Genomic DNA, 57,671 nt, shown 5'->3' on the forward strand with positions numbered 1-57,671 from the left:
CGGGCGGCGGCGCGGACGGCGGTGAGCAGCTCTCCCGCGTCCCGGACGCCGGTGAGGTCCAGGCCGGACAGGTGCAGCCCGGCGACGGTGGCGTGGACGTGGGCGTCGACGAACGCGGGGGTGACGAACGCCCCGTCGAGCTCGACGACCTCGGCGTCGGGGTGCAGGGCACGGCCGGGGCCGTCCTGGCCGACCCACACGACGGTGTCGCCGGTGACGGCCATGGCGGTGGCGTCCGGGGAGGCCGGGGTGTGGACGCGACCCCCGACGAGCAGCGTGGTCTGCGGTGTGTGCACGCCCGCAGTCTCCCCCGCGGCGGGGCGGCCGACCGCGAGGGGGAGGTGACCTCGGGTTATAACAGCCTCGCAACGACAAGATTTGCTCCCGTAGGGCAATGTGACAGGATATTTTCACGCGCACCCGACGACAAGGAGCAGATGTGACTGCGATCCAGGAACCTGCATCACCTGCCGCCGAGACCCTCGACCAGCCCTACGCCTATGTTCGACGGGAGTTGGTGGAGCCCGACTGGCGCCGGTTCCCCGGGTGGCGCGACGTCACCGAGGCGGAGTGGCGCGACGCCCAGTGGCAGCGGGTGCACTGCGTCCGCAACATCAAGCAGCTGCGCACCCTGATGGGCGGCCTGCTGGAGGAACGGTTCTACGAGGACCTCGCCGCCGACCAGCGGGACATGGCGACCATGTCGATGCTGCTGCCACCGCAGATGCTCAACACCATGGCGCCGGACGCCGGGGCCGACCCGCAGAAGGTCACCGAGGCGTTCTACGCCGACCCGATCCGCCGCTACATGCTGCCGGTGCGCAGCGACCGGGAGACCGAGTGGGCCTCGCACCCGCACTCCCAGCGCGACTCGCTGCACGAGGCCGAGATGTGGGTGACCGAGGGGCTGACCCACCGCTACCCCACCAAGGTCCTGGCCGAGCTGCTGTCCACCTGCCCGCAGTACTGCGGCCACTGCACCCGGATGGACCTGGTCGGCAACTCTACCGAACAGATCGACAAGCACAAGCTGTCCCTCAAGCCGGTCGACCGGCAGGACGCGATGATCGACTACCTGAAGCGCAACCCCGGGGTGCGCGACGTGGTCGTGTCCGGCGGTGACGTGGCGAACGTGCCCTGGCACCAGCTGGAGTCGTTCCTGATGCGGCTGCTGGACATCGAGACCGTGCGGGACATCCGGTTGGCCACCAAGGCGCTGGCCGGGCTGCCCCAGCACTGGCTGCAGCCGAAGGTCGTCGAGGGGCTGGCGCGGGTCGCCGGCACCGCCGGCCGGCGCGGGGTGAACCTGGCCATCCACACGCACGTCAACCACGTGCAGTCGGTGACGCCGCTGGTGGCCGAGGCGGCGCGGACCGCGCTCGCCGTCGGCGTGCGGGACGTGCGCAACCAGGGCGTGCTGATGCGGGGCGTGAACGCCACCGCCGAGCAGCTGCTCGACCTGTGCTTCGCGCTGCAGGGCGAGGCGGGGATCCTGCCCTACTACTTCTACATGTGCGACATGATCCCGAACGCCGAGCACTGGCGGGTCGCGGTGTGGGAGGCGCAGGAGCTGCAGCACGGCATCATGGGCTACCTGCCCGGCTACGCCACCCCGCGGATCGTCTGTGACGTGCCCTATGTCGGCAAGCGCTGGGTGCACCAGGTAACCGAGTACGACCGGGAGCGCGGCATCTCCTACTGGACCAAGAACTACCGCACGGCCATCGAGCGGGACGACCCGGAGGCGTTGCGCCGGCGCTACCCGTACTACGACCCGATCTCCACCCTGCCGGAGGCCGGTCGCCGCTGGTGGAGCGAGCACCGCTGACCCCTCGCTGACCCGCCACCGAGGCCCCATCGTCGCACTCAACGCTCCCCTCCTGCGCGGGCTTCGCATCGTCGCGTGGCGGGGTGCCACGAGGGCCTTGTGGCGGTGGCGGGTGGGCGGAGGTGATCGAACCGGGCCCGACGGCGGTGATCACCCGTTAGGGTCACGGCATGCGACAGCTGCCGTGGTGGGCCGCGCCGAGAGCGGCGCTGCGCAGCCCGCTCACCCTGCTGGTGGCCGCCGGGACGGCGCTGCTCGCGTGCTTCCTCGCGGCGGCCGCGCCGCTGCACGCCTCGGCCGCGGGCGGCGCGGCGGTGCGGCACCAGGCCGAGACGGTGTGCCCCGACCACTACGGCCCGACGTTCCAGGCGCCGGCCGTCCCACCGGAGCGGGTACCGGAACTGGTCGACGCGGTCACCACGGCCGGGGCCCGGCACGGTTTCGACCGGCCAGTGGTCGCGATGTACACCCCGTTGCTGACCGACGTCGAGTTCAACGGCGAGGGCTACCGGATCCGGATCGGCTACCGGGACGGCGCGCTGGACCACCTCCAGCGCCTCGCCGGGGACCGCGCTCCCGGCCTGTGGGTGGGACGGGACCTCGCCGGCTTCGCCGGCATCGAGCTCGGCACCCGCGGCGCGCAGGGCCGGCTCCCCCCGGTGACCGGCGTCTACACCGACCTGCGCATGCCCCCGCCCCGATGGTGGTGCTCGCAGAGCGACCTCGCGGTGCAGAACATCCTCGTCGACCACATCCCGAGCGGCCCGGTGCTCTTCGCCACCGACCGGGACACCTTCACCCGGCTCACCGCCGAGTCCGCCGCGCTGGAACGGCTGCACGTCGCCTTCGCCGTCGACCCGCCGCGCACGCTCGCCGAGGCCGAGCGGAACCGTGACCGCGCCGAGGCGGTGCGAGCGGCCGTGGCCACCGAACTGGACCGGCGGGGCCTCGGTGACGCGTTCTCCGCCGGAGTGCCGTTCACGCGCTCGGTCGAGATCGCCCGGCAGGCCAGGGACAACGTCCTGCTGTCCATCCTGCCGCTGGCGGCGATCAGCGTGCTGGTCGGCTGCGCGGGGATCGGTGCCGTGGCCGCGCAGTGGTACCAGCGGCGGCATGCCCCGTTGCGGCTGCTCGCCGCGCGCGGCGCGGGGCCGACCGCGCTGGGTGGGTTCGCGGTGGCCGAGCTGGGCCTGCCGCTGCTCGCCGGTGGCGGCGCCGGAACGCTGCTCGCGTGGCTGCTGCTGCCGGTGTACGGGCCACCGGGCGATCCCGACCCCGCGACGGCGCGTCTCGCCGCGGGCGCCGCGCTCGCCGTCGCGGCCGGTGCGCTCGGCCTGCTGTTCGGTGTAGTCGCCCTGCGCGCCCGCCGGGACTTCGAGCTCGGCCGGTCGGGACCGGACCGGCCGAGGCTCCGCCGGGTGCTGGCGCTGCTGCCGTGGGAGCTGGTCACCGCGGGCGGCGCACTGCTCGGCTGGGTGCGGCTGCGGGAGCACGGCGCCACCGGGCCGACGGCGGCCCCGCTGCCCCCGGTGGACCCGCTGGCCCTCACCTACCCGGTGTTCGTGGTGCTCACCGTGGGCCTACTCGCCGCCCGGCTCGGCTGGCTGCTGCTGCGCGTCGCGCACCACGCGCGCTGGTGGTCCCGGCCCGCCCTGCAACTCGCCGTCCGCCGGCTGGCCGCCGCCCGCGCCCCGGTCACCGCGGTGCTGATGGTCGGCGTGCTCGCCGTGGGCACGTCGGCCGCCGGCAGCGGGATCGCCGCCGGGCAACGGCAGGCGCTGGCGCAGAAGTCCGGCGCCGTGGTCGGCGCGGAGTCCCGGGTGGACGTCGGCGGCGCGGTCGGCACCTACGCCACACCGCTGCCCGCCCCGCTGCGCGACACCAGCACCGTCGTCGGCCAGCTCACCGGGACGGGCAGCGTGGTGCTCGTCGTCGACCCGGCCACCCTCGCGCGCGGCGCGTGGCTGGACACCCCGGCGGCCGGCCTGGCCGAGTTGGTGCGCGCACTGGACCACGCCCCGCCCGGGAACGGCGTGCCGGCGATCCGGGTGGGCCACACCGCCGAGCAGACCACCGCGCTGCCCGGCCTGCCCGACGCGCGACCGGTCGCCGACGTCCCGATGTTCCCGACGATCGGCGGCGCGCCCGGCTACGTCATCTCCCGCAACGCGCTGCCCGCCGAGCAGCTCGCGGCCGTCCCGGTGTGGCGGGTGCTGTCGGCGGCGCCGCTGGCCGAGCTGACCGGGGAGCTCGGCGCCGCGGGGCTGGTCGCGCTCAACCCGATGAGCCGGGCGGCCGCACTGGACGCCCTGCCCTTCTACCTGGTCGAGTGGAGCTTCTCATTCGTCCGGATGCTCGGCGCCCTGCTGGGCGTGGTGGCGGTGCTCGCGCTGCTGGTGGCGGTGGAGGTCCGGCGGCGGCAGAACGCGCTGGCCGGTGTGCTGGTGCTGCGCATGGGCATGCGGCCGCGCACCCTGCTCGCCAGCCACGCCGCCGAACTCGGCGCGCTGACCGGGCTCGCCGTGCTCACCGGGTTGGCCTGCGGGCTGACGGTCGCCGCCATCGCCACCCCGCGGTTCGATCCCGCCCGCTGGCTGGCGCCGCGGTCGGCGCTGCCCGACCTCACCCTGTTCGTCGTCGGCGTGGCGGTGATCGCCGCGCTCGTGGTGGCGGGCGCCGCCACGCTCGCGGTGCGCTCGGTGCGCGCCGCCCGGACCGCGGAGCTGCTGCGTGACTGAACCCACGACTGGACCCGAGAGTGATCCGCCGGCGCCGGTGTTCGAGCTGCGTGGCGTCGGCGTCGACTACCGCACGCCCGCCGGCCCGGTGACCGCGGTGCACGACGTCACGCTGGACGTGCCCGCCCGGGGCGTCACGGTGCTGGCCGGCCCGTCCGGGTCGGGCAAGTCTACCCTGCTGCGGGTGCTCGGCCTGTTCGACCGGCCCAGCCGCGGCGGGCTCCGGCACGCCGGCACCGACGTGGGGACGTTGCGACCCGCCGCGCGGCGGGCGCTGCGGCGCCGGCGGCTCAGCCAGGTCTTCCAGAACCCGACGGACAACCTGCTCGACTTCCTCAGTGTCGGGGACAACCTGCGTGCCGCGGCCCGCTCGGCCGACCGGGACTGCCCGGCTGCCGAGGTCAGCGGGATCCTGGAGCGGCTCGACCTCGCCGGCACCGAGGAGTGGAAGGTCGGCGCGCTGTCCGGCGGCCAACAGCAGCGGCTCGGCTTCGGCTGCGCGCTCGCCCGCGGCTCGGCCGTCGTCCTGGCCGACGAGCCCACCTCGCAGCTCGACGAGGCGTCGGCCGACCGGGTGCTGGCCGCGGTGCGGCTGCTGGTCGAGCGGGAGGTGGCCGTCGTGTTGGCCACACACGATCCCCGACTGGTGGCGCTGGGCAGCCGGGTGGCCCGGCTGCGAGCCGGGAGCCTGCTGGAGGTGACCGGGCATGGCTGAGCCCGATGGGACGGCACGGCCGGCCCTGCACGTGGCCGGCCTGCGGCGGTGGTTCCGCGGCGCCGGTGGTGACGTGCACGTGCTGCGCGGGCTCGAGCTGGGGGTCGCCGCCGGCGAGTTGGTGACCGTGGCCGGCCGCTCGGGGTCGGGGAAGAGCTCCCTGCTGGCGCTGCTGGGAGGGCTCGACGCTCCCGACGCCGGCACCGTGCTGTGCGACGGCGAACCGGTCGGCCCGGTGATCCCGTGGCATCGGTGTGCCGTCCTGCCGCAGTCGCTCGGCCTTGCCGACGAGCTGACCCTCGCGGAGAACGTGGCGCTGCCGCTGCGGCTGCGCCCGGATCCCCGCCGCCGCGACGCCGCCGCGGTGGCCGACCGGGTGCGTGGCCTGCTCGCCGAGTTGGGCATCGCCGAGCTGGCCGACCGCTACCCCGCCGAGACGTCCTTCGGGCAGCGGCAGCGGGCCGCGCTCGCCCGCGCGGTGGCGGCCCGGCCTCGCGTGCTGCTGGCCGACGAGCCAACCGCGCACCTGGACGTCGGCAGCGTGCCGGCGGTGCTGGGGCTGCTGCGCCGGTGTGCCGACGAGGGCGGCGCGGTGGTGGTGGCCACGCACGACGAGGAGGTGCACCGGATCGCCGACCGGAGGGTGCGGCTGCGGGAGGGCCGGTTGGTCGAGTCGTGATCGACGCGCGACCGGCGCTCCGTACACTCGGCGTCGATGATGCGGCGGTTCCGGTGGTGGTTCGGCGGTCTCGTGCTCGTCGCCGTCTCGGTCCTGGTGGCGACGTTCGCGCTGCTCGGTGAGGAGCCTGGCCCGGTCGATCGGCCCGGCCCGCCCGGCACCGGCCCGCTGACCGTCGTGACGATGGGCGACAGCACGCTGTCCGGGGAGGGTGCCGGCGAGTACTCGCCGGACACCAACGGCGCCAACGGCAACTGGTGCCACCGCTCCCCCAACGCCACGGTGCACCACATCCAGCTGCCTGGCGTCGAGGCGCGGGTGAACCTGGCGTGCTCGGGCGCCCCGTCGGCGCAGGTGGGGTTGGGCGAGGTCGAGCAGTGGACCGAGCCCTCCCAGGCCGCGCGGCTGGCCACGCTGGTGAAGACGCATCGCGTGGTCGCCGTGGTCGTGGCGGTTGGCGCCAACGACGACCCGCACTTCTCCCGGCTGATGTCGGACTGCTTCCAGGCGTGGTTCGACGACGGCGGCCAGCCGTGCAGCGGGCGGATCAGGGCCGACTGGCAGCAGCGGCTGGAGGCGATGGTGCCGAAGGTGGTCGGCGCGCTGGCCGACATCCACAAGGTGCTCCGCGACGCCGGCTACCGGCGCGAGGACTACCAGCTGGTGCTGCAGTCCTACGCCGCGCCGATCGGCCCCGGCATCCCGGAGGAGTTGCGCAACCTCAACGGCTGTCCGTTCCGTACCGAGGACCTGCGGTGGGTCAGCGAGCGGGCGGTGGTGGACCTGGCCACGTACCTGCACCGGGCCGCCGCCGAGGCCGGTGCGCGGTTCCTCGACCTGTCCCGCGCCGGCCGTGGGCACGAGGCCTGCACCGGGGGCCCCGATGCCAGCTCCGAGTGGTTCAGCCGGCTCACCGTGCAGTGGAACGACCTGACCGACGCCGAGCGGGCCAGGCACGCCATCCAGGAGTCGTTCCACCCCAACGCCGCCGGGCACACCCAGTTCGCCCGGTGCCTCAGCGAGTTCCTGCTCACTTCCGACCCGGTGGCCACCTGCCGGAAGGGACCGGACGGCAACCTGCACGCCGCCACCGTGGTCGGCCCGCTGCACTAGCTCCCGGCCCGGGAGGCCTCCCGTACCCAGCTTTCCCCCTACATACCTTTCTGGTTATATAGCTGACGTGGCATCAATGTTCGAGATCCTCGCCGAGCCGCGCCGCCGGCAGATCCTCGACCTGCTGCGCACCGGGGAGCGCCCGGTCGGCGAGCTGGTCGAGCGGCTGTCGCTCACCCAGCCGGCGGTGTCCAAGCACCTGAAGATGCTGCGGGAGGCGGGGCTGGTCGAGGTGCGGCAGGACGCGCAGCGGCGGTGGTACCGGTTGCGCCCGGAGCCGCTGGCGGAGATCGACGCGTGGCTCGCGCCGTACCGGGAGCTGTGGAACACCAGCCTGGACGCGCTCGAACGGCACCTGGACACGATGCCCGACCACGACGGCCGGCACTGAGCGGAGGAGATCGATGGACGGCACGGGGGCGACCGTGGACATCGCGGAGGGACGGCCACGGCTGCGGTTCGAGCGGCGGCTGGCGCACTCGCGGAGAAGGTGCGGCGGGCGCTGACCGACCCTGCGGCCGGTCGCGCGGGTGTGGGCCGAGTTGGTCAGGACCGAGCAGGGCGAGCAGGACTCGGCCACCGACCCGGAGGTCGGGAAGGCGCCGCCGTTGCGGTCCACCAACGGCTACGTCCCCGCGGGCGCCGTCACCGAGGTCTCCGCGCCACGCGTGCTCGAGTACGCCTGGCTGCACGAGGACGAGCCGGTCGGCCGGGTGCGGTGGGAGCTGAGCTACGACGACGAGGTGGGCAGCCGGCTGGTCCTGACCCAGACCGTGCCCGCCCACCTGGCGCGGCTGCTGCCGGTGGCACTGGCCGCGTGGCAGGTTCACCTGGAGCTGTTCTTCGCCGCTCTGCACGGCGAGATCCGCTGCCCCTGGCCGACCGAGCGGACCGACGAGCTCACCCGGAGGTATGCCGAACGATCGTGACGACTCACCGCGCCGGTTCCACCTCGCGGAGAGGCTGAGGTCAGCCCTCGGCCGCCGCGGGACACGGACGTGCTCCACGGCGGCCAGGGACGCGATCAGCGGGTGATCCGCCAACTGTGCGTGTCACGCAACTGGGATCGAAGAGCCTCGTCACGGACCTGGGGGCTGGCATCGGCGACCGTGACCGCCACGATGTGCTCACCGGGCGGCAACCCCAACCGATCGACATCGAGTTCGGTGACGCCCGACGCGACCGGGTGACCGTCCACCGTCCACGTGATCCTCGGCGCGCTGGGCATCGTGGCGACGGCGACCCGGAAGTGTCCGCCGGAGAGGGCGGTGGCGTCGTCGATCGTGGCGGCGTGGGCGTAGAAACCGGCGATCATCGCCTCCCGCCCGGGCGGATTGAACGGGCGGCCCAGCTGACGCATCATCGAGTTCTGACTGGGTCGGTACATTCCGGACCGGCAGTACCGGGCTCCCTGATAGGTGCCAACCGTGCCGCCGTCCGGTGAGGGCTGGTCGAGCCACCGGTGCCACTTGTAGCGATAGGCGCGCAACTGGGCGGCGGTGTAGGTGGTGGCGTTGGGCTCTCTCGGTTCGCGGCGGTCACACGTTCCATAGTCGTACTCGTCGGCGAGGCCGCCGACCGAGTGGCCCAGCTCGTGCACGACGATCTGGCTGGCCTGTTGGTTACCGCCGGAGGATGTGGCCACGCCGCCGCCGGCCCCGCCGTACTTGGTCGTGTTGGCGAGAGCGACGATCTGGTCCACACCCGGGGCGGCATTCGCGTACTGCCGCGCCTTCGTTTCGTTGACGCACAGCAACCTTTCCATGTTGCCGCACCAGAAATACATGTCCAGCGCGGTGTCCCGGCGCACCCCCGGACGAGGGTCGTTGTCCACACCGGATTGCGCGGACACGACGTTGACCTGCCAGATGTTGAACTGGCCCCGGTAACTCTTGAACGGCTCCACCTCGAACATCGCACTCACGCTGGTCCGCACGTGCTGTCCGTACCGGCCCAGCTGACCCGACGTGTAGCCGTCGCCGACATACACCAGGTCGAACCGGCTCTCGCTGGGGCCGTTGACCTCGATCGGCACGACCTCCACGGCGGCCACGGCGTCGAACGGCGCCGGTGTTCGGTCCGCCGCGGGTCGGGTGACGGACGCCCGCTCGATACTGCCGTCCGGTGAGAACACCTCCATCGACGTGGTCTGCTCCGGCGCCGGCGTCGCCGCCGCGGACACCGGCAGCACACCGGCGGCCGCCGTGACAATCGCCGCTATCCCAAGACATCTCGCTCGCATTGTCGCTCCTCTGGGTGGGGACAGGAGTAGGCCCACGATGACGACTTTCGGCGGCTTATGGGACACCACAGATGGCCATAAAGTCGGTGTGATGGAGGTCGAACTGCGTCATTTGCGGGTGATCTGCCGCATTGCCGAAGCGGGCAGCATCACCCGTGCGGCCGCGAGCCTGGGAACATCGCAGCCGGCACTGACCACCACACTGCAGCGCATCGAAAGGGCACTCGGCGGTCGACTGTTCTGCCGTACCCGCAACGGAATCATGCCAACGGCGTTCGGCGACTGCGTCCTGCTGCGGGCGCGCACGGTCCTGGCCGCCACCGACGAACTGCACCATGCGGTGGGCGGCTGGCTGGCGGACTGCTCGGCCCGCTCGGTCGGACTCGGCGGCATCCCCGGGTCGGTGGTGATCGAACTGGCCGCCCGGCTGGGCCCGCTGGTCCCGGAGGCCACACTGTCGGTGACCACCGACTACTTCCCCCGCCGACTGTTGGACTCGCTGGAAACGGGTCGGCTGGACGCCGCCGTCATCGTCGACTACCCGAACCACCACGCCGAGCCACCACCGGGAGTGCTGGTGCGGCCGCTGGCCACCGAGCCGGTGTTCGTGGCGCTCGCGGCCGACCACCACCTTGCCGCCCGGCAGGAGCTGGACCTGGCCGAGCTGGCGGACGAGCCGTGGGTTCTCGGCCCATCGGACGGCGCGGGATGGCCGGAATGCTTCCATTCGGCGTGCCTGCTGGCCGGGTTCTCGCCGAGGATCGCGCACCGGATCGCGGACCTTCGTCCGTTGCAGGACATCATCGCCACCGGCCGGGCGATCTCCCCGTGCCAAGCCACGTTCACCCCAGCGCCAGGGGTCATCGTCCGACCACTCGTGGGCGACCCGGTATGGATGCGATACCTCATCGCGTGGCACACCCGCGGTTCGTTCGGGGCGCACGCCACCACCCTCGTCACCGAGGCGGCCGCCGCCTACCGCGCCGACATCGCCCGCAGCCCGCACTATCGAACCTGGCTGGCCAGCCGGACGGCGGCCACCGACGGCCGGGCCGGAGACCATGATCGGTGGAGGGTGGGCCGTTCTCCCCAACCCGTCGTGCACCGAACCAGCCAACACGTGGCCGGCCACAACGCGTCCTGCTGACCCGCTGGCGCGGTGCGCCCCCGGTCAGAGGGGTGGGGTGCGGCCCTCGAACGGGGTCGAGAGAACGACCGTGGTGCGGGTGGAGACCCTCGCCGCCTCGCGGATGCGGCGCAGCAGGTCCTCCAGCGCCAGCGGGGACGCGACCCGCACCAGCAGGATGTAGGACTCGTCCCCGGCCACCGAGTAGCAGGACTCGATCTCGGTGATGTGTTCGAGCCGCTGCGGGTAGTCGTCCGGCGCGGCGGGGTCGTTCGGGGTCAACGAGATCAACGCGGTCAGCGGCAGGCCGATCTGCTCACCGTCCAACCGGGTGGTGTAGCCGCGGATCACGCCCCGCTGCTCCAGCCGCCGCACCCGCTGGTGCACGGCCGACACCGACAGCCCGACCCGCTCGGCGAGATCGGTGAAGCTGCGCCGACCGTCGGCGGACAGCTCCCGCACGATGGCCTGGTCCAGCGGTTCCAGCGCACCCGGTCCGCTCATGCGTCCAGCACGACCAGCCCGTGCGGCCGGGTGTTGAGCGACTCCACGCCGTCCTCGGTGACCACCACGATGTCCTCGATCCGCGCGCCCCACCGGCCCGGCTGGTAGATCCCCGGCTCGACGCTGAACGCCATGCCCGGCTCCAGACGCAGGTCGTTGCCGCCCATGATGTAGGGCTCCTCGTGCACGTCGAGCCCGATGCCGTGTCCGGTGCGGTGGATGAAGTACTCGCCGAACCCGGCACCGGCGATGGCGTCCCGCGCGGCGGCGTCGACCTCCGCCGCGCGCACGCCCGGCCCCACGGCCGCCACCGCGGCCCGCTGCGCCCGTTCGAGCACCGCGTAGGTCTCGGCGACGTCGGCGTCCCGTGGCGCGCCGACGGCGTAGGTGCGGGTGCAGTCGGAGTTGTACCCCTCCGGGATCGGCCCGCCGATGTCCACCACGACCACGTCGCCCCGCTCGATCACCCGGTCGGACACGTCGTGGTGCGGGCTGGCGCCGTTGGGCCCGGAGCCGACGATCACGAAGTCGGCGTGCGTGTGCCCCTCGGCCTCGATCGCGGCGGTGATGTCCGCGCCCACCTCGGCCTCGGTGCGGCCGGGCCGCAGCCACTCGCCGACCCGCGCGTGCACCCGGTCGATGGCCCGCGCGGCCTTGCGCAGCGCCGCGATCTCCGCGGCGTCCTTGCGCATCCGCAGCTCCCGCAGGATCGGACCGGCGAGGGTCTGCTCCGCCGCGCCCAGCACGTCCCGCAGCGCCAGCACGTGCAACGCCACCATCGTGTCGCTCACCGCGACCCGTCCTGGCCCGCCGAGCCGGTCGGCGACCACTCGGTACGGGTCGTCGCCGTCCACCCAGGTGACCAGCTCCACGCCCAGCTCGTCCGTCGGCACGTCGGCGTAGCCGGGTGCCTCCAGCTTCGGCAGGACCAGCGCGGGGGTACCGTCGCCGGCCGGGACGACGAGGGTGGTGAGCCGCTCGAACGAGCCGCCGGCCTGGCCGATCAGGTACCGCAGGTCGGAGCCCGGCGCGATCAGCAGGGCGTCGGTGTCGGCCTTCGCCGCGGCGCCACGCGCGCGGTCGAGGCGGGCCCGCAGGCTCGCGACGTCGGGAGCGGGAGTGTGCACGGAGCGACGCATGATCCCGACTGTAGCCCGCGGCGTCGCCGCCGTCGCCGCCCCTCCCGGGGATGCCGGAGGAGCCGCCCGGAGTAATGGGTCAGCCCGCGCCGAGGCAGACGAACGGCCGGCGCAGCGGGTCGACGGCGTTGGCCTCGGCCAGCGCGACCGCCGGGCTCACCCCGCCGGCGAGTCGGCGGTGCAGCTCCGCCATCGTGTCGGCGGCGGCCTGGTCGCCAACCCTGGCTACCGCGCCGACGACGCTGCGGGACCCGCTGGCCAGCAGCGTCCCGGCGAAGCCCAGCGCCTCCTCCCCCGGCCGGATGTGGCTCATCGCCAACTCGCACGCCGCCAGGACCACCCGTTCGGGCAACCGCCGCAGCCGGGTCGTCTCGTGCGCGAACAGCGGCCCGTCGACCAACTCCAGCCGGGAGAACAGGGCGTTGCCCGGTTCGTGCGCGCCGTGCGCGACCAGGTGCGCCAGCCGAGCCCCGTCGAGCGCGGCGAGCACCTCCGCGCTCGACGCCCCCGACCCGTCGACCACCCTGGCCGCCGGGTACACCGACCGCAGCTGCCGCACCTCGCCGATGGCGCCCGGCACGCCGGGGCCGCCGACGAGCACGGTCGGCCCGTCCGGGCGGCGGGCACCGCGGGCCGCGGTGACCCACGCGGTGGCCGACGGCGCGACCGCCAGCGGCCGACCCCGCAGCGACGGCAACGCCGACCAGGGCAGCGCGTACAGCGGGCCGATCGGCACGACCACCAGCTCGCCGTCACCGACGATGCCGGCCAGCGGCGCCATCAGCATCCGGTCCAGCGCGTCGGCCCGCCGCCGGGCGGACGCGGTCACCGCCGCGGCGAGCGGCGGCGGCAGGTGGTCGGGGGCGAGCGCGTCGATGTCGGCGTACAGCTGGGTGGCGGTCTCGACGACCTCCGCCGCCGAGCCGAGCCGCACCAGCCGGAACCCGCCGCGCCGCACCACCACGGCCATCAGCGCACCGGCGTGGGTGACCAGGCTCAGCAGGGTGCGCTCACCCAGCTCGGCCGCCACCTCCTCGGGGGCGGCCACCGGGCGGGGGCGGCCCCACGGGCTGGTGTACCAGCCGAGCCGGCTCGCCTCCCGCTGTAGCCACGCGTACCGCTGCTCCAACGCGGCGACCGGGCGCCCGCTGAGCCGGTGTTGCTGGACGGTGCGCTGCACGTGCCGCATCTCGGTGATGTGCCGGGCCAGCGCGGGGTCCTCGATCGCGGGCAGCGGCTCGTACCGGTAGACCTGGGCCCTGGTGCGCTCCTGCCACTCCAGTACCCGGCGCGCGCCCGCCGTGCCGCGCGCGGAGCCGACCACCAGCCGCACCGCGAGCGCGCCCAGTTCCTCGCCGTGCACGGCGGTGCCGCACACCAGGTCCAGCCCGCCCATCCGGTCACGGGCCCGGCCCAGCTCGGCCAGCCCGGCCCTCGCCTGCGCGAGCGCCGCGCGCGGCCGCCCGGTGGCGACGGCCAGCTCGGCCCGGCACAGCCGCAGCAGCATCCGGTGGTCCACCGGGGTGGTCCGGCGCGGTGCCGGCACCCGGTCGAGCAGCTCGGTGGCCTCGGCGACGGCACGGCGGCGCAGCAGCAGGCGCACGGCGAGCAGCCGTGCCACGGAGGCCTCGTCGCGCGGGCCCAGCTCGGCCAGCCGGGCGCCCAGCCGGGCGAGGTCGGCCGGGAGCTGGAAGCCGCCGCGCCGCCGGTCGCCGGTGAGCGCGGCGATGGCGTCGGCCCGCAGCTTCGCCAGCGCGGCCAGCTCCGCCCACGTGGCGTTGCCCCGGCGCAGGAACCGCCGCCGCGCCGAGTCCGCCAGCCGGCGCGCGGTACGCAGGTCGCCGTCGAGGATCGCGGCCGCGGCCCGAGCCACCTCGGCCTCGGCCACGTCCTGGACCACCCGGTTGCGGTGCAGCTCCGGAATGGCCTCGTCGAGATGCCGGGCTGCCTCCTCTGCCAGCCCCGCGGTGAGCAACGCCTTCGCCTGGTCCAACCGCAGCCTGGCCAGCCACCCTGGCGCAACGGTCTCGTAAATGCGAGCGGCATGCTCGTAGTGGCGCAGCGCTTCCGGAAGGTCGCCGAACATCTGCGACTGGTCGCCGAGCGTGTGCCGGGCCTTGCCCTCGATCCCGGCGAGTCCGTGGGCCGCGGTGAGTTCGAGGCAGCGGTACAGGTCTGCGCGCGCCGCGTCGTGGTTGTTCATCGTGACGTGCACCAACGCGCGGTTCATGAGGTTCCGGGCAAGCAGGAGCGCGCTGGCGTCGTCGCCGCGATCCAAATCGGGCAACACTCGATCGAACAGCGCGAGCGACTCGGCCGGTCGGCCCGTCCGAAAGAGCACGACGGCGCGCTGGAGCCCAGTGGTCAGCTCCAGTGTCTGCCGCGTCTCACTGGACGGCATCTGGCGCAGCACGACCTCCGCGTGCTCCAACCGGCTCAGTCCAGCCTCCGCAGAGGCGATCTCCGCCTCGGCCGAAGCTAGGCTGATCAGTGCACGAGTACGGACTTCCAGTGCCACCGGGTCGTCCGTGGAGTCGACCTTGCGGAGGGCACGGTGCAGCAGCCGCACCGCCTCGGCCGGGCGCTGGTCCACGGCCGCGGCCCTGGCGCGCTGATACAGCTCCGTGGCGAGCGCGACGGGGCTGGCGGGCGAGTCCGACCCTGGCACGGGTCTATGTGAGCACACCGCCACACGTCGCGTCGCGGGCGGTGGGTCAGAGCACGACGGCCGGGGTGACGACCCTGCGGCACGCGTCGGGCGTGCCGACGGTCACCACGATCTGGGTGACCCCACACGGCACGTTGTCGAGCACGAACCGCCCGCCCTCGTCCGACCGCGTGACGGACGAGCCGTGCTCGGCCACCCGCACCTCGACTCCGTGCTCGCCCGCCGGCACCAGCCAGCCGTCGATCCGGTGGCGCTGCCCGACCCTGGTCAGGTTGATCATCACGGTCAGGTCGCTGACGGTGAAGGTGATCGTGCCCTGGTCGTTGCCACGGACACCGGTCAGCGCGTCGGCGCGCTCCCAGCGGGCGACCTCAAAATCCAGGTTCTCCAGCGCGATGGCGAACTGGACCCGGTCCACGAGGTCCTCCGGCGGGGGGTCCAGCGTGTCGACGAGCCGGCCGAGGTCGGCGAGCAGCTCGTCGTCCCACTCGGCGCCGTCGCCGTCCGGTGACCCGGCCGGCACCCGTCCACCGGGTCCGTTCGGCCCGGTCATACCGCGCCCCCTTCCGCGGACAGCAGGGTCCGCAACTCCCTCAGGCAGCGGCCCCGCGTCGGGCCGATGCTGCCGTGCGGCATCCGCATGGCCTCCGCGACGAGCCGGTACTCGGCCCTGCCGGCGAGGACGGTGAGCCGCAGCAACTCCTGGCAGCGCTGGGACAGCCGGCCGAACGCGGCCCAGAGCCGCCGGTCCCGCTCGGCGCGCAGCGCCTCGGCCTCCGGCGCCGGCTGCGTGCCCGGCATCGTCTCGGCCATCTCGTCGGTCAACGGCAGCGGCGGCGCCTTCCTGCCGTGCGCGCGCTGCGCCTCGCGGCGGGTGGTGGTGATCAACCACGCGGCCAACGCCCTCGGCTCCTGCAACTGGTCGAGGTGGCTGAACAGCGCCAGCCACACGGTCTGCACCACGTCCTCGGCGACGTGCCGGTCGAGCCCGTTGCCGCGCGCCACATGCCACACCAGCGGCGTGAGCTCGGCGACCAGCCGGTCCATCGCCGTCCGGTCACCGGCCCTGGCCGCCTGCATGCAGGCGGCGTGCAACTCGGCTCCCCGCAACCCCTCCCAGGGCGGGTCGGCTTCGGCGGTTCGCACGTTCGACACGTGTCGGCCCCACTTCAGGTCGGTTCTCCCCAACTGCCCGCGGGCAGTATCCCGGGTATCACCGCGCCGGTGAGCGGCCGGTCGCCGTTGGGACGCAACTCTCACCCGGTTGGCGCAACGCGCGGCACGAGCGGCATGAGGTGCCGGCCGGCGCCGACGGCTGTCGGACACCGGCCGGCCGCCCCACTCACCCCGGGCGGGCCCTCCCCCTCGCCCGCCTGACCCCCTTGGGGTGGCCAGCGTCCCGCGCGCGGCGGGTCCCGCGGGTGGTGATGGCCGGCGGCCCCCTCGACTGCCGGCCATCACCACCCACCACCGACCGGCCGAGCCGTCTCCCCCGTGGCTCGTCCGGGTCGGTGGCGCGCCCCCAGTCCGTGAGCTGAGCATGCGCGTCGCGCGCCCAATCAGGCGTTCGGCGGTGGAGTGTTCGGCTCCCATCCACCGATGGGAGTGGGGCCAGTCGGGGCCGTCGTCCGCGTTCCCGCCGTCTTCCGGGACTCCTCCCCGGTGGCCTCCACCTCGACATCCCTGTCGAGCGTCAGCTTCTCCCCGGTGTTCTCTCTAGCCATAACTCACACGTCCCTCGTCACTCGTCAGGCTTGTCCCCCAGTAGCCGGTTCCCGTCTCCCCAGCCGGTGGAACCGACGTGCCCATATGACGCAGCGGAGACCGCTTCAGATACACGCAGGGCGAACTTTTTTCGTGTTGATCATCGCTCGAGGCCACTTTCACCCGAGTGGCTCAACGTCGCCGACATCTCTGCTACTCGGAGTAGATGACGAGCGGCACCGATGCCCTCTTCGGCGTAGCGAGCCCGGCCGGGCGATCCATCTCGCGCCAGATCGGGAAGAGCAGGGGGCACAGGCACACCGCCAGGCACAGCGCGCCGAACACCAGCACCGCCGCCCGCGGCCCGACCCGGTCCAGCAGCATTCCGGCCAGCACCGCACCCACCGGCAGCGCCGCGACGGCGCCCGCGTTGACCGCGGTGCACACCCGCCCGCGCAGCTCCACCGGCACCCGGTCGTACTCGAGCGCGGCCACCACCGGGTTCAGCGGACCGCTGCCGAGGCTGCACAGCGCCAGCAACGCCACCAGCACGGTGGCCGGCGGGTCGACCGCGAGCACCACGTACACCGGCGGCCCGCACAGCAGGAACCCCGCGCTGAACGTCGCCCAGCGTCCCAGCCGCGGCCCGAACCAGCCGTAGATCAGCGCGCCGAGCAACCCGCCGGCGCCCAGCGCCGCGATCACGGCGCCCACCAGCGCGCTGCTGTGCCACACCAGCGCGCCGTAGGCCGGCACCAGCACCACGAGTAGCCCCACGAGCAGTGCGTTCATCGCCGCGCACTGGCCGGTCACCGCGAGCAGCAGCCGGTCGGCGCGCAGCCGCCGCCCCGTCTCCGCCAGGTCGCCCAGGTACCCGCGGATCCGGCCGCTCGGGATGACCGGCGGCGCGTGGTGGCTCACCCGCCGGGTCGGCACGCAGGCCAGCACCAGTAGCGCGGAGACCAGCAGCGCCGCGGCGTCGATCAGCAACACCTGCGCCGCGCCGACCATGGTGATCAGCACACCCCCGGCGGGCGCTCCGACGAGGTCGCCGGCCCGCTGCACGGCCTCCCTGGCGCTGGTGCCCCGCTCGGTCCCGATGCCCGCCCCGGACATCGCCTCCGGCAGCAGGACGTGCTTGGCGCTGCGCGACGGCGACCGGCCCAGCCCGACCGCGAACGCCAGCACCGCGAGCAGCCCCGCCGACAGCGCGCCGGCGGCGTGGGCCGCGGGAATCACCGCCACCGCGGCGGCCGTGAACAGGTCGGCCAACACGCTCATCCGCCGCGCGCCGTGCCGGTCGATCAGCGGGCCGGCCAACGCCAACGACACCAGCAGGCCGACCGTCTCGGCGGCGGCCACCATCCCCGTCTTCGCCCCGCTGCCGGTGCTGGCCAGCACGAACCACGGCACGGCGATCATCGTCATCGCCGAGCCGGCGGCCGACGCCCCTGACGACGCGAGCACGGCGAACAGCGGCGCCCGCCGCTCACCCGCCCCACCGGCGCCCCACCCGGCCGGCCACCGGTCCGCGGGACGTCCGCCAGGTCGCCGCTGCCGGTGTCGGGGCATCCACACAGGCTAAGCCGCGCCCGGCACGGCGGGCTCGCCTCGATATCGAATGCTGATCGGCAAGCGGGTGGTTCGGTACCGGGCACGACGCGCCAACCACGAGACGCGACACCGGGTGCCGGCATGGCAGGCTGTCCGGGTGACCGCACCCCTGGCTCTGCTGGACGCCGCCAGCCTGTACTTCCGCTCGTTCTTCGCCCTGCCGGAGTCGCTGACCGCGCCGGACGGCACCCCGGTCAACGCCGTGCGCGGCTTCGCCGACACCCTGGCCCGCATCCTCACCGACCGCCGCCCGGAACGCCTGGTCGCCTGCCTCGATGCCGACTGGCGACCGCAGTTCCGGGTCGACCTGCTCCCGAGCTACAAGGCGCACCGGGTGGCCGAGCCCGGGGCGGCCGGCGGCCCGGACGCCGAGGAGGTGCCCGACGCGCTCTCCCCGCAGGTGCCGATCATCCTGGAGCTGCTGGAGGCGGTGGGGCTGGCGACCGCGGAGGCCGCCGGGTACGAGGCCGACGACGTGATCGGCACCCTCACCGCCAGGGAACGCGCCAACCCGGTCGAGGTCATCACCGGTGACCGGGATCTGTTCCAGCTGGTGCGCACCGAGCCCACCCCGGTGTCGGTGATCTACGTCGGCAAGGGGTGGGCGAAGGCGGAGGTGCTCGGCCCCGCCGACATCGCCGCCCGCTACGGGGTGCCGGAGGAGATCGCCGGCCCCGCCTACGCGGACATGGCGGCCCTGCGCGGCGACCCTTCCGACGGGCTGCCCGGGGTCGCCGGCATCGGGGAGAAGACGGCGGCGAAGCTGATCACCGAGTACGGCTCGCTCGCGGCGCTGGTCGAGGCGGCGCGGGCGGAACGGCCCGCGCTGCCGCTGCGGACCCGGACCAGGATCAACGAGGCGGCCGACTACCTCCTGGTGGCGCCGGACGTGGTGCGGGTGGCCGCCGACGCCCCGGTGACGATGTCCCGCCCCGACGACCGCGTCCCGGCCGCGGTCGCCGACCGGGAGCGGGTGGTCGAGCTGGGCCGGAAGTGGAACCTGGGCGGCTCGGTGGACCGGCTGCTCGAGGCCCTGGCCCGCTGAGCTCCGGCGGCGGCTCCCCAGGCCCCGGGCACCCGCCGCTCGGGGTCAGCGGGGCAGCCCGACCTCGTAGTCACCCTTGTCGCTGGTCACCGTGATTGGCACCTTCTTGACCTGACCGGCCACGTCGGCGGCGCAGTCGAACGTCCGGTCGGTCTCCACCACCTGCCGGGGCGGGCAACTCACCTCACCGACGTCCTCGACCTGGTAGTCCCCGACGAGGATGCGCCGGACGGACTCGGCCATGGCCTCCTCGTCGAACACGCGGGTCACGGTCCTGCGCGGTGTGGGGCTGGCCGTGGTGGTGTCCGGTGTGGCGGGGAGCTCCGTCGTGCGGGCCGCGGTGGTGTTCGGGGCCGGCGTGGTGTTCGGACCGGTCTCGTCCCGGCGGTCACATCCGGCGACCAGGAGGGCCGCGGCGCAGACACCGGCACAGACCGTCCCGGCCAGCACAGCGTGAACCCGCACAGCCGCACACTCCGTGAAGTCGATCCGTCCAACGGTCAGAAGAACGTACCGCACCACGCGTCGGGCTGCGCCGCGAACAGCCGGTCGGCCGCGGCGGGCGCCGCCGGGTCGAGCACCTCGATCCGGCCGGTGGCGGCCAGCGTCGAGGGCGCCCACGTGCCCAGGTAGGCCATGGCGAGGGTGTCCGCGTCGAGCCGCAACTGCGCCGGCCGGTCGGTGCGCCGGACCTCGTCGGCGGACACCAGGTAGGTGCCGGTGTTGGCCGGCAGCACCGGGTCGAGCACCTCGAGCGTGACCGACCCGCCCTCGCGGTGCCGCGCGGCCAGCGCCGCGGGCACGTCGACCAGCCGCAGCCACAGCCCGTCACCGGTGCCGGTGACCCGCACCGCCCTGGTGTCGGTGACCAGCAGCTCGACCGGCTCGTCGAGGGCCCGCTCGGACAGCTCGATCTCCTCGACGAGGTCGACCCGGAGCAGGAACCGCCACAGCCCGGCGAACGCCGAGTCGGTGCCGGCGTGCAGGTCGTCGACCTTCAGCACGGCCCGCTCCCAGCCGTCCGGCCGGCTCACCGAGTACACCGCGAACCCGTCCGGGCCGTCGGGGCCGGAGTGCACGGCCACCATCACCGGCGCGGTGGCCGTGCGCAGCTGGCCGTCGATGCCCACCCACCAGTGCTCCGGCCGGGACATCAGGCCCGCGCGGGACCGGTCCAGCCCGGCGTAGATCCCCGGCAGCTTCTCCAGCGCGTCGGCCCACCGCAGCAGCTCCACCGTCCCACCGTGGGGCACGCCGTCCCGGAGTACGGCGCGGCGCCGGGCGACGGTCAACGATCGGACCGCCATGGCGCTGCCATAGCCGAAACGGCCGTAGATCGGCGCTTCGGAGGCGTAGAGGCCGGCCAGCGGCACCTCGCGCTCGGCGAGGTCGGTGAGCTGGGCGCGCATGAGCTCGGTCAGCACGCCGCGCCGGGTGTGGTCGGCCCGCACCCCGACGCCGGTGACCGCGGCCATCGGCACCCGGCGCCCGCCGGGCACGGTCATCGTGGCGTCGAACGAGCGGGCGGTGCCGACGAGCGCGCCGTCGTCGTGGGCGCCGAGCGTCCGGTCCGGCTGGTACGCGTGCCGGGCCCGCGGCCAGTCCTCGTCGCGCACCGGGAGAACGTGCAGCGACTCGCGAAACAGCCGGCTGGCCTCCCGCAGTTCGTCGTCGGCCAGTGTCCGGATCGCGATGTCGGTCATGCCGCCATGATCCCGGCGGAACGCCCGGGCCGGCCACCGAAATACCGGAGGTGGCCGGCTACTTCGGCATGCCGACCTCGTACTCGCCGTTCTCGCCCTTGACGGTGATCGGCACCTCCTTGCGCTGCCCGCCGATGACCGCCTCGCAGGTGTAGGTGTGGCCGTCGGCGACCTCCTGCCCGGACGGGCAGGTCACACTCTCCACGCCCTCGATCTGGTAGTTCTCCACCAGCACCTTCCGCACGTCGGCGGACACCTGCTCGCTGTCGAAGGTGCGGCTGACCAGCCAGCCCGGCCACACCAGCAGCGCCACCGCGGCCAGCGCGACCACGACCACCACACCGCCAATCAGCAGCCAGAGCCCCTTGCCGGACTTCTTCTCCCCACCGGGCGGCGGCGGGTACCCGCCGTACTGCTGCCCGAAGTCGTACTGCCCTGGCTGCCCTGGTTGACCCGGTTGGCCTGGTTGGCCTGGTTGGCCTGGTTGGCCTGGTTGGCCTGGTTGGCCGTAGCCCTGGGGCTGGCCGCCCTGCTGGGGGTACCCCTGCTGCGGCGGGTATCCCGGCTGCTGCCCGTACTGGGGGTGCTCGTAGCCGCCGGGCTGCCCGTACTGGGGCTGCTGGCCGTAGCCCGGTTGCTGGCCGTACTGGGGTTGGCCGTACCCGGGCTGCTGGCCGGGCGGCGGCTGCTGCCCGTACCCAGGCTGCTGCGGGAACCCGCCGGACGGCGGGCCCGAGCCGTAGGGTTGCTGCCCCCATTGCTGCGGGTCGTTGCCACCGTAGGGCGTGCTCATCGTTCGCCTCCGCCACACTCGACGTCTCGGTCTGCTCTCCACCGGCGCGGGATCGTACCGGTCCGGCCGCGCCCCGGTGCCCCGACGCGGTGCCGCCCGCGATCCAACCACAGCGCAGGGTAGGACACACGTGACGCCGGTCAGGCGGCGCCGGCGGCCACCACCCCGCGGCGCAGCGCGCGCACCGCGTCGCCGGCGGCGGCGCCCACCGGATCCTGCCTGCCGAGCACCTCGCGGACCTGGTCGAGCAGGTCGATCACCTGGCGCGACCAGCGGACGAAGTCGCCGGCGGACAGCTCCTGCCCGTTGGCCTCGGCGGCGGTGAGCACCTTCTCCAGCGACTCGCCGCGGGCCCACCGGTACACCGGCCAGGCGAATCCGGCGTCCGGCTCCCGGGTGCGGTCCAGCCGGTGCCGCCGCTCGTCCTCGGCCAACTCCGCCCACAGCCGCACGGTCTCCTCCCACGCCGCGGGCACCGCGCCGCTCGGCAGCCGGGCCTCACCGGCCGAGTCGCGCCGCGCCTCGTACACCAGGGTGGACACCACGGCCGCCAGCTCGGGCGGCTTCAGCCCGCGCCACACGCCGTGCCGGATGCACTCGGCGGCCAGCAGGTCGGACTCGCTGTACAGCCGGGCCAGTATCCGGCCGGGCGGGGTGACCTCGTGCTCGTCGGCGCCGAGGTAGCCGCGCTCGACCAGCAGCGCGCGGATCCGGTCGAACGCCCTGGCCAGTGAGTGGGTGGTGGCGGCGACGCGCCGTTCGAGCTGCTGGGTCTCGGCGGCGAGCCGCTGGTAGCGCTCCACCCAGCGCAGGTTCGCCTCCCGCTCGGCCAGCCCGTGGCTCGGGTGGGCGCGCAGCGCGCGGCGCAGTGCGCCCAGTTCGACGTCGTCGTGCACGGTGGCGCGGCGGCGGCGCTGCGGAGGCGTGTCGATCCCGGTCTCCCGCAACCGGGCGGCGATGTCCCGGCGGGTCCTGGGTGAGCGCAGCTCGACGTGCCGGGGCAGCCGGAGCCGACCCAGCGGCTCCACCGGGGTCGGGAAGTCGGCCGCGGACAGCGGCCCCGACCACCGGTCCTCGGTGACCACCAGCGGGCGCGGCTCACGCAGCGGGTCCAGCCCCGGGTCGATCACCACCGCCAGCCCGGCGCGCCGCCCCGCCGGCACGGCGATGACGTCGCCCTTGCGCAGCTTCTCCAGCGACTCGGTGGTCCGCGCGCGGCGCGCGGCGGTGTTCTGCCGGGCCAGTGCCTTCTCCCTGGCGGAGATCTTCCGGCGCAGCTCCACGTACTCCAGCATCTGGTCGAAGTCGCCGGTGACCGCCTCGGCGTAGCCGCTCAGCGCCTCGTTGTTCCGCTCGACGCGGCGGGCGAGGCCGACCACCGCGCGGTCGGCCTGGAACTGGGCGAAGGACTGTTCGAGCAGCTCCCTCGCCTCGGTGGCGCCGACCTGCGCCACGAGGTTGACGGCCATGTTGTAGCCAGGGCGGAACGACGACCGCAGCGGGTAGGTGCGGGTGGAGGCCAACCCGGCCACCTGCCGCGGGTCCACCCCGGGCTGCCACAGCACCACGGCGTGCCCCTCGACGTCGATGCCGCGCCGCCCGGCCCGCCCGGTGAGCTGGGTGTACTCGCCCGGGGTCAGGTCGACGTGGGCCTCGCCGTTGTACTTGACCAGCCGCTCCAGCACGACGGTGCGGGCGGGCATGTTGATGCCCAGCGCGAGGGTCTCGGTGGCGAACACGACCTTGACCAGGCCGCGGACGAACAACTCCTCGACGGTCTCCTTGAACGCCGGCAGCAGCCCGGCGTGGTGGGCGGCGACGCCGCGTTCGAGCGCCTCGCGCCACTCCCAGTAGCCGAGTACGCCGAGGTCGCCGTCGGGCAGGTCGGCCGTGCGCTCGTCGATGATCCGGCGGATCTCGGTGACCTCGTCGGGATCGGTCAGCCGAAGCCCGGCCCGCATGCACTGGGTGACCGCGGCATCGCAGCCGGCGCGGGAGAAGATGAACACGATGGCGGGCAGCAACCCGGCCCGATCGAGCCGGTCGACCACGTCGATGCGTGACGGCGGGCGGAACCGCGGACCGCGGGCCGCCGGACCGCGCCGGCCCCGCGGCCCGCGCACGGCCAGCGGCACGTGCTGCCTGCCGACCTCCTCGACCCGGCGGAGGAGGGTGGGGTTGATGCGGTTCTCCCCGTCGGCGGACTGGCCGGCGAACAGGTCGTACATCCGGTTGCCCACCATCATGTGCTGCCACAGCGGCACCGGGCGGTGCTCGTCGACGACCACCGTGGTGTCACCGCGCACGGTGACCAGCCACTCGCCGAACTCCTCGGCGTTGCTGACGGTGGCCGACAACCCCACCACGCGCACGTGCTCGGGCAGGTGCAGGATCACCTCCTCCCACACGGCACCGCGGAACCGGTCGGCCAGGTAGTGGATCTCGTCCATCACCACGTAGCCGAGCTCGGCCAGGGTGGAGGAGCCGGCGTAGAGCATGTTGCGCAGCACCTCGGTGGTCATCACCACGACCTGAGCGTTGCCGTTGATCGAGGTGTCGCCGGTCAGCAGGCCCACGGCGTCGGTGCCGTGGCGGGCGACGAGGTCGCCGTACTTCTGGTTGGACAGCGCCTTGATCGGGGTGGTGTAGAAGCACTTGCGGCCCTCGGCCAGGGCCAGGTGCACGGCGAACTCGCCGACCACGGTCTTGCCCGCGCCGGTCGGTGCGCACACCAGCACGCCATGACCGCCCTCCAGTGCCTCGCACCCGCGGCGTTGGAAGTCGTCGAACTCGAAGGATGCCTCGGCGGCGAACCGGGCGAGCTGGGGGTACCTCCCCCGCTGGCGGGAGGCGGTGTAGGCCTCGGCCGGGGTTCGGGACGCGGATGACACGATCTCAGGGTTTCACATCCCGCCGGGGCCGCGCATGCGGTGTGCTCGCCCACGGTGACCGTCCCGCCGCTAGCCTGGTCACCGTGAGGCCCGTCGAGCTCAGGTCCACCTGCCTGGCGATGCCGGGCGCCCGTGAGGAGTTCCCCTTCGACGAGACCACCAGCGTGTTCAAGGTGGCGGGGAAGATGTTCGCGCTCAGCGCCCTCCTCAGCGCCCTCGACGGTGCCCCGCTGCGGGTCAGCGTCAAGTGTGATCCGGAGCTGGCGGTCCAGCTCCGGATGACGTACCCGGCGATCACTCCCGGTTACCACCTCAACAAACGGCACTGGAACACCGTCGTGGTCGACGGGTCCGTCCCCGACCGGATGCTGGTGGAGATGATCGAGGACTCCTACGACCTCGTCGTCGCCGCCCTCCCCCGGCGCACCCGGGACGCGCTGGGCTGGACCGGGCTCAACCGAGGACGGTGAGCGCGCCGGGCACGCACCGCACGGTGCTCGGCAGCCGGCCGAGGGGCTCCCCGTCGGCGAACACCGGCCAGTCCGGGCCCACCAGGTGCAGTTCGCGGGCCCGTAGCGTGCGCACGGCCGGGTGGTCGACGTGCCGGCCGCCGCGCAGGCTGGGCAGCATCCGCAGCAGTTCCCGACGGCTGGCCCTGCCGACCACGGTGACGTCGAGCAGCCCGTCGTCGGCCTGGGCGTCCGGGCAGATCGGCACCCCGCCGCCGTACCACGCGGTGTTGCCGGCGGCGACCAGCGTGGCGTCCAGCTCGAGCCGGTCGCCGGCGGTGTGCACGACGACCGGTCGCGCCCGGAACCCGGCCAACTCGGCCAGGATCGCCACGTCGTAGCGGCGCGGCCCGGCCGGCCAGCGCAGCCGGTTGGCCCGCTCGGTGACGCACGCGTCGAACCCCGCGCACAGGACCGTGCCGAACCACGACCCGCCGACCTGCCCGAGGTCGATCCGGCGGCGGCGGCCGTGCCGGAGCGCGTCGACGGCGGCGTCGACGGCGGTCAGCGGGTCGGCCGGCACGTTCAACGCCCTGGCCAGGTCGTTGCCCGTGCCGGAGGGAACCAGGCCCAGCGTGACGCCGGTGGCCGCGCAGAACTGCACGGCCTGGTGCGCGGCCCCGTCGCCGCCGAGCACCACCAGCACGTCCAGCCCGTCGGCGTGCGCGCCGGCCATCAGCTCCCGTGACTCGGCGACGGTGTTGGCCACCAGCAGATCCAACCGGTCCACCCCGGCCCGCAACCGGTCGGCGACGGTGCCGGCGATCCTGGCCGCCGCGCCGCGCCCCGAGTCCGGGTGCACGGCGAGCGCCGCGTGCACTCCCATGGCCGGCTAGGTGACGTCGTCGGTGCGCGCCCGAGCGTCGCGCGTCGGCTCGGGCTCGTCGACGGTGCTGGGCGTGTAGTCGAACGGCGCGGCCTCGTCGTCGGCGAGGTTGTCCCAGCCCTCCTCCTTGCGCCGCCGCTCCAGCTTGCGATCGTGCAGCCGGGCGATCTGGATCGCCAGCTCGCAGAGCAGGGTGAGCGCGCCGGCGAGGGCGAGCATCGAGAACGGGTCGTTGCCGGGCGTGGCGAACGCGGCGAACACGAACAGGGCGAAGATGATGCCCCGCCGCCACTTCTTCAGCTGGGCGTACCTGACCACGCCGACCCGGTTGAGCATCACCAGCAGCAGCGGCAGCTCGAAGCTCACGCCGAAGATCACCAGCAGGGCCAGCACGAACGAGATGTACTTGTCACCGGTGAGCGCCGTGACGAACGAGTCGCCACCGAAGCTCATCAGCAGCGCCAGCGCGTGCGGGATGAGCAGGTAGGCCAGCATCGCGCCACCGGCGAACAGCACCGAGGCGAACCCGACGAAGGTCAGCGCGTACTTGCGCTCCTTGGAGTACAGCCCGGGTGCGATGAACGCCCAGAGCTGGTAGAGCCAGAGCGGGGCGAACAGCACCGCGCCGGCCATCAGACCCACCTTGAGCTGGATCATGAAGGCCTCGAACGGCACCGTCTGCAGCAGGCGGCAGCCCTCGGTACCGTTCAGCCGCCGCTCGGCCGGGACCTCGCAGTACGGGCCCGTCATGATCTCGCCCAATGTGGGAATGGGCCGGATCGTGTACTTGAACCAGATGAACCCGAGAATCCCCCCGGCGAGCAGCGCGAGCAGCGCGAACCCCAGCCGACGCCGGAACTCGTAGATGTGCTCGATGAGCGTCATCGTGCCGTCGGGGTTGTGCCGACGGCTTCGCCTGCGCCGCCCGCTCCCGCGGCGGCCGCGCTTGTCGGAGGCAGAGTCCGCCACGGCGAATCCGTTCTGTCAGTGCCTGATCACGCCTGCACCTGCTCGGGTGGAACGCCCACCCGGGACGGGGCAGGTCAGCTGGCGTTCTTCTGCGCCTGGTCCTGCGACGGCGACGTGGCCTGCTGCTTCTTCAGCTCGTCCAGCTGGCGCTGCAACTCCGCGACCTTCTTGTCGGCGTCCGGCTCCGGCTGCTGCGGCAGCTGCTTGGCCTCCTGCTGCGCCGCGGCGTCACCGTCCTCCTCCCGCATGGCCTTGGTCTCGGCCTTGAAGATCTTCATGGACTTGCCGATCGAGCGGGCCGCGTCGGGCAGCCGCTTGGCGCCGAACAGCAGCACCACGACAAGAACCAGGATGATCAAGTGCCACGGCTGCAGAGCGTTCATCGGTGGCCTCCTCACTCGTTCCAGACCGATCCTACGGTCAGCTTCGGGGGGAACGTAAGACTCGACGCCGTGGCACCCGGCTGGTCGCCGCGGTCCACCGGGCCGGCGGTGGTCCCCACCACCATACTGGGCAAACGGACATACCCGCCTATCCGGCACCCGCCGGCGGGCGGTCGGCCGTGGGCCGCCGCGCCATGGCCACCCGCAACCCCGCCGCGCGGGCGCGGAGCAACCCGGCGTCGTCCCGGGTCCGCTCGGCCACCAGGCGCGCCGCCGCGTCGAACCGGCGCAGCGCCCGCACCGCGCGGGCGGCGACGGCGCCCAGCACGACCAGCCCGAACGCCACGAGCACGATGCTCAGCACGTACCACACGCGATCACCGTACTGGCCCTAGGTGGACGTGAGGTGACGAGCCCGCGCCAGCGCGTCGACGGCCCTCCGCCGCACCGCCTCGGCCAGCGCCGTGGGCCGCTCCACCCGCGCGCCGCCCCCGAGGCCCAGCAACAGGCGCACCATCCACCCCTCGTCGCCGTAGCGCATCCGGATCCGCAGCCGTCCCCCGTCGAGCTCGGCCAACTCCTCGCACGGGTAGTACTCGGCCACCCAGCGGGCGTCCGGCTCCAGCACGATCTCGGCCTCCGGCTGGTCCGGCGGGGGCCGGTAGACCCCCTCGGACACATCGGTCGGCTCGGCGTCCGGCGGCGGCACCGCCGGCTCGTCCAGCACGGACAGCTCGTCGACGCGGTCGAGCCGGAACAGCCGCACGGCCCCGGCCCGGCGGCACCACGCCTCCAGGTAACCGTTGCCCTGCACGATCAGCAGCCGCATCGGGTCGACCGTGCGTTCGGTGATCTGGTCCTTCGACGCGGTGTAGTACCGCAGCCACAGTGCCCGGCGCGCGCGCAGCGCGGCCTGCACGATCTCCCGGACCCTGGCGGTCTCCGCCCGCTCCCGCACCGCGTTGCCCACCACCACCCCGGACGGTTGGGCGGCGCCCGCGGCGGCCTCGATCTTCGCGATCGCCCGCTGCACCGCGTCGGTGTCCACCACTCCCGGGGTCTCGGCCAGCGCCCGCAGCGCCACCAGCAACGCGGTCGCCTCACCGCCGGTCAGCCGCAGCGGCCGGCGCATCCCGGCGTCGAAGGTGACCGACACGGTGTCGCCCTCGAAGGACAGGTCGATCAGATCCCCGGGGCCGTACCCGGGCAACCCGCACATCCACAGCAGCTCCAGGTCCCTGCGCAGCTGCTTCGGGGTGACCCCGAAGTCACGGGCCGCCTCGTCGATCCGGATGCCCGGCCGGGCCAGCAGGTACGGCACCAGGGCGAGCAGCCGGGGCATCCGCTCCGCGGAGGCGCTCACCGGTCCGCCCCGCCGTCATGGCCGTACTCCCCGCGCCCTGCCCCCGCCGGTGCACCGTCCGGGCCCGGCACACCTCGCCCGGCCGGGTGCCGCTGCGCGGCCAGCTCCAGCCGGTCCTGCACCGACTTCGCCAGCACGTCCGGCTCCAGCACCAGCACGTCCTGCCCGTGCCCGGCGATCCAGTCGGCGGCGCTCTCCGGGAAGTACAGGTCGATCTCCGCCACGTCACCGGGCGCGCCAGCCACGGTCATCCGGTCGACCAGCCGCGCCCTGCGGCGCACGCCGGCGGCGCGCCCCTCGGCGATCCACAGCCGCGCCGTCGCGATCGGCTCGCCCTCGCGGTCCTCGTCGCCGGCGACGAACTCCAGCAGGTTCACGTCGGTGGGCCGGCGCACCTCCCCCGGCCGGCCGACAGTGCGCACGTCACCCATGATCCGGGACAGCCGGAAGCACCGGGGCGCGGAGCGGTCCCGGTCGTGCCCGACCAGATACCACCGGCCGCGCCAGGACACCACGCCCCACGGCTCGACCGTGCGGGCCCGCCGCTCCGGCGACCCGCTGCGCCGGTAGTCGAACCGCACCGCCCGCGCGGCCTGCACCGCGGCGAGCAGCGGCGCGAACGCCGGCTCGGTCCGCACCCGCGGCTCCACCACGGTCTGCGCCTGCTGGTCCACCTCGACCCCCGCCGCGCGCAGCTTCACCAGCGCGCCCTGGGCCTGCCCGATCAGGTCCGGCGAGTCCCACAGCCGCACGGCCAGCGCCACGGCGGTCGCCTCGTCCGGGGACAGCTCGATGTCGCCCAACTCGTAGTCCCGGCGGGCGATCCGGTAGCCCTCCACCGGGTCGAAGCCCGAGTTGCGGCCGGTCTCCAGTGGGATGCCGAGCTCCCGCAGCTCGGTCTTGTCCCGCTCGAACATCCGGGAGAACGCCTCGTCGGTGGCGGCGTCGGCGTATCCCGGCACGATTCCGCGGATCCGCTCGGCAGTGAGGTACTGCCGGGTGGACAGCAAGGCGAGCACCAGGTTCACCAGGCGTTCGGCGCGGGCGGTGGACACCCTCCCCACAGTAGCCCGCCCCCACCCTGGTGCTGACGAGGTCCCGGCACGGCACGCCGACGCGTCCCACACCGTGACACCACCGACACGCCCCGTAACCCGTGTTCGCCGTTCCCGTCGCCGTGTTGGCCGCCCGTGGGCGCGTGCCCGGGGCGAACGGGCGGGTCGGTCACCGGCGGCGCCGTGAGACGCGCCGGAGGGACGCTCAGAGCGAGGCGATGAGGCGCTCGACCCGCTCGTCCACCGCGCGGAACGGGTCCTTGCACAGCACGGTGCGCTGCGCCTGGTCGTTCAGCTTGAGGTGCACCCAGTCGACGGTGAAGTCCCGGCCAGCCTGCTGCGCGGCGGCGATGAAGTCACCCCGCAGCTTGGCCCGCGTGGTCTGCGGCGGGGTGTCCTTGGCCAGCTCGATCTCACCGTCGTCGGTCACCCTGCGCACCAGCCCCTTGCGCTGCAGCAGGTCGAACACGCCGCGGCCCCGGCGGATGTCGTGGTAGGCCAGGTCGAGCTGCGCCACCCGAGGGCTGGACAGGTCCAGCCCGTACTTGCTCCGGTAGCGCTCCACCAACCGGTGCTTGATCGCCCAGTCGATCTCGGTGTCGATCTTGGTGAAGTCCTGCTGCTCCACCGCGTCCAGGGTGCGACCCCACAGCTCCACCACGCGCTCCGCGGTCGGCCCGGCGCCGGTGGTGCGCACGTGCTGCACCGCGCGCTGGTAGTACTCCCGCTGGATCTCCAGCGCCGAGGCCTCCCGACCCCCGGCCAGCCGCACCTGCCGCCGCCCGGTGAGGTCGTGGCTGATCTCGCGGATCGCCCGGATCGGGTTGTCCAGGGTGAAGTCCCGGAACTGCACACCCTGCTCAATCATCTCCAGCACGAGGTTCGCCGACCCGACCTTCAGCAACGTCGTGGGCTCGGCCATGTTCGAGTCCCCGACGATCACGTGCAGCCGCCGGTACCGCTCGGCGTCGGCGTGCGGCTCGTCACGAGTGTTGATGATCGGCCGGGACCGGGTGGTCGCGCTGGACACACCCTCCCAGATGTGCTCGGCCCGCTGCGACAGGCAGTACACCGCGCCGCGCGGGGTCTGCAGCACCTTGCCGGCACCGGAGATCAGTTGGCGGGTGACCAGGAACGGCAGCAGCACGTCGGCGATCCTGGAGAACTCGCCCGCCCGCGTCACCAGGTAGTTCTCGTGGCAGCCGTAGGAGTTGCCGGCCGAGTCGGTGTTGTTCTTGAACAGGAAGATGTCCCCGCCAATGCCCTCGTCGGCCAGCCGGCGCTCGGCGTCGACCAGGAGGTCCTCCAGGATCCGCTCGCCCGCCTTGTCGTGGGTGACCAGCTGGGTGAGGTCGTCACACTCGGCCGTGGCGTACTCGGGGTGCGAGCCCACGTCGAGGTAGAGCCGGGAGCCGTTGGACAGGAACACGTTGGACGAACGCCCCCAGGACACCACGCGCCGGAACAAGTACCTGGCCACCTCGTCGGGCGAGAGCCGACGCTGCCCGTGAAAGGTGCAGGTGACCCCGAACTCGGTTTCGATCCCAAAGATCCGCCGCTGCATGTGTCAAGGGTAGGCGCTTCTCGGCGGTTGCCGGTGGGCCGTTCGGGCGTCGACACGCCGTCGGCTACGTTGCGGATCGTGTCGACCCGCCTTCCCCGGCCGTTACGCCACGTCGGACGCACCGACCTCGGCCTCATCCGGCGCAGCGCGGCGCTGCCCCGCAGCCCCGCCGACCGGGCGCTCAAGGCGCTGTCGAAGTCGGCCAACAAGTCCCGGCTGTGGTGGGCGGTCGGCGCCGCGCTGACCCTGCGCAAGGGACCCGCCCGGCGCGGCGCGCTGCGTGGGTTCGCCGCCGTCGCCGGCGCGAGCGCACTGGCGAACCTGCTGGCCAAGCCACTGTTCGGGCGGCGCCGGCCCGCCGCGCGCGAGGTGCCCGAGCACCGCCGGCTCACCCGCCGGCCCACGTCCTCGTCGTTCCCCTCCGGCCACGCCGCCTCGGCCGCCGCGTTCGTCACCGCCGTGGCGATGGAGTCCCCGCCGACCGCGCTCGCACTGGCCCCGCTCGGGGCCGCCGTCGCCTACTCCCGCGTGCACACCGGGGTGCACTGGCCCAGCGACATCGCCGCCGGCGCGGCGCTCGGCGTGGTCGCCGCGGCCGGCACCCGGCACTGGTGGCCACTGCGCCCGGACGCCCCGGCCAGGGCCGCGCATCGCGCCGACGCGCCGGTGATGCGCGACGGGGAGGACATGCTCGCGCTGGTCAACCCCGGCTCGGGGCTGCAGGACCACGACCCGAGCGAGGAGGTCCGCTACGCCTGGCCGAAGGCCACTCTGGTGTACCCGGACCCGAAGGGCGACATTCGCGCCCAGCTCACCCACGAGATTCGCGCCCGTGGCGGGCAGGTCCGCGCGCTGGGCGTCGCCGGCGGCGACGGCACGGTCGCCGCGGTGGCCTCGGTGGCCGCCGACCACCTGCTGCCGCTCGCGCTGATCCCCGCCGGCACGTTCAACCATTTCGCGCGCGACGTGGGCCTCCGCTCGATGCGCGACGCGGACGCGGCCACCGAGGCCGGCACGGCGGTGCGGATCGACCTCGGCGAGGTGGAGATCGTCAGTGGTGACGGCACCGAGCACCGCTGGTTCGTCAACACCGCGAGCCTCGGCGGCTACCCGGAGATGGTGCGGCTCCGGGAGAAGCTCCGCGAGCGGTACCCCCGCTGGCCGGCGGCCGTGCTGGCGATGGTGCGCACCCTGCGCCACGCCCGGCCGCTGCCCATCCGGCTCAATGGCGTGGAGCTGTCGGTGTGGATGCTGTTCGTCGGCAACGGAACCTACGCCCCCACGGGCTTCGGGCCGACCCGCCGTCCGGCGCTCGACACCGGGCTGCTCGACGTGCGGTTGCTGCGCGCCGACCTGCCCTACTCGCGGGCCCGGTTCATCCTCGCCCTGCTCACCAACGCGCTCAACGCCAGCCACGTCTACCGGCAGTTCGACCTACCCGAGGTGCACGTGGAACTGCGCAGCGGGAACCGCAGGGTCGCCACCGACGGCGAGATCGGCCCGCTCGGCCACGGGTTCCGCTTCCGTTCCCGGCCGAGCGCGCTCACCATCTACCGCCCCTGACACCGGGGCTCGCTGGTCGCCGTTCCACGGGACATGCGGCGCGCACGACCCGTGGAACGGCGGCCCCGTCAGCTCTGGCTCTCGCCGCCGTCGGCGGCCTTCTCACCCTTGCCCTCGGCGGGCGGCTCGTCCTTGGCCTCCTCGGCCCCGTCGCCGGCCCCGTCGCGGGGCAGCAGCGCCTCCAGCGCCGCGCCGCTGATCCGGCGGAACTTGCGGCCGGGCCGCTCCCGGTCCAGCACGGCCACCTCGAGCTTGCCCGGCTCGGCCTCGCTGCCGCCGTTGGCCGGTGCCTTCAACCCGCCGACCGCCACCACCAGCGCGTCGGCGAGCTCCATCCCGTCGCTGAAGGTCTCCTTCAGCTTCCCGGAGATCGTGTCGGCCTGTCCGCCCATCACCACGTACCGGGGCTCGTCCCCGATCGACCCGTCGTAGGTCAGCCGGTAGAGCTGGTCCTCGTCGGAGTTGGCGCCCACCTCCGCGACGCAGATCTCCACCTCGAACGGCTTGAGCTGCTCGGTGAAGATCGAGCCCAGGGTCTGCGCGTACACGTTGGCCAGCTGACGCGCCGAGACGTCCCGCCGGTCGTAGGCGTAGCCCTGCAGGTCCACGTGCCGGACACCACCGCGCCGCAGGCTCTCGAACTCGTTGTACCTGCCCACCGCGGCGAACCCGATCCGGTCGTAGATCTCCGACACCTTGTGCAGCGTGTTCGACGGGTTCTCGGCCACGAACAGCACCCCACCGCGGTACTTGAGCACGACCACGCTGCGTCCCCGCGCGATGCCCTTGCGGGCGAGCTCGGAACGCTCGCGCATCAACTGCTCGGGTGAGGCGTACAGCGGCATCGTCACTGCTCTGGCTCCGCTCTCTTCGTCAGGCTCTGTTCCTCGGATGAGGCTCGTCGGATGAAGCTCGTCAGGGGCAACGGCACCCGGGACATCGGCCACGCCGCGCCGCCGGACGAGGACATTGTGCCTGCCCACACCGCCGGGTGATCACCGGCCCGGGTGCTCGGCGGCCGTCCTGGCGGCGTGCCAGGGCACGCCGCTTCTCGGGCAGCCGGGCACGGGCGTTTCGGGACACAAGGGGCACCGGAGGCACAGGCCGACCGCGCCCACCGCACCCGGCCCGTCACCGCTGCGCTGGGCGCGGCTCCGTCAGGTCGGCGCGACCGCTACTGGCCGCCCTTCTGCACGTACGCCCGGACGAAGTCCTCCGCGTTCTCCTCGAGCACGTCGTCGATCTCGTCGAGGATCGTGTCGACGTCCTCGCCGAGCTTCTCGCGACGCTCCTGGCCGGCGGGGCCGCCGGACTCGACTTCCTCGTCGGAGTCACCGCCGCCGTGCCGTTCGACCTTCTCCTGCGCCATGATCGCCTCCCGGGATCGCTGTTGTCTCCAGCCTACCCACCGGCGCCGACATCCGACCCTCCGTCAAGCCGGCAACCAGCCGGTACCGAGCCGCCCGCTAGTCCGTCCCGGTCAACGCCTCGACCAGCTCCTCGGCCGTGTCCGACTCGTCCAACAGCTTCCCGACGTGCGCCTTCGTCCCCCGCAGCGGCTCCAGCGTCGGGATCCGCACCAGCGACTCCCGGCCCACGTCGAAGATCACCGAGTCCCACGACGCCGCCGCGATCGACGCCGCGTACTTCTCCAGGGTCCGGCCGCGGAAGTAGGCCCGGGTGTCCGGCGGCGGATTCGTGATCGCCCGCTGCACCTCCTCCTCGCTGACCAGGCGCTTCATCGAGCCGCGGGTCACCAGCCGGTTGTACAGGCCCTTGTCCAGCCGCACGTCGGAGTACTGCAGGTCCACCAGGTGCAGCCGCGGCGCCGCCCAGCCGAGCTTGTCCCGCGCCCGGTACCCCTCCAGCAGCCGAAGCTTCGCCGGCCAGTCCAACCGGTCGGCGCACTCCGCCGGATCGCGGGCCAGCGCGTCCAGCACCTCGCCCCACAGCCGCAGCACGTCCTTGGCGCCACCGTCGCCGCCGTGCTTGTCCAGGTGCGCCGCCGCCATCTCGTGGTAGGCGAACTGCAGGTCCAGCCCGGTGTACTTGCGCCCGTTGGTCAGCTCGACCTTCGTCTTCAGTGTCGGATCGTGGCTGATCTGGTGCACCGCCCGCACCGGCTCGTCGAGCTTCAGGTCGTCGAACCGGACACCCGCCTCGATCATGTCCAGCACCAGCGCCGTCGTGCCGAGCTTGAGGTACGTGGAGTACTCGGCCAGGTTCGCGTCGCCGATGATGACGTGCAGCCGCCGGTACTTGTCCGCGTCGGCGTGCGGCTCGTCCCGGGTGTTGATGATGCCGCGCTTGAGCGTGGTCTCCAGGCCCACCTCGACCTCGACGTAGTCGGCGCGCTGGGACAGCTGGAACCCCGGCTCCTCGCCCTGCGGACCGATCCCCACCCGACCCGAGCCGGTGATCACCTGCCGGGACACGAAGAACGGCGTCAACCCGCCGATCACCGCGGTGAACGGTGTCGACCGCGCCATCAGGTAGTTCTCGTGGGTGCCGTAGCTGGCGCCCTTGCCGTCGACATTGTTCTTGTACAGCTGCAGCGGCGGCTGTCCCGGCACGGTGGCCGCCCGCCGCGCGGCCTCCTCCATCACCCGTTCACCGGCCTTGTCCCAGATCACCGCGTCCCGCGCGTTGGTGACCTCCGGCGCGGAGTACTCCGGATGCGCGTGGTCCACGTACAACCGCGCGCCGTTGGTGAGGATGACGTTGGCCGCGCCCAGGTCCTCCACCTCCGGGTCGGGGCCGCCGCCACCGGGACCGGTCAGGTCGAACCCGCGCGCGTCCCGCAGCGGCGACTCGACCTCGTAGTCCCAGCGGGCCCTACGCGCCCGCGGGATGTCGGCCGCGGCCGCGTAGGCCAACACGACCTGGGTGGACGTCAGTACCGGGTTCGCGGTCGCGTCGCCCGGCACCGCGATGCCGTACTCGACCTCGGTTCCCATGATCCGCCGCATGCCTCCACCCTACGGGGCACGCCGCCGCCCGCTGAGCGAAGGCCGCCGACACACACCGCCGGCGACGTTGCCGACCGACCCCGCGGAGGCCGGGCCCACCAGGGTTGCGACGAATGGCCCTGTCGCCGACCGTGACCACCTTCCTACTGTCGGTCCGGACAACTGGGAGGCTGCCCATGGCTCGGTTCCGGTCACGCACGCTGGTCACGCTCCTCGCCACGGCCCTCGGCACGGCCCTGCTCCCCGCCGGCACCGGGGCCGCGGCGCCCCCGGCCCCCACCGTGCGCGACGGGCTGAGCCAACCGATCTACTCCTACGCCGACGCCATCCGCGAGCGGGTCTGGGTGGACATCGGCCTCGACGCCGACCGGGACGGCCGCTCCGACCGCGTCGTCGTCGACGTCATCCGACCCGCCGAGCCGGCCCGACGGCACCTCAGGGTGCCGGTGATCATGGACGCCAGCCCGTACTACGGCAACCTCGGGCGGGGCAACGAGAGCGAGCGCAAGACCTACGACGCGCACGACCGGCCGCTCGGCTTCCCCCTGTTCTACGACAACTACTTCGTCCCCCGCGGCTACGCCGTCGTCCAGGTCGACCTCGCCGGCACCAACCGCTCGCAGGGCTGCCTCGACGTCGGCGGCCGCTCCGACATCGCCTCCGGCAAGGCCGTCGTCGACTGGCTGAACGGCCGCGCCACCGGCTACGACGACGCCGGCAACCGCGTTCGCGCCGACTGGAGCACCGGCGCCGTCGGCATGATCGGCAAGTCGTGGGACGGCACCATCGCCAACGGGGTCGCCGCCACCGGCGTCAACGGGCTGCGCACCATCGTGCCGATCGCCGCCATCAGCTCGTGGTACGACTACTACCGCTCCGACGGCGTCTCCTTCGGCCGCGACCCCCTCGCGCTGGCCCGGCGGATCGAGTCCCCTGCCGCCGCCGCCCGCTGCTCGGCCGTCCACGAGCGACTCGCCACCGGCGCACCCGCCAACGGCGACGTCACTCCACTCTGGACGGAACGCGACTACGTCCGCAAGGCCCAGCGGGTGAAGGCGAGCGTGTTCGCCGTGCACGGCCTCGGCGACCTCAACGTGAAGACCATCCACCTCGGGCAGTGGTGGGACGCGCTCACCGTGCCCCGCAAGCTGTGGCTGTCGCAGACCGGGCACGTCGACCCCTTCGACTTCCGCCGCGCCGAGTGGGTGCGCACCCTGCACCGGTGGTTCGACCGGTGGCTGCTCGACGTGCCCAACGGCATCGAGCACGAGCCCACGGCCAGCATCGAACGGGCCCCGGACCAGTGGGTGGACGAGCCGAGCTGGCCGGTGCGCCGGCAGACCACGCTGTGGCCCCGGCCCGGCACCGAGCCCGGCCTCGGCACGCTCGGCACGACACCACCCTCCCGCGACGCCCACGCGGACTTCACCGACGACCCCACCCAGGGCGTCCGCGACTGGGTCGTCGCGCCGGACACGCCCTCCCCCGCCCGGGTGCTGTTCGACACCGGGCCGCTCGCCGCCGACGTCCGGGTCGCTGGCACCGGCACGATCACCGTAACCGCCATCCCGTCCACCGACACCGCGCACCTGAGCGCGATGCTGGTCGACTACGGTCCCGCCACCACCCGCGACTACCTCTCCCGCGACGAGGGCATCCGTACCCTGACCACCGAATCCTGCTGGGGAGCGACCCGCCCCGGTGACGACCCCTGCTACCGCGACACCGAGGCCACCACGGTCGACGTCGACGCGGAGGTGATCGCCCGCGGCTGGACCGACCTCGCCAACCACCGCTCGCTGCGCACCCCGCGCCGGCTCGTCCCCGGCCAGCCCTACGAGATCACCTTCCGGCTGTCCACAACGGACCACGTGGTGCCGGCGGGGCACCACCTCGCGCTGATCGTGGCCGGCACCGACCGCGGGTTCATCGTCGCGCCCGCGCGACCGCCGTCGGTGCGGCTCGACCTGCACGGCACCAGCGTGCGGCTACCGCTGCAGGGCGTGCCCCAGCCGGTGTCCGGCGCGCCGGCGCGGGTGCGCGAGGACCGGCTGCCGCCGGTCGCGGTGCGCGGCGACTTCGTCCGGTGACGGAGGGCCGCGGCCCGGCCGTGGCACGATGCGCTCATGGGTTCCGGGGACGAGCTGGTGGCGCGCTACTCCGCGAACGGCGCGATGGTGGGCCGGGCCCGCCGGGCCGAGGTGCGGGCGCGGGGCCTCTGGCACGCCGCCGGCGTCGTGCTGGTCCGCTCGGGCGACGGCGAGCGGGTCTACGTGCACCGGCGCTCGCCCGGCAAGGACGTCTTCCCCGGTGCCTACGACTGCTGGGCGGGTGGGGTGGTCGCCGCCGGCGAGACCCCGGCCGAGTGCGCTCGCCGTGAGCTGGCCGAGGAGTTGGGCATCCGGGGCGTGGTCCCGCGGCCGCTGTTCACCCATGTCTACGACGTGCCGCCGATCCGGTGCCACAACTTCGCGTTCGAGGTCCGGTGGGACGGGCCGATCGTGCACCAGCCCGAGGAGATCGTGTCCGGTCGCTGGATGCCGCTGGCCGCGCTGCGCGAGTGGGCGGACGACCCGGGCGCTCCACTCGTCCCGGACGGCCGGCTGGGGCTGCGGGAGTGGTTGCGCCGCTTCGGCTGACCGGCGCGCTACGGCTGGTCCGGTGCGCGCCCCAGCGCCGTGGTGGCCACGGGCACCAGCCGGGTCACCGCCGCGGACGCCCGCCCGGTGCTGCCGGCCGCCACCGTCACCGTGGAGACCACGTGGTCGCGGGCCAGCAGGACGGTGCACCGCGGGCCGACGCACCACGCCCGGTGCGCGTCGGCGCCGGGTGGAGCCGGCAACGCCAGCGGTTCGCCGCCCGCACACGTCGCCGCGGTGACGACCTCCGCCGCGGGCCGGTCGGGGTAGCCGATCACCAGCTGGGTCAGGGCGGAGTTCGTGGGGTACTCCCAGCCGGCCTCCCGCACCTGGGCACCGGGCGGCGCGGTGAGCGAGGCGAAGCACTCGGCCCGCTCGACCCTGGTCGAGGGGCGTACCCCCTCGGCGGCCACGTCGGCGTCGGTGAGGACCGCGGCGTCGACGGCGGGGCGCACCGGGGCGGCCGACGGGGTGGGAGGTGGCGGCGAGGCCGTCACCGGCCCGGACCTGGCAGCCGTCTCCGGTTCGGCGGCAGGGGCCGGGTCGTCGTAGTAGGTGTTCAGGTCGTTGGGCCGGTCCGAGCAGCCGGCCACCCCCAACCCCACCAGTACGACGACCGCGATCGCTGCACCATGGCGCACCGTCTCGTCCCTCCCGGTTCCCCGGGCCCGCCCCCAGTCGGCGAGCAGTGGCCCCCGACCCTAGTGGGTGCCGATCCGCGGCCGCGCGGGTCCTGCCCGCTGGATCGGTTCGCCAGCCCGGATCAGTGCCAGTCCAGCGTGCCGCGCTGGGCCCAGTACTGCTCGGGCGGCTCGGCCGGCACCGGCGGGTCCGCGTCGACCAGGTCAGCGGCGCGGTCGGCGGCGGCGAGGTTGCCCCGCAGCTGGGCGACGCTCACCGGCCCCACCAGCACGACGTCGGCCCAGGGCCGGGCCAGCGCCGCCGCGATCGCGAGCGTGGCGGCGGGCAGGTTCCGCGCCGCCGCCCGTTCGGCCAGCGGCGCCGGCGGCCGTACCGCGAGCCGTCCGTTGGCCAGGGTTTCCTTGAGCTGTACGAGAACTCCGGCGGCGTGGGCGTCGGCCAGCGCGGTCTCCGCCGACCGCTCGAGCACGTTCCACGTCGACTGCACCGCGGTGAACACCCGCCGCCCGGACACCTCCAGGTCGAGCGCGCGGGTGATCGTGTCCGTCTGGTGCGGGCCGGAGGTGGAGAATCCGACACGCACGCCCGAGTCCGCGAGCGCGGCGAGCTCGGCCAGCAGCTCGCCGTCGGTGAACAGCGGGCTGTCCGGGGTGAGCGAGTGCACCTGGTACAGCGAGATCGCGTCGCCGAGCAGGTGCCGGCTCTCCCGCCACTGGGCGCGGAACCGCCGCGCCGAGTGCTCCTTCTCCTCGTGCACCGCCGCGTCGAGCCGCCACCCGCCGACGTAGGCGTAACCCCACTTGCTCGACACGATCACGTCGCGGTGGCCGCGCTCGGCCAGCCAGCCGGCCAGGAACTCCTCCGCGCGACCGTAGGAGCGGGCCGCGTCGAACCGGCGAACGCCGGCGGCGTAGGCGGCGTCGAGCACCTCATGGGTCCTGGCCCGCATCGCCGGCACACCGCGATCCGCGGGAAGCGCCTCCAGCCGCCTTTCGTTGATGTATGCCGGGCGGCCCAGGGCCGCCAGTCCGACCGCGATCCTCGCGAGCTGCGTGGTGGTCACGAGCTGGAACGGTACCTGGACCCTCGTCCTTGCTCTCTGGGTGAGGTTAGTGATGTCCGCTGAGAATCAGTCGAGACCTTTCGAGGCGAGCCGTATAGGTTGTTATACACATCTCTCGGGGATTCGTAGGTGGCCAAAGTTCAGGATCCGTTCTGGCTGGGCATCTCCGCGAGATGGGGCTTCCAGAACTGTCCGCTGTAGACGTCCGATGTGGAAGTGACCGATCGAGACCACCGAATCAGCCGAGGCGCGCGGGGCGCTGATCGAGAAGACGGGTGGCCGAGAGGCGCGAATCAGGTTTCCTCGTGGGGCCGTGGCGGGGCGGGCTGGCTGTGCGCGTTGGTGCCGGTCTCGTGACGGCGGAGCAGCTCCAGGAACTGCTCGGAGTTCAGCACCTGCCGGTGCAGCTTCTCCAGCCGGGCGGCCGGCGCCCGCACGTAACCCTTGCCGAACACCGGCGCGATCTGCCGCAGACTCGCCCCCGCCTCCCTGGCCGCCAGCAACGTCCAGTCCGACGCGTTCGCGAACGCCGTGGACGCGCGGCGCAGCTCGCCGAGCAGCGTGATCAACTCCGGAGCCGCCACCTCCCCCGCGCGGACCCGCTCGGCGGTCTCCTGCAGCCAGGCCAGCACCTGGGTCGACGTGATCGGGGCGTGCGGCGGGCGCCGTTCCGGTTCTTCCATCGAAGGATTGCTCATAGACCCAGCGTATAGGACGTTATACAGAATCCGGTGCGACACGCCGGGGCGGGGAGCGGTGGAACGCCCCCCGCCCCGGCAACGCTCAACGTCCGGCGCGGATCCGCTCACGAACCCACATCCCGGCCTCCTTCAGCGACCCGGTGCCGGTCCACGGACCGCCGGCGCTGCAGGTTCCCCGCTTGAACACCGCGCCCGATCGGTGGTCGTCGGAGAAGTTCCAGTTCACCCAGCTGATCTTCTTCGCGGCCATCAGGTCGAGGTACCGCTGCGACCGGGTGAAGTCGTTGGTCCCGTCACCAGAAGCGGTCTGCGTACCGAACTCGGTCACGAAGATCGGCAGCCGATCCGCCGCCCTGGACAGCGTGTCCAGGTACCGCGTGCCGTGCGAGGCGGCGTAGAAGTGGAACGTGTACATGATGTTGCTCGCCCGCACGGGGTTCGCCACGATCTCCTGCTCACTCGACCCTTCCGACACCCCGAGCGAGGACCAGGCTCGGGTGCCCACGAGCACCACGGAGTCCGGGTCGTGCGCCCGGATCACCGGGATGACTTGCTCGGCGTAGCTCCGGACCGACGGCCAACTCACCCCGTTCGGCTCGTTGGCGATCTCGTAGAGCACGTTGGTCTTGCCCTGGTGCCGTCGGGCGATCTCGGCGAAGAACGTCTTCGCGCGGGACAGGTTGTAGTGCGGATCACCCGGGGTGAGCATGTGCCAGTCGACGATGGCGTACATCCCGCGCGCCGTGGCGTCCTCGATGTACCGGTGCACCATCGCGGTGAACCGCGCCGGGTCGGTCTCGTACCCGCCTTCCTGGATGTACATCGAGATCCGCAGCACGTCCGCGCGCCAGTCCCGGGCGAGCGCGTCGAGCGAGCCGTTGGTGACGCAGTGCGCGTACCACTGCAGCCCGTGGGTGCTCATGCCCCGGAGCTGGATCGGTCGCCCGCCGCCGTCGCACAGCGTGCGGCCACACACCGAGACCTTCCCGTACCGCTCGACCGGTGTGGCCGGTGCCGCCACGGCGGTGGGCGCGTCGGGCAGGGCCCGCGCCGCGCCGACCGCGCCGACCGTGCCGCCGGGTGCCAGCGCGACCACGGCGAGTGCGGCGACCGCGCGCATCCGGATCTGCCACCTCATCAGCGTCTCCTTCACGAGGATCGAGGGCCACGGCGCCGGCCGTGCCCGACTGTCGCTGGTGGCGGCGGATCCCGGATCGTCGGTGACCCGGAACTGGTAGGTTTGTTACCTAACGACGGTGACGCTAGTCACAGCGCGACGACGGCGTCAATGCGCCGACCGGGCACGACGCCCGATCACGATGCGTCGCGCGCAGGGACCGCCGGATGGTGCGCGCGATCTGTGGATCCGTTTCGGGCATGGAACAACTCGACGTGTCTCCCACGGGGGCGCATCCCGCGCCGGCGTTGTGCTGGGCACGCCCCGAACCGTCGTGGGAACAGGTGTCGTGGGAACAGGCGGAGCCCCGTGCTCGCCGCGAGCCGAAGGTGGCCTTCGGTACCGAAGATGTACCCAAGATCACCTTGGGCTCGCAGGCAACGCCCGCGCACCCCAACGTCGAACTCGCCGTCCGGAACGTCGATCTCGCGGGGGTGGGCAGGCGAGGACCCCGGTTGCCGCGGAGCGGCGAACCGGGGTCCGTCAGCGCCACCGGTCAGAGGTACTGGCCGGTGTTGCTCGCCGTGTCTATGGCCCGTCCGGAGTCCTGGTTCTTCCCGGTGACCAGGGTGCGGATGTAGACGATCCGCTCCCCCTTCTTCCCCGAGATCCGCGCCCAGTCGTCCGGGTTGGTGGTGTTGGGCAGGTCCTCGTTCTCCGCGAACTCGTCCACGATCGCGTCCAGCAGGTGCTGCACCCGCAGCCCGGGCTGCTTGGTCTCCAGCACCGACTTGATCGCCGACTTCTTCGCCCTGTCCACGATGTTCTGGATCATCGCGCCAGAGTTGAAGTCGCGGAAGTACAGCACCTCCTTGTCACCGTTGGCGTAGGTCACCTCGAGGAACCGGTTGTCCTCGCTCTCCTCGTACATCCGCTCCACGGTGTGCTGGATCATCGCGTCCAGCGTGGCCCGCACGTCGCCACCGAACTCCGCCAGGTCGTCGGCATGGATCGGCAGGTCCTCCTGCAGGTACTTGGAGAAGATGTCCTTCGCGCCCTCGGCGTCCGGCCGCTCGATCTTGATCTTCACGTCCAGCCGGCCCGGTCGCAGGATGGCCGGGTCGATCATGTCCTCCCGGTTGGAGGCGCCGATGACGATGACGTTCTCCAGCCCCTCCACGCCGTCGATCTCCGACAGCAGCTGCGGCACGATCGTGGTCTCCACGTCCGAGGAGACACCGCTGCCGCGGGTGCGGAAGATCGAGTCCATCTCGTCGAAGAACACGATCACCGGGGTGCCGTCGGACGCCTTCTCCCGCGCCCGCTGGAAGATCAGCCGGATGTGCCGCTCGGTCTCACCGACGAACTTGTTGAGCAGCTCAGGCCCCTTGATGTTGAGGAAGAACGACTTGGCGTCCTTGCCGTCCCCACGCACCTCGGCGACCTTCTTCGCCAGCGAGTTCGCCACCGCCTTGGCGATCAGCGTCTTACCGCAGCCCGGCGGGCCGTAGAGCAGCACGCCCTTCGGCGGGCGCAGCTGGTACTCCCGGTACAGGTCGGCGTGCAGGAACGGCAGCTCCACCGCGTCCCGGATCTGCTCGATCTGCCGGGACAGCCCACCGATGTCCTCGTACCGGACGTCCGGCACCTCCTCGAGCACGAGGTCCTCGACCTCGGCCTTGGGCACCCGCTCGTAGGCGTAACCCACCTTGGTGTCGACCAGCAGCGAGTCACCCGGCTTGAGCGTCTCCTCGCTGAGCGAGTCGGCCAGCCAGACCACCCGCTCCTCGTCGGCGTGCCCGACCACCAGCGCACGGGCGTGCCCGTGCTCGACCTCCGGCTGCAACACCTCGCGCAGCGCGGACACCTCGCCGGTGCGCTCGAACTCGCCGGCCTCCACCACCGTCAGCGCCTCGTTGAGCCGCAGCGCCTGGCCGCGCCGCAGCTCCGCGATCTCCACCGCGGGAGACACCGACACCCGCATCTTCCGACCCGCCGTGAACACGTCCACGGTGTTGTCGTCGTACGCGGTGACGAAGACGCCGTAACCGCTCGGCGGCTGGGCGAGCCTGTCCACCTCCTCGCGCAGGGCCAGCAGCTGCCCCCGCGCCTCCCGCAACGTCTCCACCAGCTTGTTGTTGCGCTCGGTGAGCTGGTTGATGCGCTCCGTGGCCTCGGCCAACCGCTCCTCGAGCACGCGGCTGTGCCGGGGCGACTCGGTCAGCTTGCGGCGCAGCAGCGCGACCTCCTCCTGCAGGAACCGGACCTGGCGGGCCTGGTCCCCGGAGAGCTCCCGCGCCACACCACCCGCGTTGTCGCCGGCGCCGACTCCGTGGGGATCTGTTGGGTCGGCCTCCTCGTGCCGACCTCCGGGAAGGTCATGTTGCATTCGGCACCTCCTCGGAATGCATTTCTTTCCACGGTACCGGCGATCACCGACAAGAAAAGCCCTTCCGCATCACAAGATCGGCGCGTCGCGGGCACCTTGCACGTTCGCCGGGCGGGCGCAAGGGCCAACCCGGTACGGGAACGACCCCGGCGCCCACCGCCCTCGGACTACCCCTCCGCCGGCCACCCAACCGCACCGGAAGCGCTGATCCCGCCACGAAGCGCCGCCCCGCCCGCTAGCATCGGGACTCCGCCGCTCCGTGCGGCGAGGGGATCCCACGGAGGACGACAGAGTTGAAGAGGCAGCCATGACCTACCCGCCGCAGCAACCAGGGCCGCAGGGGCCCTACGGCCAGCAACCGGGTGGCTACCCACCCGGCGGGCCGCAGCAGGGCGGAGCGCCGCGGTACGGGCAGCCGGGACCCGGCCCGCAGCAGTACGGTCAGCCCCAGCAGTACGGCCAGCCTGGGCCCTACCAGCAGGGCGGGACCGCTCCGTTCGCGCAGCCCGGCGGGTTCGACCCCTACGGCCAGCCCGGCGGGCAACCCGGAGGTCGGCCGCCCAAGAAGAAGACCGGCCTCGTCGTCGGACTCGCGCTGGCGGGGGTGCTCGTCGTCGGCGGGGTGATCGCGCTGATCCTGGTGCTGACCAGCGACGACGAGGAGCCGCAGGCGCAGGGGTCGGGCTCGGGGCAGCCCACCACGAGCGCGTCGGCGCAGGCCACCATCCCGCCGCCGAACTCCCGTGGGCCCTCGACCCGGTCGACCACGCCGGGGGCCGGCGGGTCGGCCGGTGACGTCGCCGAGTTGAAGACCATCGGCGACACGTTCGCCGACGGGATCAACAAGGCGGACGTCGCGCTCGCCCGGAGCGTGGTCTGCGACCCGAACAAGATCAAGGACACCCTCGAGCCACCGCCGCCGGGCAGCGGCATCAAGCGGGTGGGCGAGCCGAAGGTCACCGGCAGCACCGCGAAGGTGAGCTTCGAGGTCACCGACAAGGGCAAGACGGAAGAACAGGACCTGGAGGCCCGCAAGGAGTCCGGCGGGTGGTGCTTCACCGGGAACTGAGCGGGAACCGAGCGAGGCTCCCGGCCGGCGGGGGTGGCCACCCCCGCCGGCTCATCCCCGGCTGGGGCGGCGCCGCGGGGTCGGTGGCACCACGCCCTCGGCCATCCGGCGCGTGGTGAGCAGGAACGCGGTGTGCGCCACCATGCGATGCTCCGGGCGCACCGCCAGCCCGACGACGTGCCACGGCCGCAGCAACGTCTCCCAGGACTGCGGCTCGGTCCAGCACCGCTGCTCGCGCAGCGCCTCGGTGACCGAGGACAGCTGGGTCACCGTGGCGACGTAGACCACCAGTACCCCGCCGGGCACCAGGCTCCGCGCCACGGTCGGCAGCACCTCCCACGGCGCGAGCATGTCGAGCACCACCCGATCGACCTCGCCGGTGTGCTCGGCGACGTCGCCGACGTGGAAGTTCCAGTGCTCCGGCCGCTCGCCGAAGAACCGCTCGACGTTGCGCACCGCGTGCTCGGCGTGGTCGTCGCGCACCTCGTAGGAGGTGATCCGCCCGGTCGGCCCGACCGCCCGCAGCAGCGAGCAGGTCAACGCGCCCGACCCCGCGCCGGCCTCCAGCACCCGCGCGCCCGGGAAGATGTCGCCCCACATCACGATCTGCGCGGCGTCCTTCGGGTAGATCACCTGCGCCCCGCGGGGCATGGACAGCACGTAGTCGGTCAGCAGCGGGCGCAGCGCCAGGTACTGCGTGCCACCGGAGGAGGTGATCACCGACCCCTCGGGCTGCCCGATGACGGCGTCGTGCGGCAGCGCCCCGCGGTGCGTGTGATACTGCCCTCCCTCGGCGAGCACCAGCGTGTAGTGCCGCCCCTTGGGATCGGTCAGTTGCACACGGTCACCGGGACGGAACGGGCCGCTCGCGGACACTGCGCCTCCATGCTCGGGTTGCCTCGCCGGCGCACGATCGTCGCAGACGCCCCGTCGACCGTCGCCGGCGGCACCGCCTCGACCGGCTGGGCATGGCAGCTAGCGCCTCGGCTCGGTCAGCGCGGCGCGGAGGTCCTCGCGGCGCAGCACCCCCGCGGGCCGGCCTTCCTCGTCGACCACCAAAAACTGCCACGCCGGGGCCTCCCGCACCCGCTCGGCGACCTCCTCCCCCGGGTCGGACACCAGCAGGACCGTCTCCGCCCGGATCGGCTCGGCCGCCTGCTCGGCGGGCGCGTGCGGGGACGACTCCGCCAGCCGCTGGGCGGACGCCTCGTCCAGCAGGCCGGCGGCCACGCCGTCGGCCCGGACCAGCACCACGCCGCGGCCGGCGGAGGCGGCCAGCGCGTCGGACACCGGGCTCTCCGCGGGCAGCTGCAGGACCGGGCGGACCAGGTCGGTGAGCACCAGGCCGTCCGGCCAGCTCCGCCGGCTCTCGGCGGCCAGCTCGCCGCTGGCGCCCACCACGACGAACGAGGCGGTCACCACGCACACGCCGAGCCGTAGCCAGCGGTCGTCACTGCCGGCCGCGAGGCCCCACAGTGCCCAGACGAGCAGGGCGGTCGCCACCAACCACCCGCCGGCGACGCCGGCCCTGGTGCCCTTCAACCGGGTGCCGGTGAGCGCCCACACCCCCGCCCGGAGCATCCTGCCGCCGTCCAGCGGGAGCCCGGGCAGCAGGTTGAACACGCCCACGGCGAGGTTGGCGACGGCGCACTCGGCGACCAGCAGCCAGGTGATCCCGCCGGAAGGGACGGCCAGCAACAGCAGGCCGCACAGCCCGGCGAGCAGGATCGACACCACCGGACCGGCCGCGGCGACGAGGCCCTCGTAGGCCGGCGTCCGGGGGGTGCGGCCCACCTCGGACAGCCCGCCGAGCAGGAACAGCCGCACCCGGCGCACGGGGATGCCCAGCCGCAGCGCCACCAGGCAGTGCCCGAGCTCGTGGGCCAGCACCGACAGGGCGAGCAGCACCGCGAACGCGGCCGCGAGCACCCACCCGGTGGCGGGGCCGGCCCCGGGGAGCAGCCGCCCGGCCAGCGGGGCGTAGAGCACCACGACCACCAGCGCGCCGATCCACCACGACGGCGCGAGCAGGACCGGCACCCCGTCGACGCGGAAGAGCAGGAGGCCACCGTCCAGCGACGCGCGCCCGCTGGACCTCCGCCGTGTCCCTGCCCCGGTGGCGTCCACCGGAACAGCGTAGAAGAACCCGCCGCAAAACGCGGGTGAACCACCGGCGGTTCCCGACCCCGTGCTCCGGCACACGGTCCCCGACGTCCCGCGAGACAGGACGGACACGCCCCGCGCCGGTCCGGGGACTGTCGGCGCTCACCGTTACCCTCGCCGCATGGCACAGGGAACGACGGACGACGTACGGGTGCTCGACCGCGAGGGACCGGCCGCCGGGCCCACCGCCGAGCCCACCGAAACCGCCGAGCCCACCGACACCACCACTCCCCTCCCGACCCCCGAGCCGGCCGAGCGGGCGGTCCGCCGGCCGGCGCTGTCGCCGTCCCGGGCCGCCGACTTCAAGCAGTGCCCGTTGCTCTACCGGTTCCGCGCCGTCGACCGACTGCCCGAACCGCCGACCAGGGCCCAGCTGCGCGGCACCCTCGTGCACTCCGTGCTGGAGAAGCTGTTCGCGCTGCCCGCCGCCGAGCGAATGCCCGAGCGGGCCAGGGACCTGCTCGCGCCCGCGTGGGCGGAGCTGGCCGAGCAGAGTCCGGAGTGGACGGAGCTGTTCCCCGGCGCCGAGTCGGCCGAGGTCACCGAATGGCTGGGCTCGGCCGCCGAGCTGCTCGACGCCTACTTCCGGTTGGAGGACCCGCGCCGGCTGGAGCCGGAGGCGTGCGAGCTGCACGTGGAGACCGAGCTCGGGTCCGGGGTGCTGCTGCGCGGCTACGTCGACCGGCTCGACGTCGCCCCCACCGGTGAGATCCGGGTGGTGGACTACAAGACCGGCGCGGCGCCGCGGGCGATCGGCGAGGCCAAGGCCATGTTCCAGATGAAGTTCTACGCCGTGGTGCTGTGGCGGCTGCGCGGCGTGGTGCCCCGCCAGCTCAAGCTCATGTACCTCACCGACGGCCAGGCGCTGGCCTACACCCCGGACGAGGCCGAGCTGCGCCGCTTCGAGCGCACCCTGGAGGCCATCTGGCAGGCGATCCTGCGTGCCGGGCGGACCGGAGACTTCCGGCCCAGCCCGAGCCGGCTCTGCGACTGGTGCGCCCACCGGGCGCTGTGCCCTTCCCACGGGGGCACCCCGCCCGAGTACCCGGGCTGGCCCGAGCCCGACGCGGGTGAGGAGTCGCCATTGGACCGGGCGGACTGAGCGGGTCGACCGGGAGGCCAGGATGGACGCCGTGGACGCCTTCTACGTCCCGCTGGGCGCCGGCCGGTTCCGGGCCACCGAGCACACGGCGGGCCCGTGGACCCCGGACGCGCAGCACTTCGGACCGCCGTCGGCGCTGCTGGCGCGGGCGCTGGAGGAGGTCCCCGCCGGCCGGGAGATGGTGCTCGGCCGGGTCACCGTGGAGATCCTGGGACCGGCGCCGGTGGCCGAGCTGGCCGTGCGGGTCGAGCTGGCGCGCCCGGGCCGGTCGGTGGAGCTGCTGGTGGCGGAGCTCGTGGCGGGCGACCGGCCGGTCGCCAGGGCGACGGCATGGCGGTTCGCCGCGTCCGACACCAGCGAGGCCGCCGCGGGCGACGCCGCACCACTGCCCCCGCCGGAGGGCTGCCCGCCGGCGTCCTGGCCTCCGGGATGGCACGGCGGCTACCTCGACGCCGTGGAGTGGCGGACCGTGGCGGGCGGGACCGACCGATCGGGTGACACCACGGTGTGGGCGCGGCAGCGGGTCGCGCTCGTCGACGGGGAGAAGCCGAGCGGGCTGCAACGCCTGCTCACCATCGCGGACAGCGCCAGTGGGGTGTCCGCCCGGCTCGACCCGGGGCGCTGGCTGCTCATCAACGCGGAGCTGACCGTGCACGTCCACCGGGCCCCGGTGGGCGAGTGGATCGGCATGGCCGCCGCCACGGTGATCGGGCCGAGCGGCGTCGGCACCGCGCACAGCACGCTGCACGACACCGGCGGCCCGGTCGGCGCCGGCCGGCAGGCGCTGCTGGTGCGGACACGCTGAGCGGGTACCCGGCGCGCCGGGTCGAGATCCACTAACCTGCCGGGGACGACCAACAGCATGGAGTGTGGCCTGGCATGCAGATCACCTCGGTGGTCAATCAGAAAGGCGGGGTCGGCAAGACCGCGCTCAGCGTCGGCCTCGCCGCGGCACTCGCCGAGCGTGGTCGGCGGACACTGCTCGTCGACCTCGATCCGCAGGGCCATGCCACCACCGAGCTCCTCGGGCTGCCCGAGGCGCCGGCGCAGGGCCCGACCCTGGCCAAGGCGCTGCTCAAGATGTGGAAGGGCCCGGTCGAGGAGCTGATCGTGTCGCACCCGCGGTGCACCATCGGCCCCGGCGGGGCGCTCGACGTCATCCCCACCTGCAGCGGGATGTTCGACCTCATCCGACGACTGGACCAGTTCCGCGTGCCCGGGTGGCAACTGGCCAGGGTCATCCAGTTCGCCAACTACGACCACGTGGTGGTCGACTGCCCGCCCGCGCTGGACGTGCTGACCAACAACGCGATCGCGGCGACGCACGGCGTGCTGGTTCCGGTGCAGCCCGACCGCACCAGCATCCGGGCGCTGCGGCTGCTCCGCGAGCAGATCAGCTACGTCGAGCAGAGCGTGGGCCGGCCGCCGGTCACCTTCTACGGGCTGGTGCCCGGCCTGTACCGGCGGCCGATGTCGTCCTACGCGGCGGCGGCGATGGAGGAGCTGGCCGCGTTCGGGATCCCGGTGCTGCCGCACGTCCCGCTCGGCGTGGTGATCAACGAGGCCGCGGCCCGCGGGGTGCCGGTGACCACGTTCGCCCCGGAGACGGTGCAGGCCGCGGCGTTCCGGCAGATCGCCCACGTCGTCGACTCGGCCACGCCAGCCGGCGGCCAGGCGCCCACCCTGCCGCCGGACGAGCACGAGGACTTCGTGTTCGAGGACTTCATCGCCGAGGTCGCCGACGCCCGCAACGCCAACGACAACGGCTCCCGCCGGCGGCTGTACGACCTGCTCCCCAAGAAGCCCCGCTCCCCACGTTGAACCGGGGCCGCCGGGCCTAGAGGCGGCAGGAGCGGATGTCGGAGGCGAGGATGGCCTTCGCGCCCACCTCGGCCAGCTCGTCCATGACCTGGTTGACCCGCTTGCGGGACACCATCGCGCGCACCGCCACCCACCCGTCGTGGGCCAGCGGGGAGACCGTCGGCGACTGCAGCCCCGGGGTGATCGCGATCGCCCGCTCCAGCAGCTCCCGCGGGCAGTCGTAGTCGAGCATCATGTACTGCTGGGCGAACACCACCCCGCGCAGCCGCGCGGTCAGCTGGGTCTTGGCCCGCGTCTCCTGGCTGCCGGCACGGTGCACCAGCACCGCCTCCGACACGCAGATCGGGTCGCCGAACGCCACCAGGTCGTGCTGGCGCAGCGTGCGGCCGGAGCCCACCACGTCGGCGACGGCGTCGGCCACCCCCAGCTGCACCGAGATCTCCACGGCACCGTCCAGCCGGATCACCTCCGCCTCGATGCCCTGCCGGGCGAGGTCGTCTCGCACCAGCCGCGGGTAGGAGGTGGCCAGCCGCTTGCCGGCGAGGTCGGCCGGCTTCCAGTCCCGCCCGGCCGGCGCGGCGTAGCGGAAGGTGGACCCGCCGAACCCGAGCTGCAGCAACTCCTCGACCGGGGCGCCGGAGTCCAACGCCAGGTCACGGCCGGTGATGCCCAGGTCGAGCTCGCCCGAGCCGACGTAGATCGGGATGTCCTTGGGCCGGAGGAAGAAGAACTCGACGTCGTTGACCGGGTCGAGCACCGTGAGGTCGCGCTGCTCGTGCCGCTGCCGGTACCCGGCCTCGGCGAGCATCTCACCCGCCGCGCCGGCCAGCGCTCCCTTGTTCGGCACCGCGACACGCAGCATGTTCCACTCCTTCTCGATCGTCCTCGGGCCCGGCGCGCCGGCGCGTCACAGGTGCCGGTAGACGTCCTCCAGGGTGACGCCCCTGCCCAGCATGAGCACCTGCACCCGGTACAGCAGCTGGGAGACTTCCTCCGCCAGCCGCTCGTCGGACTCGTGCTCGGCGGCGATCCACACCTCGCCGGCCTCCTCGAGCACCTTCTTGCCCTGGGCGTGCACGCCGGCGTCCAGCGCCGCCACCGTGCCGGAGCCGGCCGGGCGGGTCCTGGCCCGCTCGGCGAGCTCGGCGTACAGCTCGTCGAAGGTCTTCACGCCCGGTGATCCTTCCATCCGCCCGCGGCGGCCCTTCCGGTGGCCCGGGCCGCCGCGCGGGAGGTCACGTCCGGTTCGCCCGATCGAGGCGCCCGGCTACTCCCCCGGGCCCACCAGCACCGCGCCGAGCACCCCGGGATCGACGCCGACCAGCGAGTCGCGGAACACCCGCCCGCGCCCCGGCGGCACGGCGACGTCGTTGGGCACGACGAGCACCGCGCACCCCGCGGCGACCGCCGACTCCGCGCCCGGTGGCGAGTCCTCCACGGCGACGCACCGGGCGGGGGCCACCCCGAGCAGCTCGGCCGCGCGCAGGTACGGCCGGGGGTGCGGCTTGTTCAGCCCATCCACCTCGTCCCCGCACACGGTGACGTCGAACAGCTCCCGGCCGATGGTGTTCAGCGCCCGCTCGGTGAGCGCCCGCTCGGTCGAGGTCACCAGCGCGGCCGGCACGCCCGCGGCGCGCACCGCGGCGAGCGCCTCCCTGGCGCCGGGCCGCCACGGGAGCGGGTCGTCGAACAGGTCGGCGGTCCTGCGGCGGATCCACTCCCCCAGCTCGGCCACCGCCCGCGCGGTGGGCTCGTGTCCGGTGGCCCGCAGCAGCACCGCGCTGGTGCTGTCCATGTTGACCCCGACGAGGGCCGCCCGCACGTCCGGGGACAGGCTGCCGCCCAGCCACTCCACGGCGTCGTACAGCGCGACGTCCCAGAGCTTCTCCGAGTCCACCAGCGTGCCGTCCATGTCCCACAGCACCGCGGCGGGCAACGCGTCCGTCACTCCCCGATCCTCGCTGACGCTCGTCGCCGCGCTCGCCGGGCTGCTGTGCTCAACGGTTCGCTCGCACGCTCGCTCACACCCCTCCTCGCTGACGCTCGTCGCGGCGCTCGCCGGGCTGCTGTGCTCAACGGTTCGCTCGCACGCTCGCTCACACCCCTCCTCGCTGACGCTCGTCGCGGCGCTCGCCGGGCTGCTGTGCTCAATGGTTCGCTCGCACGCTCGCTCACGTGTTGAAGTACTTCGCCTCGGGGTGGTGCGCCACGATCGCGTCGGTGGACTGCTCCGGGTGCAGCTGGAACTCCTCGGACAGTTTCACCCCGATCCGTTCGGGCTCGAGCAGGTCCACGATCTTGGCGCGGTCCTCCAGATCCGGGCAGGCGCCGTAGCCCAGCGAGAACCGGGCGCCCCGGTAGCCGAGCTTGAAGAACTCCTCGATCTCCGCCGGGTCCTCGTCGGCCAGCACGCCCCCGCCGGGGAACCGCAGCTCCTGCCGGATGCGGCGGTGGAAGTACTCGGCCAGTGCCTCGGTGAGCTGCACGCCGAGGCCGTGCACCTCGAGGTAGTCGCGGTAGGCGTCGCGGGCGAACAGGTCGTTGGCGTAGTCGGCGATCGGCTGGCCCATGGTCACCAGGCTCAGCGGAACCACGTCCACCTCCCCCGTGGCCACCGCCAGCTCCCGCGGCCGGAAGAAGTCGGCGAGGCACAGCCGCCGGTCCCGCTTCTGCCGCGGGAAGGTGAACCGGGTCCGCTCGGGCGCGTCCGGGCGTGGCTCGGTCAGCACCACGAGGTCGTCACCCTCGGCATGGGCGGGAAAGTAGCCGTAGACGACCGCGGCGTGGGCGAGCACGCCGTCGGTGGCCAGCCGGTCCAGCCAGTACCGCAGCCGGGGCCGGCCCTCGGTCTCCACCAGCTCCTCGTAGCTGGGCCCGGCGCCACCGCGGGCTCCCTTGAGCCCCCACTGGCCCATGAACGTCGCCCGCTCGTCGAGCATGGCGGCGTAGTCGGCCACCGGCACGCCCTTGACCACCCTGGTGCCCCAGAACGGCGGGGTGGGCAGCGGCACGTCGGTGGCCACGTCCGAGCGGGCCGGTGCCTCCTCGGCGTCGTCCCGCCGGGCCCTGCGGGCCTCGGCGATCCGCAGCGACCGCTCGCGGCGGGCCCTGCGCTCGGCGCGCTTGCGCTCGGCCTCCTCGTCGATCAGCGGCGACTCCCCGCGCTTGGCGGCCATGACCGCGTCCATCAGCCGCAGGCCCTCGAAGGCGTCCCGCGCGTAGCGGACCTCGCCGAGGTAGACCTCGGTCAGGTCGTTCTCCACGTAGGAGCGGGTCAGCGCGGCCCCACCGAGCAGCACCGGCCAGCGGGTGGCCACCCCGCGGGAGTTCATCTCCTCCAGGTTCTCCTTCATGATCACCGTCGACTTGACCAGCAGCCCGGACATGCCGATGGCGTCCGCGCCGTTCTCCTCGGCCGCGTCGAGGATCGCGGTGATGGGCTGCTTGATGCCGAGGTTGACCACCTCGTAGCCGTTGTTCGACAGGATGATGTCGACGAGGTTCTTGCCGATGTCGTGCACGTCGCCCTTGACGGTGGCCAGCACGATCCGGCCCTTGCCGCGGTTCCCCTCAGGCCCTTCGCTGTCCTGTTCGATGTGCGGTTCGAGATGCGCCACCGCGGTCTTCATCACCTCGGCCGACTGCAGCACGAACGGCAGCTGCATCTGGCCCGACCCGAACAGCTCGCCGACCGTCTTCATCCCGGACAGCAGCGTGTCGTTGATGATCTCCAGGGCGGGCTTCTCGGTGAGCGCCGCGTCGAGGTCGGCCTCCAGGCCGTTGCGCTCGCCGTCCACGATGCGCCGCTCCAGCCGCTCGAACAGCGGCAACGCGGCGAGCTCGGCGGCCCGCGACTCCTTGCTCGACGCGGCGGTCTTGCCCTCGAACAGCGCCATCAGCGTCTGCAGCGGGTCGTAGCCCTCGCGCCGGCGGTCGTAGACCAGGTCCAGCGCCACCTCGCGCTGCTCCTCCGGGATCCGGGCGATCGGCAGGATCTTGCTGGCGTGCACGATCGCGGTGTCCAGCCCGGCCTCGACGCACTCGTGCAGGAACACCGAGTTCAGCACCTGCCGGGCGGCGCCGTTGAGGCCGAACGAGACGTTGGAGACGCCGAGCGTGGTCTGCACGTCCGGGTGGCGGCGCTTGAGCTCGCGGATCGCCTCGATCGTCTCGATCGCGTCGCGCCGCGACTCCTCCTGCCCGGTGCAGATGGTGAAGGTCAGCGTGTCGACGATGATGTCGCTGGCGCGCAGCCCCCAGTTGCCGGTGATGTCCTCGATCAACCGGCTGGCGATGGCCACCTTCTTCTCGGCCGTGCGGGCCTGGCCCTCCTCGTCGATGGTCAGCGCGACCACGGCGGCGCCGAACTCGCGGACCAGGCTCATCACGTTGGCGAACCGCGACTCCGGACCGTCGCCGTCCTCGTAGTTGACGGAGTTGACCGCGCACCGCCCGCCCAGGTGCTCCAGCCCGGTGCGCAGCACGTCCACCTCGGTGGAGTCCAGCATGATCGGCAGCGTGGACGCGGTGGCCAGCCGGGAGGCCAGCTCGGCCATGTCGGCCGAGCCGTCCCTGCCCACGTAGTCGACGCACAGGTCGAGCATGTGCGCGCCGTCGCGGGTCTGCTCGCGGGCGATCTCCACGCAGTCCTCGTACCGCCCGGCGAGCATGGCCTCGCGGAACGCCTTGGAGCCGTTGGCGTTGGTCCGCTCACCGATCATCAGCACGCTGGCGTCCTGCTCGAACGGCACCGCCTGGTAGAGCGAGGACACGCCCGGCTCGAACCGCGGCGAGCGCTCCGGTGCGCGCAGGTCGGCCACCGCCTCGGCGAGCCGTCGGATGTGCTCGTCGGTGGTGCCGCAGCACCCGCCGACCAGCCCGACCCCGAACTCGCGGACGAACCCGGTGAGCGCCTCGGCCAGGCCGTCCGGGTCCAGCGGGTAGACCGCGCCGTTCGGGCCGAGCTCGGGAAGGCCCGCGTTGGGCATCACCGACAGCGGCACCGGCGCGTGCTTGGCCAACTGCCGCAGGTGCTCGCTCATCTCCGCGGGCCCGGTGGCGCAGTTCAGCCCGATCATGTCGATGCCCAGCGGCTCCAGCGCCTGTAGCGCCGCGCCGACCTCGGTGCCCAGCAGCATCGTGCCGGTGGTCTCCACGGTGATCGACGCGATCACCGGCACCCGCCGCCCCTCGGCGGCCATCGCCCGGTGCGCGGCGATGATCGACGCCTTGGTCTGCAGGATGTCCTGTGTGGTCTCCACGATGATCGCGTCCGCCCCGCCGGCGAGCAGGCCGCGCACCTCCTCGACGTAGGCGTCGCGCAGGGTGCTGAACGGGGCGTGGCCCAGGGTGGGCAGCTTGGTGCCGGGGCCGACCGAGCCGAGCACGAACCGGGGCCGGTCGGGGGTGGCGAACTCGTCGGCCACCTCGCGGGCCAGCCGTGCGCCGGCCTCGGCCAGCTCGACGATGCGGTCGGCGATGTCGTACTCGGCGAGGTTGGCGAAGTTCGCGCCGAAGGTGTTGGTCTCCACGGCGTCGGCGCCGGCCTCGAGGTAGCCGCGGTGAATCCCCCGGACGACATCCGGTCGGGTGATATTGAGGATCTCGTTGCAGCCCTCGAGCCCGGCGAAGTCGTCCAGCGACAGGTCGTGCGACTGCAGTGCCGTGCCCATCGCACCATCGGCGACCACGACACGGGAGGTGAGGGCGTCGAGCAGCGGCGACGAGATCCGTTTGGGCATGTGTTCCAGCCTACGGTCCTGCGCCAGTCCCCCGGGGTCGTAGGCTGGCGGGTGTGACGCAGCCCCCCACGCACAACACAGCCGAGACAGCTCAGAAGGGTCACGCTCCGCAACCGGCCGGCCCGCCGGATCCGTCCCCGGCCGAGGAGAAACCGGTCATGGTGGTGGCGTTCGAGGGCTGGAACGACGCGGGAGACGCGGCGAGCACCGCGGTGGAGCACCTTCAGCTGAACTGGGACGCCGCGCCGCTGTCGGAGCTCGACCCCGACGACTACTACGACTTCCAGGTCAGCCGGCCGACGGTGCGGCTGGTCGACGGGGTGACCCGCCGGGTGGAGTGGCCGACGACGCGGCTGGCGGTGTGCCGCCCGCCGGGCGCCCGGCGGGACGTCGTGCTCGTCCAGGGGCCCGAGCCGAACATGCGGTGGCGGGCGTTCTGCCGGGAGCTGCTCGACCGCATGGAGCGGTTGCAGGTCTCCACGGTCGTCACGCTGGGTGCGCTGCTGGCCGACACCGCCCACACCCGGCCGGTGCCGGTCACCGGAACGGCGTACGACGCCTCGGCCGCCGCTCGATTCGGCCTCGAGCGCAGCCGCTACCAGGGCCCCACCGGGATCATAGGAGTGCTGCAGGACGCGTGCGTCCAGGCCGGCATCCCGGCGGTGTCGGTGTGGGCCGCCGTGCCGCACTACGTGTCCCACCCACCGTCGCCCAAGGCCACCCTGGCGCTGCTGCACAAGCTCGAGGACGTGCTCGACATCGAGATCCCGCTCGGCGCGCTGCCGGAGCAGGCCGAGCAGTGGCAGCACACGGTGAGCGAGATGGCCGCCGAGGACGACGAGATCAGCGAGTACGTGCGCTCGCTCGAGGAGCGCGGGGACGCCGAGATCGAGCTCGACGAGGCCAGCGGGGACAAGATCGCCGCCGAGTTCGAGCGCTACCTCCGCCGCCGCCGGCCCGACACCGGCCGCTGACCCGCGAGTCCCACGCCGGAACCGCCGGCCGCGGTGGGTCCTCGGTTCGGGGTGCGCTGGCTAGAGGAGGCGGCGCAGCGGCACGGCTCCCCTGGCTCGGTTCCGCCACTCGCGCGGGTAACCGAGTGAGACCTCCTCGAACCGCACGCCGTCGCGGTGGGTGGTGCGCGGGATGTGCAGATGGCCGTACACGGCGATCTCGGCCCGGTAGCGCAGGTGCCAGTCCTCGGTCTCGGTGGTGCCGCACCACAGGGCGAACTCGGGCCAGCGCAGCGGCTCGGTCGGGTGCCGGTGCAGCGGCCAGTGCGAGACCAGGATCGTGCGGTGCTCGGCCGGGACCGCGGCCAGCCGTTTCTCACTGACCTCCAGCCGGTGCGCGCACCACTCGGCCCGGCCCGGATGCGGGTCCGGGTGCAGGAAGAACTCGTCGGTGCACACCACCCCGGCCTCGCGGGCGTGGTCGAGCGCCGCGGCCACCGGCAGCCCCTCGGTCTCCGGGACCCGCCAGCTGTAGTCGTAGAGCAGGAACAGCGGCGCGATCGTCAGC

General features: G+C 73.2%; 52 protein-coding genes (2 of these 52 running past the window's edge). 18 read left to right on the top strand and 34 right to left on the bottom strand.

What is annotated here, in order from left to right:
- Positions 1–296, bottom strand: partial view of an amidohydrolase gene (locus BM051_RS23075; RefSeq protein ID WP_243859742.1) — the start only. 1,339 nt of this gene lie to the left of the window's left edge; 296 of the gene's 1,635 nt are visible here — the first part of the coding sequence; the start codon lies at positions 294–296; the stop codon falls past the left edge of the window.
- A 143-nt stretch (positions 297–439) separates the two neighbouring features.
- On the opposite strand from BM051_RS23075, the gene BM051_RS23080 reads away from it, so the two are divergent.
- From BM051_RS23080 to BM051_RS23110, 7 genes are all read left to right on the top strand, one after another.
- A complete protein-coding gene (locus tag BM051_RS23080; RefSeq protein ID WP_092534259.1) occupies positions 440–1,828 on the top strand; it encodes a KamA family radical SAM protein in 1,389 nt (462 codons plus the stop codon).
- Positions 1,829–1,998: 170 nt separating this feature from the next.
- Positions 1,999–4,566 carry a permease gene (locus BM051_RS23085; RefSeq protein ID WP_092534262.1) on the top strand — a complete coding sequence of 856 codons (2,568 nt, stop codon included), beginning with the start codon at positions 1,999–2,001 and terminating at the stop codon, positions 4,564–4,566.
- Positions 4,559–5,281, top strand: a complete 723-nt coding sequence (locus BM051_RS23090) for an ABC transporter ATP-binding protein (protein ID WP_092534265.1) — start codon at positions 4,559–4,561, stop codon at positions 5,279–5,281. Before BM051_RS23085 ends, BM051_RS23090 begins: the two co-directional genes overlap by 8 nt.
- Positions 5,274–5,960 carry an ATP-binding cassette domain-containing protein gene (locus BM051_RS23095; protein ID WP_092534268.1) on the top strand — a complete coding sequence of 229 codons (687 nt, stop codon included), beginning with the start codon at positions 5,274–5,276 and terminating at the stop codon, positions 5,958–5,960. Before BM051_RS23090 ends, BM051_RS23095 begins: the two co-directional genes overlap by 8 nt.
- 39 nt (positions 5,961–5,999) lie before the next feature.
- On the top strand, positions 6,000–7,073 hold the full coding sequence (locus BM051_RS23100) for a GDSL-type esterase/lipase family protein (RefSeq protein WP_092534536.1): 1,074 nt from the start codon (positions 6,000–6,002) through the stop codon (positions 7,071–7,073).
- Positions 7,074–7,140: 67 nt separating this feature from the next.
- Positions 7,141–7,464, top strand: a complete 324-nt coding sequence (locus BM051_RS23105) for an ArsR/SmtB family transcription factor (protein WP_092534271.1) — start codon at positions 7,141–7,143, stop codon at positions 7,462–7,464.
- A 151-nt stretch (positions 7,465–7,615) separates the two neighbouring features.
- Positions 7,616–8,002, top strand: coding sequence for an SRPBCC family protein (locus BM051_RS23110; protein WP_134046334.1), 387 nt, complete (start codon positions 7,616–7,618; stop codon positions 8,000–8,002).
- A 95-nt stretch (positions 8,003–8,097) separates the two neighbouring features.
- Here BM051_RS23110 and BM051_RS23115 read toward each other — a convergent pair whose 3' ends face one another.
- The gene (locus BM051_RS23115; protein WP_243859744.1) at positions 8,098–9,108 is read right to left on the bottom strand and encodes a M64 family metallopeptidase; all 1,011 of its coding nucleotides are present in this window, start codon (positions 9,106–9,108) and stop codon (positions 8,098–8,100) included.
- A 298-nt stretch (positions 9,109–9,406) separates the two neighbouring features.
- On the opposite strand from BM051_RS23115, the gene BM051_RS23120 reads away from it, so the two are divergent.
- Entirely contained in the window at positions 9,407–10,462 is a 1,056-nt protein-coding gene (locus BM051_RS23120; RefSeq protein ID WP_092534280.1) for a LysR family transcriptional regulator, read from the top strand.
- Between the two features lie 24 nt (positions 10,463–10,486).
- Here BM051_RS23120 and BM051_RS23125 read toward each other — a convergent pair whose 3' ends face one another.
- The 6 genes from BM051_RS23125 to BM051_RS23150 form a co-directional block, all read right to left on the bottom strand.
- Positions 10,487–10,945: an Lrp/AsnC family transcriptional regulator gene (locus tag BM051_RS23125; protein ID WP_092534283.1), complete on the bottom strand. Its 459-nt coding sequence runs from the start codon at positions 10,943–10,945 to the stop codon at positions 10,487–10,489.
- Positions 10,942–12,087: a M24 family metallopeptidase gene (locus tag BM051_RS23130; protein ID WP_092534286.1), complete on the bottom strand. Its 1,146-nt coding sequence runs from the start codon at positions 12,085–12,087 to the stop codon at positions 10,942–10,944. The genes BM051_RS23125 and BM051_RS23130 overlap by 4 nt, the downstream gene beginning before the upstream one ends.
- A gap of 76 nt (positions 12,088–12,163) precedes the next feature.
- Positions 12,164–14,752, bottom strand: coding sequence for a CHAT domain-containing protein (locus BM051_RS23135; protein ID WP_177216991.1), 2,589 nt, complete (start codon positions 14,750–14,752; stop codon positions 12,164–12,166).
- A 46-nt stretch (positions 14,753–14,798) separates the two neighbouring features.
- Positions 14,799–15,305, bottom strand: coding sequence for a carboxypeptidase regulatory-like domain-containing protein (locus tag BM051_RS23140; protein WP_243859745.1), 507 nt, complete (start codon positions 15,303–15,305; stop codon positions 14,799–14,801).
- Entirely contained in the window at positions 15,302–15,907 is a 606-nt protein-coding gene (locus BM051_RS23145) for an RNA polymerase sigma factor (RefSeq protein WP_092534289.1), read from the bottom strand. Before BM051_RS23145 ends, BM051_RS23140 begins: the two co-directional genes overlap by 4 nt.
- 762 nt (positions 15,908–16,669) lie before the next feature.
- Positions 16,670–18,028, bottom strand: a complete 1,359-nt coding sequence (locus BM051_RS23150) for an MFS transporter (protein ID WP_134046336.1) — start codon at positions 18,026–18,028, stop codon at positions 16,670–16,672.
- Positions 18,029–18,167: 139 nt separating this feature from the next.
- Between BM051_RS23150 and BM051_RS23155 the strand changes: the two genes are divergently transcribed.
- Positions 18,168–19,115 (top strand): 5'-3' exonuclease, encoded by a 948-nt coding sequence (locus BM051_RS23155; RefSeq protein ID WP_092534542.1) that lies wholly within the window; start codon positions 18,168–18,170, stop codon positions 19,113–19,115.
- Between the two features lie 45 nt (positions 19,116–19,160).
- On the opposite strand, the gene BM051_RS23160 is transcribed toward BM051_RS23155, so the two are convergent.
- The 4 genes from BM051_RS23160 to BM051_RS23175 form a co-directional block, all read right to left on the bottom strand.
- Positions 19,161–19,580, bottom strand: coding sequence for a DUF4333 domain-containing protein (locus tag BM051_RS23160; protein ID WP_134046338.1), 420 nt, complete (start codon positions 19,578–19,580; stop codon positions 19,161–19,163).
- A 35-nt stretch (positions 19,581–19,615) separates the two neighbouring features.
- Positions 19,616–20,818 (bottom strand): GNAT family N-acetyltransferase, encoded by a 1,203-nt coding sequence (locus BM051_RS23165; RefSeq protein ID WP_092534298.1) that lies wholly within the window; start codon positions 20,816–20,818, stop codon positions 19,616–19,618.
- Positions 20,819–20,876: 58 nt separating this feature from the next.
- Positions 20,877–21,611 carry a DUF4333 domain-containing protein gene (locus BM051_RS23170; protein ID WP_092534301.1) on the bottom strand — a complete coding sequence of 245 codons (735 nt, stop codon included), beginning with the start codon at positions 21,609–21,611 and terminating at the stop codon, positions 20,877–20,879.
- A 140-nt stretch (positions 21,612–21,751) separates the two neighbouring features.
- Entirely contained in the window at positions 21,752–24,505 is a 2,754-nt protein-coding gene (locus BM051_RS23175; RefSeq protein ID WP_092534304.1) for a DEAD/DEAH box helicase, read from the bottom strand.
- Positions 24,506–24,585: 80 nt separating this feature from the next.
- On the opposite strand from BM051_RS23175, the gene BM051_RS23180 reads away from it, so the two are divergent.
- The gene (locus BM051_RS23180) at positions 24,586–24,972 is read left to right on the top strand and encodes an MmcQ/YjbR family DNA-binding protein (protein ID WP_177216992.1); all 387 of its coding nucleotides are present in this window, start codon (positions 24,586–24,588) and stop codon (positions 24,970–24,972) included.
- Here the strand turns inward: BM051_RS23180 and BM051_RS23185 are convergent.
- The 7 genes from BM051_RS23185 to pafA all read right to left on the bottom strand — a co-directional run bounded on the left by BM051_RS23185 (position 24,956) and on the right by pafA (position 31,171).
- Positions 24,956–25,837 carry a diacylglycerol/lipid kinase family protein gene (locus BM051_RS23185; protein WP_092534310.1) on the bottom strand — a complete coding sequence of 294 codons (882 nt, stop codon included), beginning with the start codon at positions 25,835–25,837 and terminating at the stop codon, positions 24,956–24,958. The two genes, BM051_RS23180 and BM051_RS23185, sit on opposite strands and share 17 nt — an antisense overlap.
- Positions 25,838–25,843: 6 nt before the next feature.
- Positions 25,844–26,806, bottom strand: a complete 963-nt coding sequence (gene tatC / locus BM051_RS23190; protein WP_092534313.1) for a twin-arginine translocase subunit TatC — start codon at positions 26,804–26,806, stop codon at positions 25,844–25,846.
- Positions 26,807–26,880: 74 nt separating this feature from the next.
- The gene (gene tatA, locus BM051_RS23195) at positions 26,881–27,189 is read right to left on the bottom strand and encodes a Sec-independent protein translocase subunit TatA (protein WP_092534316.1); all 309 of its coding nucleotides are present in this window, start codon (positions 27,187–27,189) and stop codon (positions 26,881–26,883) included.
- Between the two features lie 148 nt (positions 27,190–27,337).
- The gene (locus BM051_RS23200; protein ID WP_092534319.1) at positions 27,338–27,562 is read right to left on the bottom strand and encodes a bacteriophage holin; all 225 of its coding nucleotides are present in this window, start codon (positions 27,560–27,562) and stop codon (positions 27,338–27,340) included.
- A gap of 18 nt (positions 27,563–27,580) precedes the next feature.
- Entirely contained in the window at positions 27,581–28,552 is a 972-nt protein-coding gene (locus BM051_RS23205; RefSeq protein WP_092534322.1) for a helix-turn-helix transcriptional regulator, read from the bottom strand.
- Positions 28,549–29,607: a helix-turn-helix transcriptional regulator gene (locus tag BM051_RS23210; protein ID WP_092534325.1), complete on the bottom strand. Its 1,059-nt coding sequence runs from the start codon at positions 29,605–29,607 to the stop codon at positions 28,549–28,551. The genes BM051_RS23205 and BM051_RS23210 overlap by 4 nt, the downstream gene beginning before the upstream one ends.
- A gap of 205 nt (positions 29,608–29,812) precedes the next feature.
- Positions 29,813–31,171 carry a Pup--protein ligase gene (gene pafA, locus BM051_RS23215; protein ID WP_092534328.1) on the bottom strand — a complete coding sequence of 453 codons (1,359 nt, stop codon included), beginning with the start codon at positions 31,169–31,171 and terminating at the stop codon, positions 29,813–29,815.
- A gap of 78 nt (positions 31,172–31,249) precedes the next feature.
- Between pafA and BM051_RS23220 the strand changes: the two genes are divergently transcribed.
- Positions 31,250–32,734: a bifunctional phosphatase PAP2/diacylglycerol kinase family protein gene (locus BM051_RS23220; protein WP_092534545.1), complete on the top strand. Its 1,485-nt coding sequence runs from the start codon at positions 31,250–31,252 to the stop codon at positions 32,732–32,734.
- Between the two features lie 68 nt (positions 32,735–32,802).
- On the opposite strand, the gene prcA is transcribed toward BM051_RS23220, so the two are convergent.
- From prcA to dop, 3 genes are all read right to left on the bottom strand, one after another.
- Entirely contained in the window at positions 32,803–33,585 is a 783-nt protein-coding gene (gene prcA / locus BM051_RS23225; protein ID WP_092534331.1) for a proteasome subunit alpha, read from the bottom strand.
- Positions 33,586–33,908: 323 nt separating this feature from the next.
- Positions 33,909–34,103 (bottom strand): ubiquitin-like protein Pup, encoded by a 195-nt coding sequence (locus tag BM051_RS23230; protein WP_092534334.1) that lies wholly within the window; start codon positions 34,101–34,103, stop codon positions 33,909–33,911.
- Positions 34,104–34,200: 97 nt separating this feature from the next.
- Positions 34,201–35,703 carry a depupylase/deamidase Dop gene (gene dop / locus BM051_RS23235; RefSeq protein WP_092534337.1) on the bottom strand — a complete coding sequence of 501 codons (1,503 nt, stop codon included), beginning with the start codon at positions 35,701–35,703 and terminating at the stop codon, positions 34,201–34,203.
- A gap of 176 nt (positions 35,704–35,879) precedes the next feature.
- On the opposite strand from dop, the gene BM051_RS23240 reads away from it, so the two are divergent.
- A complete protein-coding gene (locus BM051_RS23240; protein ID WP_092534339.1) occupies positions 35,880–37,793 on the top strand; it encodes a Xaa-Pro dipeptidyl-peptidase in 1,914 nt (637 codons plus the stop codon).
- 36 nt (positions 37,794–37,829) lie between these two features.
- A complete protein-coding gene (locus tag BM051_RS23245) occupies positions 37,830–38,342 on the top strand; it encodes an NUDIX domain-containing protein (protein WP_092534342.1) in 513 nt (170 codons plus the stop codon).
- Positions 38,343–38,350: 8 nt separating this feature from the next.
- Here the strand turns inward: BM051_RS23245 and BM051_RS23250 are convergent, their stop codons facing one another.
- The 5 genes from BM051_RS23250 to arc all read right to left on the bottom strand — a co-directional run bounded on the left by BM051_RS23250 (position 38,351) and on the right by arc (position 44,254).
- Positions 38,351–38,983 (bottom strand): hypothetical protein, encoded by a 633-nt coding sequence (locus BM051_RS23250; RefSeq protein ID WP_092534345.1) that lies wholly within the window; start codon positions 38,981–38,983, stop codon positions 38,351–38,353.
- A 122-nt stretch (positions 38,984–39,105) separates the two neighbouring features.
- Positions 39,106–40,047: an aldo/keto reductase gene (locus tag BM051_RS23255; protein WP_092534348.1), complete on the bottom strand. Its 942-nt coding sequence runs from the start codon at positions 40,045–40,047 to the stop codon at positions 39,106–39,108.
- A gap of 293 nt (positions 40,048–40,340) precedes the next feature.
- Complete coding sequence (locus tag BM051_RS23260) at positions 40,341–40,745, bottom strand: hypothetical protein (protein ID WP_092534351.1); 405 nt, start codon at positions 40,743–40,745, stop codon at positions 40,341–40,343.
- 85 nt (positions 40,746–40,830) lie between these two features.
- Positions 40,831–41,886, bottom strand: a complete 1,056-nt coding sequence (locus tag BM051_RS23265; protein WP_092534354.1) for a glycoside hydrolase family 5 protein — start codon at positions 41,884–41,886, stop codon at positions 40,831–40,833.
- A gap of 535 nt (positions 41,887–42,421) precedes the next feature.
- Positions 42,422–44,254: a proteasome ATPase gene (gene arc / locus BM051_RS23270; protein WP_092534357.1), complete on the bottom strand. Its 1,833-nt coding sequence runs from the start codon at positions 44,252–44,254 to the stop codon at positions 42,422–42,424.
- Positions 44,255–44,561: 307 nt separating this feature from the next.
- Here arc and BM051_RS23275 point away from each other — a divergent pair, with 307 nt between their 5' ends.
- Positions 44,562–45,323, top strand: coding sequence for a hypothetical protein (locus BM051_RS23275; protein ID WP_092534360.1), 762 nt, complete (start codon positions 44,562–44,564; stop codon positions 45,321–45,323).
- A gap of 51 nt (positions 45,324–45,374) precedes the next feature.
- On the opposite strand, the gene BM051_RS23280 is transcribed toward BM051_RS23275, so the two are convergent.
- Together BM051_RS23280 and BM051_RS23285 are read right to left on the bottom strand one after the other, a co-directional pair.
- Positions 45,375–46,199, bottom strand: coding sequence for a tRNA (adenine-N1)-methyltransferase (locus BM051_RS23280; protein WP_092534363.1), 825 nt, complete (start codon positions 46,197–46,199; stop codon positions 45,375–45,377).
- A gap of 99 nt (positions 46,200–46,298) precedes the next feature.
- Complete coding sequence (locus tag BM051_RS23285) at positions 46,299–47,399, bottom strand: site-2 protease family protein (RefSeq protein WP_166677826.1); 1,101 nt, start codon at positions 47,397–47,399, stop codon at positions 46,299–46,301.
- Between the two features lie 208 nt (positions 47,400–47,607).
- On the opposite strand from BM051_RS23285, the gene BM051_RS23290 reads away from it, so the two are divergent.
- The 3 genes from BM051_RS23290 (at position 47,608) to BM051_RS23300 (ending at position 50,409) form a co-directional block, all read left to right on the top strand.
- On the top strand, positions 47,608–48,588 hold the full coding sequence (locus tag BM051_RS23290; RefSeq protein WP_092534369.1) for a RecB family exonuclease: 981 nt from the start codon (positions 47,608–47,610) through the stop codon (positions 48,586–48,588).
- A gap of 22 nt (positions 48,589–48,610) precedes the next feature.
- Entirely contained in the window at positions 48,611–49,393 is a 783-nt protein-coding gene (locus tag BM051_RS23295) for a thioesterase family protein (protein WP_092534372.1), read from the top strand.
- 74 nt (positions 49,394–49,467) lie between these two features.
- Entirely contained in the window at positions 49,468–50,409 is a 942-nt protein-coding gene (locus BM051_RS23300) for a ParA family protein (RefSeq protein WP_092534375.1), read from the top strand.
- A gap of 16 nt (positions 50,410–50,425) precedes the next feature.
- Here BM051_RS23300 and hisG read toward each other — a convergent pair whose 3' ends face one another.
- From hisG to metH, 4 genes are all read right to left on the bottom strand, one after another.
- Complete coding sequence (gene hisG, locus BM051_RS23305) at positions 50,426–51,271, bottom strand: ATP phosphoribosyltransferase (RefSeq protein ID WP_092534378.1); 846 nt, start codon at positions 51,269–51,271, stop codon at positions 50,426–50,428.
- Positions 51,272–51,316: 45 nt separating this feature from the next.
- Positions 51,317–51,580: a phosphoribosyl-ATP diphosphatase gene (locus BM051_RS23310; protein ID WP_092534381.1), complete on the bottom strand. Its 264-nt coding sequence runs from the start codon at positions 51,578–51,580 to the stop codon at positions 51,317–51,319.
- A gap of 96 nt (positions 51,581–51,676) precedes the next feature.
- Positions 51,677–52,357: an HAD family hydrolase gene (locus BM051_RS23315; RefSeq protein WP_280522176.1), complete on the bottom strand. Its 681-nt coding sequence runs from the start codon at positions 52,355–52,357 to the stop codon at positions 51,677–51,679.
- A gap of 223 nt (positions 52,358–52,580) precedes the next feature.
- Positions 52,581–56,150, bottom strand: a complete 3,570-nt coding sequence (gene metH / locus BM051_RS23320; RefSeq protein ID WP_092534384.1) for a methionine synthase — start codon at positions 56,148–56,150, stop codon at positions 52,581–52,583.
- Positions 56,151–56,308: 158 nt separating this feature from the next.
- Here metH and BM051_RS23325 point away from each other — a divergent pair, with 158 nt between their 5' ends.
- Positions 56,309–57,124 carry a PAC2 family protein gene (locus tag BM051_RS23325; protein ID WP_092534387.1) on the top strand — a complete coding sequence of 272 codons (816 nt, stop codon included), beginning with the start codon at positions 56,309–56,311 and terminating at the stop codon, positions 57,122–57,124.
- Between the two features lie 60 nt (positions 57,125–57,184).
- Here the strand turns inward: BM051_RS23325 and BM051_RS23330 are convergent, their stop codons facing one another.
- Positions 57,185–57,671, bottom strand: the 3' portion of a protein-coding gene (locus tag BM051_RS23330) for a metallophosphoesterase family protein (RefSeq protein WP_134046340.1). 338 nt of this gene lie beyond the right edge of the window; the window shows 487 of its 825 coding nt (coding positions 339–825); its start codon lies off the right edge, out of view; it ends in the stop codon at positions 57,185–57,187.

It is taken from the genome of Amycolatopsis arida, from assembly GCF_900115565.1.
In the GTDB taxonomy this organism is placed as follows: Bacteria; Actinomycetota; Actinomycetes; order Mycobacteriales; family Pseudonocardiaceae; genus Yuhushiella; species Yuhushiella arida.

Excerpts from the sequence above, each read along its gene's own strand:
- BM051_RS23085 (WP_092534262.1), top strand. The coding sequence starts at position 1,999 with ATGCGACAGCTGCCGTGGTGGGCCGCGCCGAGAGCGGCGCTGCGCAGC.
- BM051_RS23095 (WP_092534268.1), top strand. The coding sequence starts at position 5,274 with ATGGCTGAGCCCGATGGGACGGCACGGCCGGCCCTGCACGTGGCCGGC.
- BM051_RS23100 (WP_092534536.1), top strand. The coding sequence starts at position 6,000 with ATGCGGCGGTTCCGGTGGTGGTTCGGCGGTCTCGTGCTCGTCGCCGTC.
- BM051_RS23120 (WP_092534280.1), top strand. The coding sequence starts at position 9,407 with ATGGAGGTCGAACTGCGTCATTTGCGGGTGATCTGCCGCATTGCCGAA.
- BM051_RS23125 (WP_092534283.1), bottom strand. The coding sequence starts at position 10,945 with ATGAGCGGACCGGGTGCGCTGGAACCGCTGGACCAGGCCATCGTGCGG.
- BM051_RS23140 (WP_243859745.1), bottom strand. The coding sequence starts at position 15,305 with ATGACCGGGCCGAACGGACCCGGTGGACGGGTGCCGGCCGGGTCACCG.
- BM051_RS23150 (WP_134046336.1), bottom strand. The coding sequence starts at position 18,028 with ATGCCCCGACACCGGCAGCGGCGACCTGGCGGACGTCCCGCGGACCGG.
- BM051_RS23165 (WP_092534298.1), bottom strand. The coding sequence starts at position 20,818 with ATGACCGACATCGCGATCCGGACACTGGCCGACGACGAACTGCGGGAG.
- BM051_RS23170 (WP_092534301.1), bottom strand. The coding sequence starts at position 21,611 with ATGAGCACGCCCTACGGTGGCAACGACCCGCAGCAATGGGGGCAGCAA.
- BM051_RS23185 (WP_092534310.1), bottom strand. The coding sequence starts at position 25,837 with ATGGGAGTGCACGCGGCGCTCGCCGTGCACCCGGACTCGGGGCGCGGC.
- tatA (WP_092534316.1), bottom strand. The coding sequence starts at position 27,189 with ATGAACGCTCTGCAGCCGTGGCACTTGATCATCCTGGTTCTTGTCGTG.
- pafA (WP_092534328.1), bottom strand. The coding sequence starts at position 31,171 with ATGCAGCGGCGGATCTTTGGGATCGAAACCGAGTTCGGGGTCACCTGC.
- BM051_RS23230 (WP_092534334.1), bottom strand. The coding sequence starts at position 34,103 with ATGGCGCAGGAGAAGGTCGAACGGCACGGCGGCGGTGACTCCGACGAG.
- dop (WP_092534337.1), bottom strand. The coding sequence starts at position 35,703 with ATGCGGCGGATCATGGGAACCGAGGTCGAGTACGGCATCGCGGTGCCG.
- BM051_RS23240 (WP_092534339.1), top strand. The coding sequence starts at position 35,880 with ATGGCTCGGTTCCGGTCACGCACGCTGGTCACGCTCCTCGCCACGGCC.
- BM051_RS23245 (WP_092534342.1), top strand. The coding sequence starts at position 37,830 with ATGGGTTCCGGGGACGAGCTGGTGGCGCGCTACTCCGCGAACGGCGCG.
- BM051_RS23260 (WP_092534351.1), bottom strand. The coding sequence starts at position 40,745 with ATGAGCAATCCTTCGATGGAAGAACCGGAACGGCGCCCGCCGCACGCC.
- BM051_RS23265 (WP_092534354.1), bottom strand. The coding sequence starts at position 41,886 with ATGAGGTGGCAGATCCGGATGCGCGCGGTCGCCGCACTCGCCGTGGTC.
- arc (WP_092534357.1), bottom strand. The coding sequence starts at position 44,254 with ATGCAACATGACCTTCCCGGAGGTCGGCACGAGGAGGCCGACCCAACA.
- BM051_RS23275 (WP_092534360.1), top strand. The coding sequence starts at position 44,562 with ATGACCTACCCGCCGCAGCAACCAGGGCCGCAGGGGCCCTACGGCCAG.
- BM051_RS23290 (WP_092534369.1), top strand. The coding sequence starts at position 47,608 with ATGGCACAGGGAACGACGGACGACGTACGGGTGCTCGACCGCGAGGGA.
- BM051_RS23295 (WP_092534372.1), top strand. The coding sequence starts at position 48,611 with ATGGACGCCGTGGACGCCTTCTACGTCCCGCTGGGCGCCGGCCGGTTC.
- BM051_RS23300 (WP_092534375.1), top strand. The coding sequence starts at position 49,468 with ATGCAGATCACCTCGGTGGTCAATCAGAAAGGCGGGGTCGGCAAGACC.
- hisG (WP_092534378.1), bottom strand. The coding sequence starts at position 51,271 with ATGCTGCGTGTCGCGGTGCCGAACAAGGGAGCGCTGGCCGGCGCGGCG.
- metH (WP_092534384.1), bottom strand. The coding sequence starts at position 56,150 with ATGCCCAAACGGATCTCGTCGCCGCTGCTCGACGCCCTCACCTCCCGT.
- BM051_RS23325 (WP_092534387.1), top strand. The coding sequence starts at position 56,309 with ATGGTGGTGGCGTTCGAGGGCTGGAACGACGCGGGAGACGCGGCGAGC.